The sequence below is a fragment of the Streptomyces sp. AC602_WCS936 genome (genome assembly GCF_019049125.1).
In the GTDB taxonomy this organism is placed as follows: Bacteria; Actinomycetota; Actinomycetes; order Streptomycetales; family Streptomycetaceae; genus Streptomyces.
The window spans coordinates 1-56450 of the sequence record NZ_JAGMUF010000058.1 but is presented as its reverse complement, the minus strand read 5'-3'; the positions used below and the strand labels follow the sequence as shown (position 1 = coordinate 56450).

Below are 56450 nucleotides of genomic sequence, written 5' to 3'. Positions count from 1 at the left end.
AGGCCCAGCCACGCCAGTCCCGCCGCGACGAGGGTCAGCACCAGCAGTGGCGTCCAGTTCATGTCCGCGGCGGGGAGCCGGGGGACGTGGCCGAAGGGGGAGAGGTTGTTCATCCAGCCGGGGAACTGGAGGATCTGGCCGAGGTAGCCGACGACGAAGGCGTACACCGGCACGATCCAGGCCGCCGCGCTCGCCTTCGGGAACCAGCCGAACAGCACCGCCGCCACCCCGACCGTGACCCACAGGGCGGGCGCGTAGGCGAGGGCCGCGCCCACCAGCCTCGGCACCAGGACGCCGTCGCCGGTGGAGGCGGCGCCCGCGACGCCGAAGCCGAGGCCGGCCAGGAGCAGTACGAGCGTGCCGCCGACTGCCGCCACGGCCAGGTGGCTGCCGGCCCAGCGGCCGCGTGACAGTCCGGTGGCGAGCAGCGGCTCGGCGCGTCCCGCGCTCTCCTCGGCGCGGGTCCGCAGCGCGGCCATCACGGCGTACACCGCGGCGACCACGGCGACGACCACCATCACCATCGACGCGAAGGCCTCCGCCATGCCGGAGCCGCCGATGCGGTCCAGGGCCTCCTGGAGCTGGTCGATGTCCTTCAGCATGTCCTCGGCCTGACCGAGGATCGACCCGTACATCGCGCCCATCAGGAACAGGCCCGCGCCGAAGCCGGCGAGCATGCCGCGGTGCAGGCGCAGCGCGAAGCCGAGCGGGGTGCCGAGTGCGGCGGAGGCGACCGGGCTGCCCAGTTTCTCCGGCCGGATGCCCGCGCCCACGTCCCGTCGGGTGGAGAGCACGAAGCCCGTCGCCGCGCACACCGCCGCCAGGGCGAGGCAGAGCAGCAGCGGCCACCAGTCGTCGTCGACGTAGACGTAGGTGCGCTGCACCCAGCCGATCGGGGAGAGCCAGGACAGGGCGCCGCTCTCGCCGCTGTCACCGGCGGCGCGCAGCACGTAGGCGGCGCCGATGACCGCGAGGGCCATGCCGCCGGCGCCGCGCGCGTGCGCGGTGAGCTGGACGGTGATCGCGGCGACGGCGGCGAAGACGAGACCGGCGGCGGCGTGGCAGGCGCCGTACAGCAGCGACCCGCCCGCGTCGATGCCCTCGATGCCCAGACCGGCCAGGCCGAGGGCCAGCAGCGCGGCGAGGACGAGGTTGGCGAGGACCGCGACCCAGAGAGCGGCGGCGAGGTGGGCGTGCCGGCCGACGACTGTCGAGCGCAGCAGTTCGGCCCGGCCGGTCTCCTCCTCGGCGCGGGTGTGCCGGGTGACGGTCAGGACGCTCATCAGGCCGACGAGGACGGCCATGAAGCCGAGCATCTGGTGGCCGAGCATGGCGCCGGAGGTGTAGGCGTCGAGGTAGTGGCGCGGGCCCGACATGGCGAGACCGGCCGGGCTGCCCATGGTCTCGACGGCGTTCGCCCGGTCCTCGGGCGTGCCGTACAACTCGGCGTAGCTGTTCGCGGTCGACAGGGTGCCCAGCAGCAGCGCCAGGATCCACACGGGGAGCCGGACGCGGTCGCGGCGCAGGGCGAAGCGGACGAGCGTGCCGGTGCCGGCCAGCGTCCCCGAGCGGCCGGCGGAGGGTCCGGGACGCGCCGTGGTCTTGGCGGTGGTGGTGGCGGTCGTGGAGCTCATCGCACGGCTCCACGGACGTCGTTCGGCGGCAGGGCGTCGTCGTAGTGGCGGAGCATCAGCTCCTCCAGCGTCGGTGGGTGGCTGACCAGGCTGCGGATGCCGAACTCGGTGAGCTTGCGGACCGCGCCGTCGACCTCGCCGCCGTCGACGGCGAAGCGCACGCGGCCGTCGTCGGCCCGCAGGTCGTGGACGCCGGGCAGCGCGTCCAGGCCCGAGGCGGGGCGCTCGGTCTCCGCCTCGATGGTGGTGCGGGTCAGGTGCCGCAGTTCGCCGAGGGTGCCGGACTGCACGATCCGCCCGAGCCGGATGATGCTGACCCGGTCGGCGAGCTTCTCCACCTGGGCGAGGATGTGGCTGGAGAGCAGGACGGTCTTGCCCGCGGCCTTGGCCTCGGTGATGACGTCCTGGAAGACGACCTCCATGAGCGGGTCCAGGCCGGCGGTCGGCTCGTCGAGGAGCAGCAGTTCGGCGTCGGAGGCGAGCGCGGCGACGATGGCGACCTTCTGCCGGTTGCCCTTGGAGTAGGCCCGGCCCTTCTTGGTCGGGTCCAGGCCGAAGCGCTCGACGAGTTCGTCCCGGCGCCGCCGGTCCAGCCCGCCGCGCAGCCGCGCCAGCAGGTCGATGGCCTCGCCGCCGGTCAGGTTCGGCCACAGCTCGACGTCGCCGGGGACGTAGGCGAGGCGGCGGTGCAGCTCGACCGCCTGCGCCCACGGGTCCATGCCGAGGACCTGGGCGGCGCCGGAGTCGGCCCGCAGCAGGCCGAGCAGGACGCGGACGGTGGTGGACTTGCCGGCGCCGTTGGGGCCGAGGAAACCGTGGACCTCACCGGCCTCGACGGCCAGGTCGAGGCCGTCCAGGGCGCGTGTCCGGCCGAACGACTTGTGGAGTCCGGAGACGCTGATTGCCTTCGTCATACTTTGGAACGTACGCTAACTTCACAAATTTGTGAAGTTAAGAAAGCGTCAGGATGTGAGGGATGATCGAAGCATGAGGGAAGCCACGGAGCCGACGGAACGGGAGCGCGATCCCGAGGCGGTGTCGAAGTTCGTGGAGGGCTTCGCCGCCCAGCTCGTCGAGGCCGGGATGCAGCGCATGCCCGCCCGGGTCTTCGCCGCGCTGCTGTCCTCCGACTCGGGAGCGCTGACCTCGGCCGAACTCGGCGCCCGGCTCCAGGTCAGCCCCGCCGCGGTCTCCGGCGCCGTGCGCTACCTCGCCCAGCAGCACATGGTCTCGCGCGAACGGGAGCCGGGCTCACGTCGGGAGCGGTACCGGGTGCACAGCGACCAGTGGTACGAGGCGCTGACCAACCGCGAGGCGGTCCTCAAGCGCTGGGAGAGCGCCCTGCGCGAGGGCGTGACCAGCCTCGGCGCGGACACCCCGGCGGGCCGCCGCATGGCCGAGACGCTGGCCTTCTTCGAGTTCGTGGACGGGGAGATCGCCGCGATGATGGAGCGCTGGCGGGTGCACCGGGAGGAACGGTTCGGGTCCGTGTGATCGATCCGCTACGCTGAGTTGTGACTGGTCCGCGGCAAGGGGGAGGCGCATCATGACAGTCATGGCGGAGCAGACGGCGATAAGCGGTGCTGAGCCCAGCGGCTTCGAGGAGCTGCTGGACATCCTTGACGAGCTTCAGCTGCGCGACGGCTTCAAGGCCGAGATCATCGGGGGGAAGATCGTTGTGTCGCCGTGGTCGCAGGGCTACTACTACCGGGTCATGGAATCGGTGTGTGAACAGCTGCGGTCGTATCTCCCCCCGGAGCACCGCATCAGCTACGGCCCGTTCCTGTTCGTCTTTCCAGGAGACGAGCGGGCGTACGGACCCGACATCCACGCCGCCCCCGGGCGCGTGTTCGAGACGACCAGCAACCGGCTGGACGGCGAGGCCCTGACCTTCGTCGCCGAGCTGACTTCCTCCAGCACCCGGGACGACGACCTGACCGAGAAGGTGGAGGTCTACGGTCGCGCCGGCGTCCCCGTCCACCTGCTCCTCGACATGCAGGAAGAGCAGGCCACAGTCCTGTGGACGCCGTCCGCCAAGGGGTACGAGTCGCGCATCACCCGGCCGTTCGGCGAGAAGCTCCCCGTCCCCGCCCCGCTCGACTGCCTGCTGGACACCGCCGGTTTCCAGGCCCCCTGACCCGCAGCCCCCCGCGGCCCTACCCCGCAGGCAGCGTCAGCCCCCACGCCCCCTCCCGCACCACCCACGTCCGCGTCCGCACCGGCCCCGACACCACCGCGTCGGCCCGGTACCGGAAGTGCGCCCCCGACACAGTCACCGTCCGCCCCCGCGCCGTCAGCGGCGACGCCTCCCCGCCCCACGCCGGTGGCCGCACCTCCACCTCGGCCACCCCGCCGGCGCCCGGTACCACCGAGAGCGCCTCGACCGGCTGGTCCAGGTCCACCAGCGTCACCCCGTCGACCTCCACCCGCAGTCGGGAGGGACCGGCCGCCCCCGGAGCCGCCGCCGCCCGCACCGGCCGTGCGGACGCCAGGGTCCGGACCAGGGACTGGCAGGTCCGCAGCCAGGGCCACGCAGGCGCGGACGCCGGACGCGACCCGCCCCGCGCGGCGTCGTCGGCCGGGTCCACGAACGCCCCCTCGTCCAGGTGCCCGGCGACCGGCGGAATCCCCACCGCCCCCAGCACCACCCCGTCACTGTCGTCGACGAGCAGGTCCAGGCGCCGTTCCGCCCCGTCCAGCACGGCCCGCGCCGCCGCCACCGCACCCGACGGCAGCCCCAGCGACCGGGTGAGGCCCAGCACCGGCCCCACCGGCACCACGGACAGTCCGCACGCCGCCAGCTCCCGGTGCCGGTGCAGCAGGGCCACGGCGCGCAGCAGCGCCCGGTCGTCGCCGACCACCACCGGCCGTCGCGAGCCCCGCCGCCGCAGGGCCCGCGCGAACTCCTCCGGACCGTCCGGCAGGCACACCTTCGTGCTCGACGCACCCGCGCTGAGTACGTCTTTCGCGATCCGGACGGACTCCCCGTCCGCCCGCCGGGCGACCGGATCGACGACCACCAGAAGCGAAACGGACCTCGCGGAAGAGTTCGCGGAAGAGCTCGCGGAAGTCGCCACCTCGGCCATGCCTCGCTTCCTCGGGTAGCATCTTTGTGCAAGAGCCCCTTGCGCTATTGCGCCAGGGGCTTCGTCTATTCCGGGGCATCCGGTCCGACGGTTGGCGGCCAACGACGGTCGCGGTGTACGTGGCGGAAATCCACCGCGTACGCCCTCGACCATGGACATGCCCCGCCCGGAAGGGGTGTACGCGCGTGCCCGCACTTGTGCTGCTCGGTGCTCAGTGGGGTGACGAAGGCAAGGGAAAGGCGACGGACCTGCTCGGTGGCTCCGTCGACTATGTGGTGCGCTACCAGGGCGGCAACAACGCCGGCCACACGGTAGTCGTGGGCGATCAGAAGTACGCCCTCCACCTGCTCCCTTCCGGGATTCTCTCCCCCGGCTGCACGCCGGTCATCGGTAACGGCGTCGTCGTCGACCCGTCGGTCCTGTTCTCCGAGCTGAGCGGGCTGAACGAGCGAGGCGTCGACACGTCCAAGCTCCTGATCAGCGGAAACGCCCACATCATCACGCCGTACAACGTGACCGTCGACAAGGTGACGGAACGCTTCCTCGGCAAGCGCAAGATCGGCACCACCGGCCGCGGCATCGGCCCGACCTACGCCGACAAGATCAACCGTGTCGGCATCCGCGTCCAGGACCTCTACGACGAGTCGATCCTCACCCAGAAGGTCGAAGCGGCGCTGGACGTCAAGAACCAGATGCTCACCAAGCTCTACAACCGCCGCGCCATCGCCACCGGCCAGGTCGTCGAGGAGCTGCTGGGCTACGCGGACAAGCTCGCGCCGTACGTCGCCGACACCGTCCTGGTCCTCAACCAGGCGCTGGAGGACGACAAGGTCGTCCTGTTCGAGGGCGGTCAGGGCACCCTCCTCGACATCGACCACGGCACGTACCCCTTCGTCACCTCGTCGAACCCGACCGCGGGCGGCGCCTGCACCGGCGCCGGCGTGGGCCCGACGAAGATCAGCCGGGTCATCGGCATCCTCAAGGCGTACACGACCCGCGTCGGCGCCGGCCCGTTCCCGACCGAGCTGTTCGACGAGGACGGCGAGGCCCTGCGCCGCATCGGCGGCGAGCGCGGCGTCACCACCGGCCGCGACCGGCGCTGCGGCTGGTTCGACGCGGTGATCGCCCGCTACGCCACCCGCGTCAACGGCCTCACCGACTTCTTCCTCACCAAGCTCGACGTCCTCACCGGCTGGGAGCAGATCCCGGTCTGCGTGGCCTACGAGATCGACGGCAAGCGCGTCGAGGAGCTGCCGTACTCGCAGTCCGACTTCCACCACGCGAAGCCGGTCTACGAGATGCTGCCGGGCTGGAGCGAGGACATCAGCAAGGCGAAGTCGTTCTCCGAGCTGCCGAAGAACGCCCAGGCGTACGTCAAGGCGCTGGAGGAGATGTCCGGCGCCCCGATCTCCGCGATCGGCGTGGGCCCGGGCCGGGACGAGACGATCGAGATCAACTCGTTCCTGTAGAGAACCGAATGCCGACGCCGACGGCCGGGACCCCGCACGGGGCCCCGGCCGTCGGTGTTCGGCCTACGGATACGCTGGCCGGTGCCAGCAGTGGACGGAACGGACAGCGCGGAGCGGATCGGAACATGCGGAAGCCCACCACCCGGACGTGGATCTGGCTGACCGTCGCGGTCGTCGCCGTCACCGGCGGGCTCCTCTACGTCGACAGCCACCGCGTCTCCGCCGCCCCGCACGCCGACAACGCCAAGTGCGGCAAGGTGGTCGACCGCCTCCCCGACGACATACCCGGCGCCTCGCGCGACTGGGCCCTCGGCGACGGCGTCGCCTCCTGGGGCGGCCAGAAGGCGGTGTTCCGCTGCGGCGCCGAGGAGCTGCCGCCCAACATCAACCTCTGCGTCACGGCCGACGGCGTCGACTGGGTGCTGGACGAGAAGCGGCTCAAGAGCGACGGCGTGAGCGTGCTGCGGACCTACGGCCGCTCCCCGGCCGTGGAGCTCACCTACACCGGGCCGCGCGAGGAGGTGGGCGGCGTCCTCGCCGCGCTGGACCCCGCCGTGAAGTGGATCCCGCAGGAGCGCAAGTGCGTCGGCCTCCAGGACGCCGAAATCGCCCCGTAGCCGGCCGCACCGCGACCGTTCGGCCCACTTCCCCGGGCGCCGGCCCGGAGCGTGGTGTCGGATCGTGGGCATGACCGACCGTGACCGCGCCGCTTCCTGCCAGGGCCCGTACGGCGGAGAGGGCGACCCGGGCGTCCCCGACGACTGCGGCGATCCGGCCCGCTTCGAGGTCGCCCGGCACCTCAGGACGCCGCTGCGGGTGTGCCCCGTACACCTGGGGCCGTCACTGCTGCTGGCGGACGGGGTGCTGTGGCCGCCGGGGATCCGTCTGATCCGCTGAGGGCGCCGGGGGTCCGGTGATTCACTTGGGTCAGAACCCTGAGGACCCCGAGGACACGAGGACACGAGGACACGGAGGGAAGCCGTACGGTGCCCGGACGAACCGACGCGTTGGCGGAGAGCTTCGAGCGGGACCGCCCCCGGCTGCGTGCCGTCGCGTACCGCATCCTCGGCTCCCTCGGCGAGGCCGACGACGCCCTCCAGGACGCGTGGCTGCGCGCCGACCGCGCGGACACCTCGGAGGTGGAGAACCTCTCCGGCTGGCTCACCACCGTCGTCGCCCGCGTCTGCCTCAACATGCTGCGCGCCCGCGACACCCGCCGCGAGGAGCCGTTGGAGGAGGGGCCACGAACGGGGACGACCGGCACCGACCCCGCCGAGGAGGCCCAGCTCGCCGACGAGGTCGGCATCGCGCTGCTGATCGTGCTGGACACCCTGGGCCCCGCCGAACGGCTCGCGTTCGTCCTGCACGACATGTTCGACGTCCCCTTCGACGACATCGCCGCGATGCTCGGCAAGGCCCCCGCCGCCACCCGCCAGCTGGCCAGCCGCGCCCGCCGCCGGGTCCGGGGCGTTCCCGTGCCCGACGCCGACCCGCCCCGCCGGCGCCGCGCGGTCGACGCGTACCTGGCGGCCACCCGGGGCGGCGACTTCGACGCGCTGGTCTCCCTGCTCCACCCGGAGGTCGTCCTGCGCGCCGACGCGGCGGTCGTCCCGACGCCCGAGCCCTTCGCCGTCTCCGGCGTCGAGCCGGTCGCGCGGGGTGCGATGGCCTCGATGGCGCGGGCGCGGTTCACCGGCGTGGTCCTGGTGGACGGCAGGGTCGGCCTGGCGATGGCCGAGCACGGCAGGCTGCGCGTGGTGCTCCGCTTCACCTTCGCGGACGACGCCCACGACGACCGCATCACCGGCATCGATGTGATCGCGGAGCCGAACCAGCTGAACAAACTGCTCATTTCAGGCATAGGCTGAAGCTGTACACGCCGCGTCGGCAGAAGAAGGTGAGTGCGATGCGCGTGCTGCTCAAGGCCACGCTGGACACGGAGAAGTCGAACGAACTCGTCCGCAGCGGCAAGATGACCGACCTGATGCGGGAGACCCTCGACCACATCAAGCCGGAGGCCGCCTACTTCGGCGTCCTCGGCGGTCGGCGGACGGCCCTGCTGGTCCTCGACATGCAGGACAGCTCGGAGATGCCCCGGCTCGGTGAGCCGTTCCTCGTGGAGATGAACGCCGAGGTCGAGGTCTGCCCGATCATGAACGGCGAGGACCTCGCCAAGGGCCTCTCCCAGCTCCGCTGACCGGCCGCCGGCGGATCAGCTGAACACGATCATCGACCCCTGCGCCAGGCTCCGCGTGGCCGCCGCGTGCAGCCCCAGCCACACGTGCCGCTCACGGGCGAAGGGGCTGGCGTCGTACGGCGCGGGAACGGCCGGCTCCTCCAGCTCCGTCGGGGCGAGCGGCGGCGCGGGTGGCGCCGGGGGGTTGGCCGGGTCGATGCCGAGGGCCGGGGCGACGGCCTCCAGCTCCCGCAGCAGGGTGTGCGAGGAGCCCAAGGGGCCGCCGCCCGCCAGGAGTTCGTCGCTGGAGAGCGGGTGCGGGAAGTCGACGGGGACGTAGGCGCCCGCGTGGTCGTAGTGCCAGACCAGGTGCGACTGCTGGGCCGTCGACTCGAACATCTCCAGCAACTGCTCGTAGTCACCGCCGAGTTCGTCCACCGGCGTCACCGCCAGCCCGCACACCTGGAGCAGGTACGCGCGGCGCAGGAAGTGCAGGGCGTCGTAGTCGAATCCGGCCACCGGCGCGACCTCGCCGGACAGCCCCGGCATGTACTGGTACACCGGCACCGGCGGCAGCCCGGCCTCGGCCAGCACCTTGTCGTACTGCGCGAGTTCCTCGGCGAACGGGTTGTCCGGCGTGTGGCACAAGACGTCGACGAGCGGTACCAGCCACAGGTCACAGGCCAAAAGAGGGCTCCTCACACAGCACGGTGGACGGGCGGGGTGGTCTGGAAGCGTAGTCGGTGCGTGGTGCGTGCAGATCCCATACCCATTTGGGGCCCGGCCACGACACCTCAGGCGTTGGTCATCGCCGGGCGAGGCGCTCGATCAGGGCGAGCGAGTGAGCGTTGTACGCGTCGATCAGCGCACGGGCGGCCGGCGCGTCGCGGCGGGCGAGGGCGTCGACCAGTTCGGTGTGCCCCGACCAGAGGGTGCCGCGCAGGTCGCTCAGCCGGCGCAGGTGCTGCACCGTGCACACCCAGCTCCGCACGCGCAGCCGGTGCAGGAAGTCGGAGAGGTAGGGGTTGCCGAACAGCACGGCCAACTCGCGCCAGTAGCGCAGGTCGTAGCCGATGAGGACGGTCAGGTCCCCGGCCGCGGCGGCCCGCTGGGCCTCCTCACCGCGCCGGCGGACCCCGGCGAGGGCGGCGGCGACCCGCGGATCGTCCGGGGCCGGCCCGCCCCGCCGGGCGCCCTCCAGGGCGAGGAACATCCCGCCGATGACGAGACTGCGGGCCTCGACCATCCCCCGGAAGTCGTCGACCGAGTACTCGTGCACCCGGAACCCGCGGTGGTGGTCGGCGTCGAGCAGCCCCTGCGCGGACAGGTCGACCAGCGCCTCGCGCACGGGCGTCGCGGACACCCCGTACTGCTCGGCGATCTCCTTGACCGTGAACTCCTGCCCCGGCTGGAGCCGCCCGGACAGCACCTCGTCGCGGAGCGCGTCGGCGATCTGCTGCCGCAGGGTGCTGCGCGTGACGGCACCGGTGCGGCTGGGGCCGGGCATGATCGGGCGGTCTCCTCGTCGCGTACGGGGTGTACTCGTACACACAGCTGTGGCGTGCTCGTACACATGTCCACGGTGTACGAGCACGCCACCTTACGCGCTCGGGTCGCTTGCCTGCCCGTAAGCGGGCAGGACCTTACTCGGTGTACTCGTCCGCCACGGACAGTGCCGTGTCCAGGGCCGCGAGGCCCTCCTTCAGCTCGGCCTCGGAGACGTTGCAGGGCGGGACGACGTGGGTCCGGTTCATGTTCACGAACGGCCACACGCCGTGGGCCTTGGCGGACGCGGCGAAGGCGGACATCGGGGTGGCCGCCTGCCCGGTCGCGTTGTACGGCACCAGCGGCTCCCGGGTCTCCCGGTTCCTCACCAGCTCCAGCGCCCAGAACATGCCGGTCCCGCGCACGTCGCCGACGCTCGGGTGCCGCTCGGCCAGCTCCCGCAGCGCGGGCTCGACGACCTCGGCGCCGAGCCGCGCCGCGTGCTCGACGATGCCCTCCTCCTCCATCACGTTGATCGTGGCGACGGCGGCGGCGCAGGCCAGCGGGTGACCGGAGTACGTCAGCCCGCCCGGGTAGGGACGCTCGGCGAACGTCGCGGCGATCTCGCCGGAGATCGCGACGCCGCCCAGCGGGACGTAGCCCGAGTTGACGCCCTTGGCGAAGGTCATCAGGTCGGGCACGACGTCGTACAGGTCGGCGGCGAACCACGTACCGGTCCGCCCGAACCCGGCCATCACCTCGTCCAGCACGAACACGATCCCGTACTTGTCGCAGATCGCCCGCACCCCGGCCAGGTAACCGGCCGGCGGCATCATGATCCCCGCCGTGCCCGGGATCGTCTCCAGGATGATCGCGGCGATCGTCCCCGGGCCCTCGAAGGCGATCGTCGTCTCCAGGTGCTCCAGCGCCCGCGCGCACTCCTGCTCCTCGGTCTCGGCGTAGAAGCGCGAGCGGTACAGGAAGGGCGCCCAGAAGTGCACGGCACCGGCGGTGCCGCTGTCCGAGGCCCAGCGGCGCGGGTCGCCGGTGAGGTTGATCGCCTGCTGGGTGCCGCCGTGGTACGAGCGGTACGCCGACAGCACCTTCGGCCGCCCGGTGTGCAGCCGCGCCATGCGCACGGCGTGCTCGACGGCGTCCGCGCCGCCGTTGGTGAAGAAGATCTTGTCCAGGTCGCCGGGCGTCCGCTCGGCGATCAGCCGCGCCGCCTCGGAGCGCGCCTCGACGGCGAACGCGGGCGCGAAGGTCGTCATCCGCGCCGCCTGCTCCTGGATCGCGGCGACGACCTTGGGGTGCTGGTAGCCGATGTTGGTGTAGACGAGACCGCTGGCGAGGTCGAGGTAGCGCTTCCCTTCGTAGTCCCAGAAGTACGACCCCTCGGCGCCGGCGACGGCGAGCGGGTCGATGAGCTCCTGCGCGGACCAGGAGTGGAAGACGTGCGAGCGGTCCGCGGCCTTCACGGCGGCGCCGGCCTGGGGATCGGGCTGAGGGGTCATGCGGCCGAGGGTAGATGTCCGCGATGCGGAAACGGAATCGGCGTCCTGTCTGTGGACGGGGGCTTTCCGCGACAGGTTGTCGACGCGGCGCCGGTACCGTGCCGGCACCGTACGGCGGGCCCGTTACGGAACCGTAGAGATGGACCCGCTCCCCGTGCGCCCGCCCCGCACTATCCTCGGTCTGTTGCTCACGTGGGAGTTTCACGTGCGGGGGAAGGCGGCGCAACATGCAGAAGCTCGGGGACGGGGACCCGCGGCACATCGGGGCCTACCGGCTGCTGGGGAGGCTCGGCGCGGGAGGCATGGGCCACGTCTATCTGGCCCGCTCGGACCGTGGACGCACGGTCGCCGTGAAGCTGGTGCGCGCGGAACTGGCCGCGCAGGAGGAGTTCCGGGAGCGGTTCCGCAAGGAGGTCGAGTCCGCGCGGCGGGTCGGCGGCCACTGGACCGCGCCCGTACTGGACGCCGACACCGAGGCGGCCGTGCCCTGGGTCGCCACCGGGTACGTCGCGGGGCCCAGCCTCCAGCAGGTCGTGGGCCACGACCACGGTGCCCTGCCGGAACGCTCGGTGCGGACCCTGGCCGCCGGGCTCGCCCACGCCCTCCAGGACATCCACGCGGCCGGGATCATCCACCGCGACCTCAAGCCGTCCAACGTGCTCGTCACCATCGACGGCCCCCGGGTCATCGACTTCGGCATCGCGCGGGCCCTGCAGACGGTGACCGACGGCGGCCTCACCCGGACCGGCGCGCTGGTCGGCTCGCCCGGCTTCATGGCGCCCGAGCAGGTGCGCGGCGACCGCGTCACGCCCGCCTGCGACGTCTTCTGCCTCGGCTCCGTCATCGCCTACGCCGCCACCGGCGCACTCCCCTTCGGCACCGCCAACAGCGGCGTGCACGCGCTGATGTTCCGCATCGCGCAGGAGGACCCCGACCTCGACCGGGTGCCCGAGGGCATCGCCGACCTCGTGCGCGACTGCCTGAAGAAGGACCCCGCCGCTCGCCCGAGCCTCGCCGAGGTACTGGCCCGCACCGGCGCCCAGGACACGGTCGCCGACGGCCGCTCCCGCGACCCGTGGCTGCCCGGCGCGCTGGTCGCCCAGCTCGGCCGGCACGCCGTACGGCTGCTGGACACGGAGAACCCGGAGTCACCGGCGGCGGCCCCGCAGCAGGACCCACCGAGCCCGGACCGGCCCCCGGCCTCCGAGGGGGAGCCGTCGGGCCCGCCGCCGCCCCGCGAACCGGGCAGCGGCGCCGGAGCCGGAGCCCCGCTGAACCACCTCCCCACCCTCGTCGCGGGCCAGAACCCCCCGGCACCCCCGCCCACCGCCCCTCACGCCCATGCCCACGCCCACGCCCACGCCCACGCCCCGGTCTACGGTGCCCCGCCGCCGGGCCACCACCCGTACGGCGGCCTCGGCTCGACCCCGCCCTACGGTCCGCCGCCGCACGGGACCCCGCCGTACGGCCCGCCGCCGTACGGGACACCGCCGTACGGCCCGCCCCACGAGCCGCCCCGAAGAGGCCGCTCCACCGCGCTCCTCGTCGTGGTCGCCCTGGTGGTGGCGCTGGGCGCCGGAGGTTCGGTCTACGCGCTGATGAGCGGCGGGGACGACGGCGGCAGCCGGGCCGGCGGCGACCCCACGACCACGGCGACGGCCGCCGGGACCCAGGGCCAGGGCCAGGGACAGGACCCGACCCCGGACGGTCCGTCCCCGACGACGGAGGCCGACCGGCCCACGACCCCGACGCCCGGGGACGACGGCACGATCCCGACGGCGTACCTGGGCACGTGGACCACGACCATCGACAACGCCTCCGGCGTCCACACCCGGCGGCTGACCATCCAGCAGGGCGAGGTGGGCGACACGGTCCTCTCCCTGGTCGCCGACGGCCCGGCGGGCGGCACCACGTACCACTGCGTCTTCGAGGCGGACCTGTCCACGGCCCCGGACTCCGACGGCCCCCTGCGCATCGGCCCCTCGACGGTGACGGTGGGCCCCGCCACGTCCTGCGCCCCGGGCGAGCCCACCACGGTCACCCTGCTCCCGGACGGCAGCCTGCGCCGGGCGAACAACACCAACGGCGAGAGCCTGACGTACACCCGGCACTGACCCCCCCCGCCCCAGCTGCGGGCAGCCGCCCCCCGCCCCAGCTGCGGGCAGCCGCCCTCCGCCCCAGCTGCGGGCAGCCGCCCTCCGCCCCAGCTGCGGGCAGCCGCCCTCCGCCCCAGCTGCGGGCAGCCGCCCTCCCGCCCCAGCTGCGGGCAGCCGCTCTCCCGCCCAGCTGCGGGCAGTCGTGCCGCTGGGGCGGCACGGGTGGGCGCAGCGGCACCCCGCAGCGCCGGGCCGCGCACTCACCCCCGCCCCGCACCCACGCCGGGCACGGACAAAACCCCGGACCAGTCACCCCACCCAGACAGTCACCGCAAACGCACGCTCACCGCGGCTCCGGCGGCCGCTGCCTCGGCATGTTCGGCCGAGCCCCGTTGGGCGCCACGGAGAACCGCCCCGGCCCGGTGCCCCCCGCCTCCGACCGCCCTCCGGCCCCACCCACCGCCCCCCACTGCAACCCCAACGGCGCGACCCCACTCCGGAAGTCCACCATCCAGTCCGCCGTCTCCGCCCGCACCAGCTCCGTGACGTCCTCGGAGAACCTCCGCAGCACCCCCAGGCACCGCTCGGCCGCCTCGCTCGCCGTCCCGTCCGCCGGACCCAGCACCTCCCGCACGCTCTCCGACGCCCAGTCGAACTGGAGCACCTGCAGCCGCCGCTGCACCGCCTGCGCCGTGGCCACGTCCCGCATCCACCCGGACGTCACCCCGAAGTACCGGTCCCCGGCCACGCAGGCCACCGCGCACAGCAGCGCCAGATACCCCCAGGGCGCGGCCCCGCCCACCGTCCCGGACATGTCCAGCAGCGGCAGCACCGCCCCGGCCAGCGCCCCCGCCGCGGCCCCGCACCGCAGCGCCACCGCGCCCCGCCGCTTCCGCACGCGGTCCGCGAGATACCAGGCCGCCGTGTCCAGCGCGCCCCGCTCCACCCACCGGTACAGCTCGTCCAGCCGCTCCGCGGGCAGCGCCCAGTCCCCGAGCGGAAACGCCCGCCCGGCCAGGTCGCCCGGCCGGAGCCCGGCCGCCCCCTCACCGCCCCGCCCGTCGTGCGGCGGCCCTTCGGGCTGCATCTCCGGCTGACCCACCCGGCACTCCCTACTGCTCACCGTCAGTGACGACCACATGCGCCGGGAACCTTCCTACCGCCCAATGGGTGGCGAAGGTCCGGGTTCCGAGGGTTTTCCGCCCGGAAGAGGTCGTTGATCAGGTATAGGGCTCCCGAGGTATCACTCGAAAGAGTGCTGGGGCGAGGGCCGCACGGACCACGTAGGCTCGTGCCGAACGGCAAAACCCGCGGTGACCCCGCGACGACAGCGGCGACAGGAGCTGAACGTGATCCCCGGTGGTGGCCAGCCCAACATGCAGCAGCTGCTCCAGCAGGCCCAGAAGATGCAGCAGGACCTGGCGAAGGCCCAGGAGGAACTGGCGCAGACGGAGGTCGACGGCCAGTCCGGCGGCGGCCTGGTGAAGGCCACCGTCACCGGTTCCGGCGAGCTGCGCGGCCTCGTGATCGACCCGAAGGCGGTGGACCCGGAGGACACCGAGACCCTCGCCGACCTGGTCGTGGCGGCCGTCCAGGCGGCCAACGAGAACGCGCAGAACCTCCAGCAGCAGAAGCTCGGCCCGCTCGCCCAGGGACTGGGCGGCGGCGGCATCCCCGGTCTGCCTTTCTGAGCCCGCCTTTCCCGGTTCGCCTTTCTCAGACCGGCCGAAGCCATCTACCGTACGTAGTGCAGGAACCTCAGGAAGGACGGCAGTCCGTTGTACGAAGGCGTGGTCCAGGACCTCATCGACGAACTCGGGCGGCTGCCCGGCGTCGGTCCCAAGAGCGCGCAGCGGATCGCCTTCCACGTCCTCCAGGCGGAACCGACCGACGTACGGCGGCTCGCCCAGGCCCTCATGGAAGTGAAGGCCAAGGTCCGCTTCTGCGCGACCTGCGGAAACGTCGCGCAGGAGGAGCAGTGCAACATCTGCCGCGACACCCGGCGCGACCCCTCCGTCATCTGCGTCGTGGAGGAACCGAAGGACGTCGTCGCCATCGAGCGCACCCGTGAGTTCCGCGGGCGCTACCACGTGCTCGGTGGCGCGATCAGCCCGATCGACGGAGTCGGCCCCGACGACCTCCGCATCCGTGAACTGCTCGCCCGCCTCGCGGACGGCACGGTCACGGAACTCATCCTGGCCACGGACCCGAATCTGGAGGGCGAGGCCACGGCCACGTACCTCGCCCGCATGATCAAGCCCATGGGCCTCAAGGTCACCCGCCTGGCCAGCGGCCTCCCGGTGGGCGGCGACCTGGAATACGCGGACGAGGTGACCCTCGGCCGCGCCTTCGAGGGGAGACGACTCCTAGATGTCTGACGCCACGCTGCACGCGACCAACCAGAACCCGGACGACTTCGCCGTCCAGATCGCCGACCAGATCGAGAGCTTCCTGGTAGCCGTCACCGAGGTGGCGAAGGGCGACGAGCCGGACTCCGCCGTCCCCTTCCTCCTCCTGGAGGTCTCCCAGCTGATGCTGGCCGGCGGCCGCCTGGGCGCCCACGAGGACATCGTCCCCGACGAGCGCTACGAGCCCGACCCGGGCCCCGAGCTGGACGTGGACGAGCTGCGCGAGAACCTCGCCCGCCTCCTAGACCCCATCGACGTCTACTCCGAGGTCTTCGACCCGTACGAGCCCCGCAAGGCGCCCGTCCCGGCCCGCATCTCCGACGACCTCACCGACGTCATCACCGACCTGCGCCACGGCATGGCCCACTACAAGGCGGGCCGCACCACGGAGGCCCTGTGGTGGTGGCAGTTCTCCTACTTCTCCAACTGGGGCTCCACCGCCTCCGCCACCCTGCGCGCCCTCCAGTCCGTAGTCGCCCACGTCCGCCTCAACCAGCCCTTGGAGGAGCTGGACGGCCTGGACACCGACCAGGGCCTCGGCGACGAGACCCTGGAGACGGAGGCGGGCCGGGTCATGGTGGAGGAGATCGCGGGACCGCTGGGGCTGCGGCCGGTCAAGTAGCGGAGCCGACGGCTCCCGCGGCACGCAGGTCGTCCGCGATCCGCTCGTAACGCCACCGCCTCTCCTCGTCCCTGCCCGCGTGCCGATCCGCGCATTCGAGCGCCCGGGTCGTTGCCTCGGCGCCGTGGCCGAGCAGCCGACGTACCGCCTCGGCGTGCCCGAAGCAGGACGCCCACTCCAGGGCCGTCCTCCCCTTCATGGCCCTGTCCTCGAGGTCCGCCCCACGCTCGGCGAGCAGGTCGATGGTCCCGGTGCGGTTCGAGCTCGCCGCCGTCACCAGCGGCGTGTACGGAATCCTGTCCGCCTGCGCCCGCATGGACACCCCTGCGTCCAGCAGCGCCTCGACGACGGCCGTGTGCCCGAGCGACGCCGCATAGGTCAGCGGGGTGAGGTCGTGGTAGTACCCGGCGTGCATCGCCGGGTCGGCACCGGCCGCGAGGAGCAGCCGGACCACGTCGACGTGGTTCTCCTGCACCGCCAGGTCGAGCGCGGGCCGCGCCTGATCGTTGACGGCGTCCACCGGAACGCCCGAGTCCAGCAGCCGGGCCACCCGTTCCCCGTCACCGTTCTGCGCGGCCTGCGGCAAAGCGTTCGAACGCGGGGCGCGTGGCTTGTTCACGGGTCTCGTCATACGGCGATCATGCGACGCCGGGACCCAGTGCCGCACGGAGTTTCGTCGCGGACACGTACGGCACGGTCGCCGTGGGCACGCTGTACCAGCGCAGCGGCCAGGTGTTGCCCTCCAGCGCCGGAACGCCGACGTAGGTGACGGTCCGGCCACGTCCGCCCAACTGCTGTACGCCCAAGGGCCAGTCGTACGCCGAGACCTCGCCGGGCGCCAGCAGGAAGTACACCCACCGCCCGCCACCCGCCTCGCACACGATCGGCCCCGCGTCGTCGGCGGTGGCCTCGACGAGCCAGTCGGCGACCAGCTCCCCACGGATGCCGTCGACCCGTACGGCGTCGAAGTGGACGCCCGCGAGGTGCAGTTGATGTCCGGCGAGCGGGACCCAAGAGGGCCGGTGAATTGTCTCCGTCATGGTCACACGCTGGCGGTCACGAGGCTACGCTCGGTAGCGACTGAAGTGATACACGCCGGGGTGTATCGGTCGGAGGTGCGTGCTGTGTCTCAATCGCCTGTTGCGTGGCGCTACAGCGGTAACCAGATGAAACGCTGGCGCACCAAGGCCAACGTGAGCAGAGAGCAACTGGCCGAGGCTGCCAACTACTCGCCGGACACGATCAAGTCCATGGAGCAGGGCGTACGGATGCCGACGCCGCGCGTGCTGGATGTCGCCGACGAGTTGTGCCGGGCGGAGGGGCTGTTGAGCGCCGCGAAGGAGTACTTGCAGCGGGAGAAGTTCCCGAAGCGGGCACGGGACTTCATGGAGCGGGAGAAGGAGGCGATCAGTTTTTGGTCGCACGAGTCAGGGCTGATTCCTGGGCTATTGCAGGCTCCGAGATACATGCGAGCCCTCATCGAAGGCCGTGTTCCGCCTCTCGACGAGGAGACGATTGAATCGCGGATTGCGGGCAGGGTGGAGCGGCAGGCCATGCTCACGGCTGGCAAGCCGCCAGTGGCGTTCGCCTTCACCCTCTACGAGGCGGTTCTGCATGCTCCACACGTGGACGGCGAACAACTGCACCGATTGCTGGAGGTGTCCCGTCTGCGGAACGTCGTGTTGCAGGTGCTGCCCTTCAAACTGGCCACTCTTAGCGCCGCCATGGGGACCATGATCTTGCTGGAGACCCGAGACCACGAGCGGTTTGCCTATACGGAGAGCCAGTTCGTCAGTGACTTGTCGGCCGACCCGGAGGTAGTCCGGCTGGTGACCGAGCGGCTTAGCATGATGCGTGCTCACGCACTCAGCCCCGCTGAGTCGGCCCGGTTCATTGAACGGATGGCGGATCACCATGACTGACCAGCTGACGTGGTTCAAGTCCAGCTACAGCGACGACGAAGGAGCCGCCTGCGTCGAGACCGCTGTTTCTCGGGGCATCCACATCCGCGACTCCAAGACCGCACCCACCGGCCCCGAACTCCACGTCTCCGCCCCCGCCTGGTCGGCCTTCATCGCCGCAGTTCAGCCCGGAGCTTGAGCCTCGGGACCCGAGCTCTTCCCTTGGGTTTCTGGTCTGGTTGAAATACCCAACCAACCAAGTCTGTACGTGAGTTGACGCGCCGTAACTCGTAAGAGTGACGTTCCGTGATCGGCTTGCGTCGCTGCGTCAAGTCGCCCTAGGTTCGCGGCATATGACCGACAAATGAGTCGGCCCCGGCGGTGCGCCAACACCAATCCGGGACCTGACCGACGCATCGAAGGACCGACTCCGATGGTGGCTTGCGCCAACCCTAGTCCCGCCCTGCCCTCCCCGTCCCACCCCATGGCCAATCCGGGCTACGGGAAACGCCTCGCGGGCGACGAAGCCCCGCACGCGGACCCGGACTTCGCACACCTGCTCCCGCGAGAGGCCGAAGTCGCCGTATTCATCGACCACCTCGACGACGGCCACGCGATGGGCCACAAGGTGCTCGCGGCGGAGCACCCGCGCTACGGCCAGCAGGCCATGCGCACGGCGCTGACCCGTATCACCGAAGCCGGCCACCTGCGCTGGATCAAGGAGCACATCACCGTCGAGGACAACACCATGCGGTGGGTCACGCGCACGTACTGGTCGCGTACCCGCAGGTCCCCACAGTGGTGGGCGCAGTTCGCGCGGGAGCGGCACGGCAAGGACGTGACCCGGCACCACCAGCCCGGCCTGGCCCGGATCGAGGAGGCGATGGCCGCCCTCGTACCGCAGGCGGCCGAGCCCGCACCGGAACGCGAATCCGAGCCCGCCCCCGACCGCGAAGAGCCGGTCGGCGCCGCGTACCGCACGCTCACCGGCCTGCGTACCGCCGAGCCGCGCATGGCGCTCACCGAGGGCGACTGCCGAGCCCTCGAACCGCTCGCCGAGCAGTGGCTGTCCCGTGGTGCCACGCCGAACGACATCACCCGAGCCCTGACCGAAGGGCTGCCCCCCACCGTCAGCAACCCGGGCGGACTCGCCCGCCGTCGACTGGAGTCGAAAATGCCTCCGCAGCAGCGCGAACCGCGCGCCAAGGTGACCCGCGTGATCATGGCCTGCGCCACCTGTGACCAGGACGAACGCACGGTGAAAATCGACCGTGGCATCTGTGAGGACTGCCGCAAGGAGAACGAGGCCAACCCGGTGTCCGACGCGGACATCGTCAAGGAGTTCGAGGAGATCGCCTTCCTCGGCACCACCTCGGCGTACTACCTCAAGAAGAAGCTGGAGCGCGCCACGGGCGGCCCCGTGCCCGACACGTTCCGTCCCGTGCCCATCGAGGACCGCGTCTTCTACCACTACCGGGACAACCGCGACCGGATCGCGAACGGCCTCCCGCCGAGGCGCTGGAACCCGTGAAGCGTCCGGATTACATGATCTCGGCTGTGATCAGCCGGGCCCTGGAGCAGTACTTGGGTGCCCGGCGCCTCATCCGTGCCGGGCTGCGCGCAATGGCGGACTACGAAGCGGAGTACGGCCCCTTCTCCGAGCAGGAGATGGCCGAGGCGGACGCCCGGGTCGCCGCCCTCTTCGACCCGCCCGGTGAGGAGCGGCGCACAGCATGAGTCACGTTGTCTACGACTCCGGCGCGTTGATCGCCGCCGGGAAGAACGATCGCCCCTTCCTGGCTCGCCACAAGGCGTTGCTGCTGCACGGGGTCATTCCGTTGGTTCCGGCAGGCGTGCTGGCGCAGTGTTGGGACGCGCGCGCCTCGGCGGCGATGCCGCACTGGACGTTGAGCGGATGCAGGGCGACACCGTTGACGGAAGCAGGCGCGAAGGCCGCCGCCGCGCTCTGCCACGAGAACAAGACCTCCATCGCCTACGACGACGCCCCGATCCTCACCGACGACCTGGGTGACATCCGTGCCCTGGCGGCCTGCGCGGGCCGTGCGCGCATCCATGTGGAGCGACCGTGAGCGTGCAGGAGGTGTCGGCCGGGGCACCATGGTGTCGAGGAGGCGACGCCATGACCCCCAGGACCGAGCACCGGCCGCCACAGATGTCCGTCGAGGAGTTCGAGGAGCTCGAACGCCACGCCCCGGAGAGCGTGTGGCTGGAGTTCGTGCGTGGGAAGGTCAAGGTCAAGCCGGTGCCCGACGGCAATCACAGCGAGATCTACATGTGGCTGCTCGAACGCTGTATGAGCCTGCGGCCCGATCTTCGGCTGCATCCGGAGCGGGGACTCAAGACGGAGACCTACCGCAAGGGACGCGCTCGTGCGGACGCGGTCCTGGTGCCGAAAGGGGGCCTTGTCGGCCATGGAGAGTGGTCGGACGCCGAGACGGTGCTGATGGCAGTCGAGATCACGTCGCGCGACTCCGACACCAATCAGCGCGACCGGGTCGAGAAGCCGGACGGCTACGCCGCAGCGGGCATCCCGGTCTACCTCCTCATCGACCGAGACGACTGCTCGGTCGTCGTGTTCGACGAACCGGAAGGCGGCCGCTACCGGCACGCGGAGAAACTGCCCTTCGGTGCCCCCGTCCACCTCCCCGCCCCCGTCCACATCACCCTCGACACCGCCCCCCTCGAAGACCTGGCGGACTGACGTCTCTCACTTGTGAACGTGTGACACAGGGCACTTTCCCGAGTGACCCGCGCAGCGATGGGCATGAGCCAGCCTGAGCGAGTACCCGGGTCTCACGATGCGATACCGCAGAGGCGAAACCCGGACGCTCGGTAAAATGAGCCGACCGCAGTACATATACGTACGTGCGGAAAGAGACGGATTGAGCGAGGAGCGCACGTGGGCCTTGTCGTGCAGAAGTACGGAGGCTCCTCCGTAGCCGATGCCGAGGGCATCAAGCGCGTCGCCAAGCGGATCGTGGAAGCGAAGAAGAACGGCAACCAGGTGGTCGCCGTAGTTTCCGCGATGGGCGACACGACGGACGAGCTGATCGATCTCGCCGAGCAGGTTTCCCCGATCCCTGCCGGGCGCGAACTCGACATGCTGCTGACCGCCGGGGAGCGTATCTCCATGGCGCTGCTGGCCATGGCGATCAAAAACCTGGGTCACGAGGCCCAGTCGTTCACCGGCAGCCAGGCCGGAGTCATCACCGACTCGGTCCACAACAAGGCCCGGATCATCGACGTCACGCCGGGTCGCATCAAGACCTCGGTGGACGAGGGCAACGTCGCCATCGTGGCCGGCTTCCAGGGCGTCAGCCAGGACAGCAAGGACATCACCACGCTGGGGCGCGGCGGGTCCGACACGACGGCCGTCGCTCTCGCCGCCGCGCTCGACGCGGACGTCTGTGAGATCTACACCGACGTGGACGGCGTGTTCACCGCCGACCCGCGCGTGGTGAAGAAGGCGAAGAAGATCGACTGGATCTCCTTCGAGGACATGCTGGAGCTCGCGGCCTCCGGTTCCAAGGTGCTGCTCCACCGCTGTGTGGAGTACGCCCGCCGGTACAACATCCCGATCCACGTGCGGTCCAGCTTCAGCGGACTGCAGGGCACGTGGGTGAGCAGCGAGCCGATCAAGCAAGGGGAAAAGCACGTGGAGCAGGCCATGATCTCCGGTGTCGCGCACGACACCTCCGAGGCCAAGGTCACCGTCGTCGGTGTCCCGGACAAGCCGGGCGAGGCCGCCGCGATCTTCCGGGCGATCGCCGACGCCCAGGTCAACATCGACATGGTCGTGCAGAACGTGTCCGCCGCCACGACCGGACTGACGGACATCTCGTTCACGCTGCCGAAGACCGAGGGTCGCAAGGCCATCGACGCGTTGGAGAAGAACCGGTCGGCCATCGGCTTCGACTCGCTGCGCTACGACGACCAGATCGGCAAGATCTCCCTGGTCGGCGCGGGGATGAAGAGCAACCCGGGCGTCACCGCCGACTTCTTCACCGCGCTGTCCGAGGCCGGGGTGAACATCGAGCTGATCTCGACCTCCGAGATCCGCATCTCGGTCGTCACCCGCAAGGACGACGTGAACGAGGCCGTCCGTGCCGTGCACACGGCCTTCGGGCTGGACTCCGACAGCGACGAGGCCGTGGTCTACGGAGGCACCGGGCGCTGATGGTCGACATCGCGGGTGCCGGGCGCACCGGGCGGCCGACCCTGGCCGTCGTGGGAGCGACCGGCGCCGTCGGTGCGGTCATGCTCCAGATCCTGTCCCAGCACGCGGACGTCTGGGGCGACATCCGTCTGATCGCCTCCCCGCGCTCGGCCGGCCGCAAGCTGGCCGTGCGCGGGGAGGAGGTCGAGGTCGTCGCGCTGAGCGAGGAGGCCTTCGACGGGGTCGACGTCGCCATGTTCGACGTGCCCGACGAGGTCTCCGCGCAGTGGGCGCCCCTCGCCGCCGCCAAGGGCGTGGTGGTGATCGACAACTCGGGCGCGTTCCGGATGGACCCGGACGTGCCCCTCGTCGTGCCCGAGGTCAATCCGCACGCGGTGCGGATGCGGCCGCGCGGCATCGTGGCCAACCCCAATTGCACGACGCTGTCCATGATCGTGGCGCTGGGCGCGCTGCACGCCGAGTTCGGCCTGCGCGAGCTGGTCGTCTCGTCGTACCAGGCGGTGAGCGGGGCCGGGCGGGACGGTGTTCAGACGCTGCGCCGGCAGTTGTCCCTGGTGGCCGGGACGGAGCTGGGGACCAGCCCCGGTGACGTGCGACGGGCGGTCGGCGACGACACCGGGCCGTTCCCGGAGCCGGTCGCGCTGAACGTCGTACCGTGGGCCGGGTCGGCGCGTGAGGACGGCTGGTCCTCGGAGGAGATGAAGGTGCGGGACGAGTCCCGCAAGATCCTCGGGCTGCCGAATCTCCCGGTCGCGGTGACGTGCGTACGGGTGCCGGTCGTCACCACGCACTCGCTGACCGTGCACGCCCGCTTCGAGGGCGAGGTGACGGTCGACAGGGCCCGGGAGATCCTGGCCACCGCGCCCGGGGTCGTCCTGTTCGACAACCCGGCCGCGGGGGAGTTCCCGACCCCCGCCGACGTCGTCGGCACCGACCCGACGTGGGTCGGGCGGGTGCGGCGGGCCCTGGACGACCCGACGGCGCTGGAACTCTTCGTCTGCGGGGACAACCTGCGCAAGGGCGCCGCGCTGAACACGGCGCAGATCGCGGAGCTGGTCGCCGCCGAGTTCGACTGAGACGTGGTCCGGTTCGGCTGAGACGTGATCCGGTTCGACGGAGATGTGATCCGGAAGTTGGTCCGGACTACTTGTACCGGACACCTGTGGCATCAGAGGATTTCCTCTCCGCCCTCCGCAACCGTGCGGAGGGCGGCAAGCGTCTTCGCGGTCACCCATCAGGGCGCGAAGGCGCATGGTCGGCGTGGGGACGTCGAGGACGGGCGTGGGGACGCTCGTTCACATGGGACATAGGGGAAGAGCGGGACAATGAGGGCCTATGACGCACCGTCAGCCGGGCTGCCGCCCGGCGGGCGCGGGAACGTGACGCCCGGCACGTACAACCCTTACGGGGGTGGGCGTGTCCAACTGGCGTGGCAGAGGTACTCGATTTCCCCGCGGCAGCGCGTGGCCCCGCCGTGCGGCCACCCGTCCGGTCCATCCGTCCCCGAGTGGCCGGTCCGGCCGGTGGCATGCCGGTGATCGCGCCCATGCCCGCAGCGCGGCCGGCCCGCATATCGAACCAGCGCGACGGCGCGGAGGACGCGGCGGCGGGTACCACCGTCGACCACCTCACCGAGACGTACCGGACGCACTACCGGTCGCTGCTCGGCCTCGCCGCCCTGCTCCTCGACGACACCGCCTCCTGCGAGGACGTCGTCCAGGAGGCCTTCATCCGCGTCCACTCGGCGCGCAAACGCGTCCGCGACCCGGAGAAGACCCTGGCCTACCTGCGCCAGACGGTCGTCAATCTCTCGCGCTCGGCGCTGCGCCGCCGCATCCTCGGCCTCAAGCTGCTCTCCAAGCCCATGCCGGACATGGCGAGCGCGGAGGAGGGCGCCTACGACCAGCTGGAGCGGGACTCCCTGATCAAGGCGATGAAGGGACTGCAGCGCCGCCAGCGCGAGGTGCTGGTGCTGCGCTACTTCGCCGACATGACCGAGGCGCAGACCGCCGAGGCGCTCGGCATATCCCTCGGTTCGGTCAAGGCCTACGGCTCGCGCGGCATCGCGGCGCTCAGGGTGGCCATGGAGGCACCGGCATGAGCGACGGCCACGACGCACTGCGCGGGGACCGCGACGAGCACAAGCACACGCACGCTGGGAACGGAACTGTGAATCACGGCCCCGACGGGCACGGCCCCGACGGCCAGGGGTCCGACGGCCAGGGACTCGAAGGCCAGGAACCGGGCGGACTCGACCCGGACGAGCTGGTCCTGCGCAGGATGATGCACCAGGCGGTCCGCGACGTGGAGCCGAGTGACGGCACCCTGGATCACCTGCGCCGCGCGGTACCCGCCCGCAGGGCCCGCAAGCGTCAGGCCGCCGTCGGCGTGGCGGCCGCCGCCCTCTTCCTCGGTACGGCGGTCCCGGCGCTCGTGCACGTCTCCAAGACCACCGGCCCGGGGGCCGACCCCTCCGTCGCCGGTCACGCCTCGCAGGCGCAGGGCGGCACCTCCCAGGGCAAGGACCCGGCCGGCGGCCAGAGCGGCATCGCCGGCACCGAGGGTCCGGGCAAGGGCAAGGAGCGGGGGGACTCGAAGGAGCGGCCCGAGGACGAGGAGAGCGGTGCCGCGACGGGCACGGCCCCCGGCACCGACCCCTCCGCGAGCGCCGCCGCCGAGGCACCCGTGTGTTCGGCCAAGCAGCTCGGCCCGGCCGTCGCGAGCAGCGCGGGACCCGACTCGACGGGTGTGGTCTACGGCTCCTTCCGGGTCACCAACGTCTCCTCCGACGGCTGCACCGTCGTCGGCCCCGGCAGCCTGGTCACCACCCCGCAGGGCGCGGCGGACGCCACGAAGATCGGCACCGCTCGGCACGTGGCCGGGGACGCGGCGGCCGGACTGCCCGACCCGTCCCTGGAGACCACCTCGCTGACCCTGGCGCCCGCCTCCGCTTACGAGGTGCAGTTCGCCTGGGTGCCCTCGGAGACCTGCCCCACCACCGGCGGCACCACGGGCGGCGCCACCGGCAATCCCTCGCCCGACCCCTCGCCCACCGGCGAGACGACCGCCGCGGGCGGCACCTCCGCGGGCGGCACTTCCACGGGTGGCGGTGCGGGAGCCGACTCCGGCGCCACGGCCCAGCTGCTCACCGCGGACGGCAAGGCCGACGGGAGCGTGTCGGTGACGTACGCCCCGGAGGGCGGCTCGGGCTCGGCGACGGCGACGGTGACCGACGCGTGCGCGGGGACCGTGTACTGGACGGGCGTGCTGGCCGCGTCGTAGCGACGCGGCCCCGGCGCCCGGCCGGAGAGCGGCCGGGGACCGTCCGGCGTCAGACGCCGGACGGGCTGGGCTGCGGCTTCGGCTCGTCGTCCGCTTCCTCGTCCTCCGGGGCCAGTCCCAGCTCCGCGTCCCTGGCGAGCTCGACCTCGCGGCGCAGCAGCCGGAACCACATGAAGATCACGAAGCCCACGAAGGCGAACCACTCGGCGGTGTAGCCGAGGTTCTGGAACGCCTTCAGGTCCAGCCCCGTGCCCTGCGGCGCGCTCACGGGCACGGCCCGCATGCCGGAATCGCCCTCGTTGAGCGTCACCCACGCGTCGTAGACGTCGTACGGCACCAGGTTCAGCAGCGTCGCGGCACTGATCGCGCCGGTCTGCCCCTCCGGCCAGCCGGAGCGGCCGCTGACGCCGTTGCTGCCGACCGACTCGGCGGCCTGGAGGGCTCCGGTGACGGTCACCCGGCCGGTTGGCGGGGCCGGGACCTTCGCCGTGTCGGGATCGCCGGGCAGCCAGCCGCGCACGACCGGCAGCGCCTTGCCGTCGTCGGTGCGCAGCAGCGTGAGTACGTAGAAGCCCTCGCGGTCGTCCAGCTTCCGCTCCGGGACCAGCAGCTGGTCGGCGTAGCGGCCGCTCACCGTCGCCTGGTCGCCGACCGTCGCCTTGTCCACCGGCAGCAGCTCCGCCAGCGGACGGGCCGCCTCCCGGCGCGCCGGGTCCCGTGGGGCGGTGGCGGTCTCGTGGTCCTGGACCCGGTCCTCGAACCGGCCCAGCTGCCATGAACCCATGAAGATGCAGAAGGGGATGGCCAGGACGACGAAGACGTTGATCCCCCACCAGCGGGGCGTCAGCAGAAACCGGTACACGCCCTCCACGGTACGGGGCGGGCCCCGGCGACCCGGCCGCGGGGCTGTGGAAAACGGGTGGGCGGACGGGTGGGCGTACGGGCGGGCGGGCGAGGTTGTCCACAGGCTGGGGACGTGGTCTGCGCGTTGTCGCCCGGTCGGGGCAGTATGGGGCCATGACTGAGAGCAACGGGTCCGATCCGTCGGACATGGGCGTGGACGAGCGTCGGACGCGGGACGAGCAGATGCCCGACTGGGAGAAGCGGTTCCGCGCGCCGAGGGTGTCGCTGCCCGACTGGGCCGAGGACGCGCCGGACCGCTCCCTGTTCGTGTCGAACGCGACGGGGACCTACGAGCTGTACGCCTGGGACCGGTCCACCGGCGAGCAGCGCCAGGTCACCGACCGGCCCAACGGCACGACGGACGGTGTGCTCTCGCCCGACGGCGACTGGATCTGGTGGTTCGACGACAAGGACGGCGACGAGTTCGGCGTCTGGCGGCGCCAGCCCTTCGCGGGCGGCGAGGACGAGCTCGCGGTGCCCGGCCTGGACGCGTCCTACCCGGCGGGCCTCGCCCTCGCCCGGGACGGGCGCACGGCGGTGATCGGCCGCTCCACTGACGAGGACGGTACGACGATCCACCTCGCGCGCGCGGACGGCGCCCCGGCGGAGATCTACCGGCACCGCGAGTCCGCGGGCGTCGGCGACCTCTCCCACGACGGCACGCTGATCGCGATCGAGCACACCGAGCACGGTGACGCGATGCACTCGGCGCTGCGCGTGGTGCGCCCCGACGGCACGACGGTCGCCGAGCTGGACGACACCCGGGGCGGCGAGGAGGAGCTGGGCCTGGAGGTCCTCGGCTTCGCACCGGTCGACGGCGACACCCGCCTGCTCATCGGCCACCAGCGCCGGGGCCGCTGGGAGCCCCTGGTGTGGGACGTGACGACCGGTGAGCAGACCGACCTCGCCCTGGAACTGCCCGGCGACGTCAGCGCCGAGTGGTACCCGGACGGCAGCGGCCTGCTGATCGTGCACGGCTTCGAGGCCCGCAGCGAGCTGTTCCGCTACGACTTCGCCGAGCGCGAGCTGGTGGAGATCGACACCCCCGCCGGCACGGTCTCCGGGGCGACGGCCCGCCCCGACGGCACCGTCGAGTACCTGTGGTCCTCGGCCGCGGAGCCGTCGGCCGTCCGCTCGACGGACGGCCGGGTCGTCCTGGACCCGCCCGGCATGAAGTCGCCGCGCTCGGTCCCGGTCGAGGACGTGTGGGTTCAGGGCCCGGGCGGCCGCATCCACGCCCTGGTCCAGAAGCCGGCCGGCGCCGGCGGCCCGCTCCCGACGGTCTTCGACATCCACGGCGGCCCCACCTGGCACGACAGCGACTCCTTCGCCGCGGGCCCGGCCGCCTGGGTCGACCACGGCTATGCGGTGGTCCGGGTCAACTACCGGGGCTCCACCGGCTACGGACGCGCCTGGACCGACGCCCTCAAGCACCGGGTCGGCCTCATCGAGCTCGAGGACATCGCGGCGGTACGCGAGTGGGCGGTCACCTCGGGCCTCGCCGACCCCGAGCGCCTGATCCTCACCGGCGGCTCCTGGGGCGGCTACCTCACGCTCCTCGGCGTCGGCACCCAGCCCGAGGCCTGGACGCTGGGCATCGCCGCCGTCCCGGTCGCCGACTACGTCACCGCGTACCACGACGAGATGGAGGGCCTGAAGGCCCTCGACCGCACCCTCCTGGGCGGCACCCCCGAGGAGGTCCCCGACCGCTTCGAGGCCTCCTCCCCACTGACCTACGTCGACCAGGTCAAGGCCCCGGTCTACATCTCGGCCGGCGTCAACGACCCGCGCTGCCCGATCCGCCAGGTCGAGAACTACGTCGAGCGCCTGGAGGAGAGGGGAGCCGTCCACGAGGTGTACCGCTACGACGCGGGGCACGGCTCACTGGTGGTGGACGAACGCATCAAGCAGATCCGACTGGAACTGGACTTCGCGGCAAGGCACCTGCCCCGAAGCTAGCCGCTCGCCTCGGGGTTGTAGGGGCTGCGCCCCTACAACCCCGGCGCCCCTACAACCCCGTCCCCCGCCGTGCCCGCCGCCGCCCCAGCAACTCCGCCAACCCCCGCCGAGTCGCCGCCAGCACCACCCGGTCCTCGCTCCGCAGGACATACGTGTCGGGCAGCTCCCACACCAACCTGGACCCCTGCCCCACCTCACCGTCCAAGGTGTGGTCGGAGACCTCCAACGCCAGCACCCGCCACGCCCCCGCCCGGAACGCCTCCCCGACCGTCCGCCCCTCCAGCTGCGGATGCCCCGCCACCCGTACCGCCGCGAACAGCAGCACCCGCCGTTCGACGGGGATCGCCCCCAGGATCTGGCGGCCCATCATCGCCCCCGCGAACGCCGGCGCGGACAGATGCGTCACGCTGCGGCTGCGGGTCAGCGCCCCCGGGTGCGCCGCGCGCAGCGTCCGGTACACGGCGGTCGCGAAGTCGTCGTCGTACAGCCGCAGCACCACCCGCAGCCGCGCCCGCACGGAGCGGGCGTACAGCACCGCCTCCAGGTTCGTGGTGTCGACACTCGTCAGCGCGAGCAGCGAGTGCGCCCGGTGGATCTTGGCGGCCTCCAGGACGCCCTCCTGCGTGACGTCCCCGAGCACCACCGGCACTCGCAGCCGCCGCGCCGTCGCCATGCCGCGCGCCTCGGGATCGGCCTCGACGCACACCACGGGGATGTCCATCTCCCGCAGCCGGGTCAGCACCCTCGTGCCGATCTTGCCGAGACCGAGCAGGACGACGTGCCCGCCGAGCCCGCGCGGCGGCTTCCGCAGCGCCGTCGCGCTGCGGAAGGTCCCCAGAGCCTCCAGTACGGCGGCGAGCAGCACCGGTAGCAGCAGCAACCCGACGAATCCGGAGAGGAGTTGCAGCACCTGCCGTCCGGAGTCCGCGTTGTGCGCGGGCTCGTTGATGGCGAACAGGTCGAGGAGGGTCACGTACGTCGCGTGCAGCGGATGGTCCCCGGTGACCACCATCAGCGCGACGGCGAGCGCGACCACGCACGCCCCCAGGCCCGCCAGCGACCACCGCAGCCGACGCGAGAACAGCTCGCCGAACGGCGGGACGCCGGCTCGCGCGGCGGGCAGCGGCGGACCGGAGTACGACACCTGCTCCAGGGCGACCGTGCCGCGTCCGGTGGCCGCCTGAACCGCCGCCGCGTCGGGCAGCAGTTGCGGCCCCTGGTCGCCGCTCTCCTCCGAACCGTCGGCCCCGGCCGGGTCGTTGCTCGTCGCGGAGAGCAGCGCCAGCGTGCACAGGCCCGGGTCGGCGACCTCGCCGGGGCGCGGCGGCTGCCGTTCCACCGCGCGCAGCAGCAGCCCGTCCGTCTCGACGACCTTGCTGGTGCCGACCAGCGCGGTCGCGGCCAGCGCGGGCGCCGCCGTGTCCGCGTCGGACAGCACGGTCGTGGACGTCCCGGCGCCGTCCAGCCCGGCGTCCCGCGAGTCGCCGGTGGCCAGTGCGGCGCTCTGGTCGAGCAGTTCCTCGATGTGCCGGCCCAGCCGCCGGTTGTACAGGCGCAGGACCAGACGCAGCCGGGGGTTGAGCCGGCGGGCGGCCAGGGCGGCGCGGATGTTGGTCTCGTCGTCGTCGTACACGAGGGCCAGGGCAGCCGCCCGGTCCACGCCGGCCTGCGCGAGCACCTCGTCGGTCGGTTCGGTGGCCTCCAACTCGCGGACCTCGCCGCTGGTGTCACCGGAGCCGGAGCCGGAGCCGGGGCCGGAGCCGGAGTCGCCGTTGCCCGAGCGGCCGACGGCCGCGCTGACCCTGTCCAGCAGCGCTGCGGAGGCCGCGCGGGCCCGCCCGGCCACGGGCCGGCGCACCCGGTTCCCGGAGGGCGGGACGACGAGTGTGACCTGCTCGCGGTAGACGCCGCGCAGTTCGGCGGCCAGGCGGTGCGCCAGCCCGTCGTCGCCGCACACCACCATGTGCGCGTACGCGTCGCCCTGCCCGGCCTGGTGCGGAACGCTCCCCGTTGAAGTCCCCATTTGAGGAAGGACAGTACCGGCGCGAGCCGCGGTTCCGGGAGCGGCCCGAGGAGTTGGAGGAGAGCCGGAGGAGAGCCGGAGGACGGCATTAAAGACGCGTTAAGACTGCCGGAAAGCGGCAATGACGGGGTGTCGGGCCAGGGGTGAACATATGACTCACCGAAGCTCAGCGACGGGCGGGAGGGGGACGGCACGATGGCCTGGTTTCTCGGGCTGGGTATCACGGGGGTCGTGCTGCTCGCCCTGTCGCTGGTCTTCGACGGAGTGCTGGAAGGCGCGTTCGGGGGAGCGCTGGACGGCTTCCTGGAGGGGTGGCTGTCGCTGCCGGTCATCGCCGGGTTCACGGCGATGACCGGCTTCGCCGGCGCCATCGCCCTCGGCACCGGCTGGACCGGTCCTGCGGGCGCCGCCGGAGTCGGCGCGGTCGCCGGAGTGGGGGCCGGCTGGCTGACGTACCGCTTCAGCCGTGCGCTGATGCGTGACCAGACCGCCGTCACACCCAGCACGGACGACCTGCTCGGCACGTCCGGCAAGGTCGTGACCGCGATTCCCGCCGACGGGTTCGGCGAGGTGCTGCTCCGGCTCGCGGGCCAGCCGCTGAAGTGCGCGGCGCGCAGCGCGGAGCCGGTGGCGCGGGGCACCGAGGTGTGGGTCGAGGCGGTGCCGACCGGAACGTCGGTCCTGGTCCGCCCGGTGGACCGCTGAGCGGCCCCTTGGGCCCTTCCCTGCTTCTGTTCGTCTGTTCTACTTCGTGATTCGGGGGCGTTGCCATGAGTCCTGTCGTCATCGCGGTGCTGGGGGTCGTCGTACTCCTGGTGCTGCTCGCGCTGGTGGTGGTCAGCCGCTACAAGGTGGCCGGCCCGAGCGAGGCGTTCATCGTCACGGGGCGGCGCGGCAAGAAGTCCACCGATCCGGAGACCGGTCGCGTCTTCACCGACAACAGCGGCCAGAAGGTCGTGGTCGGCGGCGGTGTGTTCGTCGTGCCGTTCGTGCAGCAGCGGTTCACGCTCGACCTCTCCTCCCGGCACATCCCGGTCGCCGTGCGCGGCGCGGTGACGCTGCGCGGTGTGAAGGCCAACCTCGAAGGCGTCGCCATCGTCAAGGTCGGCGGCACGGAGGACGCTATCCGAGCGGCGGCGCAGCGGTTCCTGATGCAGCAGGACGGCATCGTCGGCTTCACCCAGGAGGTGCTGTCCGGCGCGCTGCGCGCGATCGTCGGCCGGATGTCCGTGGAGGACGTCATCCGGGACCGGGCCGCGTTCGCCGGGCAGGTCGCCGAGGAGGCGGAGGCGAGCCTGTCCGGGCAGGGCCTGGTGCTCGACGCCTTCCAGATCCAGGACATCACCACCGAGGGCTCCTACCTGGAGGACCTGGGCCGTCCCGAGGCGGCGCGGGCCAAGCAGGAGGCCGACATCGCCGAGGCCGTGGCCCGGCGGGCGGCCGAGCAGGCGCGGCTGAAGGCCGAGGAGGAGATCGCGGTCGCGCAGCGGACCCTCTACCTGAAGCAGGCCGAGATCAAGGCCGAGACCGACCAGGCCGCGGCCCGCGCCAACGCCGCCGGTCCGCTCGCCGACGCGGCCCGGCAGCAGGACATCCTCGCCGAGCAGGAGAAGGTCGCCGAACGGCAGGCCGCGCTGAAGGACCGCCAGCTCGACACCGAGGTGCGCAAGCCGGCCGACGCCAAGCGGTACGAGGCCGAGCAGGAGGCGGAGGCCCGCCGGGTGGCGCGGGTCAAGCAGGCGGAGGCCGACCGGGCGGCCGAGATCGCGGGCGCCCAGGCCGAGGCCGAGCGGGCCCGGCTCACCGGTGAGGGCGAGAAGCAGCGGCGCGGCGCGCTCGCCGAGGCGGAGGCCGTCGAGGGCCTCAAGCAGGGTGAGGCGGAGCGTTCGCGGCGTGCGGCGATCGCCGAGGCCGTACGGCTGGAGGGCGAGGCGGAGGCCGCCGCGATCGGCGCCAAGGGCGCGGCCGAGGCCGAGGCGATGCACAAGAAGGCCGACGCCTTCGAGCGGTACGGCGACGCGGCCGTGCTCCAGATGCTGGTCGAGGTGCTGCCGCAGGTGGTCGCCAAGGCCTCCGAGCCGCTGTCGGCCGTGGACAAGATGACGGTCATCTCGACGGACGGCGCGAGCCGCCTGTCCCGCACGGTCGCCGACAACGTGGCGCAGGGCATGGAACTGCTGGGCTCCACCACGGGCGTCGACCTGGCGGCCCTGCTGAAGAACCTCACGGCGAAGGGCGCCGAGGAGCCGCAGCCCGCTCCCGACCAGCGCAACGGCAAGGTCGAGATCACCGGCTGACCCGGGGCGGAGGCGACCCGGCCGGTCCGGGGCGCGCCTCCTGCGGCCGGCCCGCTCAGATCTCCTGGGCGGGCCAGCCCAGCAGCCGGGCCCCGATGACCGCGGTCTGCAGGGTGTAGCGGTGCACCGGGTCGGCGGGGTTGGCCCCGGTCAGCTGGTGGATGCGGTCCAGCCGGTAGGTGAGCGCCCGCACGCTGAGCGTCAGGCGCCGGGCGGCCTCGGCCGCGGTGCAGCCGGCGTCGAAGTACGCCTCCAGGGTCCGCAGCAGCGGCTCGGCCCCGCCGCGGGCGCCGCGCAGCGGCCCCAGCACGCTCATCACGAGGTCGGCCATCGCCTGCCGGTCGCGGGTGAGCACCGGGTAGACGAGCAGGTCGGCGGCGCGCAGCACGGGCTCGTCGAGCTCCAGCCGCTCGGCGAGTTCGAGGGTGCTCAGCGCCTCCTCGTAGCTATGCACGACACCGCCCGCGCCGGTCTGCGGGCGCCCGATGGCCACCCGGCTGCCGTCGGTGGCGGCATAGGCCTGCTTGGCGAAGAAGCTGAGGACGTCGTCCTGGTCGCCGGGCGCGATGCAGATGAGCTGCCCGTTCTTGGTGGTGATCAGGATGCGGCGGTCGCCGAAGCGGGAGATGAGCGCGGTCTCCACGAGCCGGGTGACCGGGGCGGTGTCGTCGTACGCCTCGGGCCCCTCGGCCACCGCGACGGCGTGGGCGCGGGAGAGGACGAGCCCGAAGCGCTCGGCCCGCTCGGCGAGCCGGCCGAGGTCGCTGCGCCCGTAGAGCAGGTCGTCGATGAACTCCCGCCGCGCGGCCTCCTCCTGCCGTACGGCGAGACGCTGCGCGCGCTCGTACCCCTCCGCGAAGGCGTCGACGGCCTGGGTGACGGCGGCGAGGACACTGTCGGCGGTGCCGGCGGCGGTCGTGCCGCCGGGCCAGGAGGTGCGGGTGGCGTCCAGGTGCAGCCGTACGAGGCTGCGCAGGCTGTGTCCGGCCTCCGCGGCCCGTTCCCCGAGGAACCGCCGTTCCTCCAGCTCGTCGCGGGTCAGCCGGCGCCCGGTGCCGGCGGCCCCGGCGAGTATCCCGGCGTACCCGTCCAGGTACGTCTCCTGCTGGCCCGACCGCTGTTCCGACTGCTGGCCCGACCGCTGCTCCGACTGCTGGTCCGACTGCTGGTCCGTCACCCCGCGCCTCCCCTGCCGGTCACGCCCGGTGCGCGGTCTCGGCAACGTGAGGTTAGTCAGGGCTGCCGGGACCCGGCAACGCGGTGGAGCGGTACGCCGGTTCTGCGGCGCGGGCCCGGCCTCAGGGCCGCTGGTAGGGGTGCTGCGGCGACTGCCCGTACGGCTGCCCGCCGGAGCTTCCCGGGCCGCCGCTCACGGCCTGCCTCTGCAACTGGTCCGCCTGTTCCTTGCTCACCTGCTGCTCCGCGCCGCAGAAGGTGCACTGGGTCAGGTACTTCGTGGAGAACGGGAACAGCGGCACGAAGAACAGCGTGAACTTGTTGACGCGCTTCCTGAGCGTGTGCGCGGAGGGATTGCCGCACCGGCCGCACACCAGCGTCAGTATCGCGAGCTGGTAGAGGTATCCCTTGGTGCCGAAGATGATCACGAGCGGGTCCTTCCGGGTCGGCGCCCACGGGCGCGCGTGCACGCAGATCTTCTCCCAGACTGCGCCCGGAAGGGGGCGGGGAGCCACCCGCGGCCGGCGCCGGCCCGGCGTCACGCCTCGTCGTACTCGCCCTCGTACCCGTTTTCGTACTTGTCCCCGGCCTCGTGGCGCAGCAGGTCACCGGGCTGGCACTCGAGTACGGCGCAGAGCGCGGCGAGCGTCGTGAAGCGGACCGCCTTGGCGCGGCCGTTCTTGAGCACCGCCAGGTTGGCGGGGGTGATGCCGACGCGCTCCGCGAGCTCGCCCACGGACATCTTGCGCTTGGCCAGCATCACGTCGATGTCCACGACGATCGGCATCAGATCACCTCTGCCAGCTCGGCCCGCATCCGCGCCGCCTCGATGTCGCGGGCGACGGCCTGGGCGAGCAGCATCCGCAGGACGAGCACGACCAGCGCGACGCCCAGGACCGCCACGACGACCCCGCCCAGCATGAGGACGATGCCCGGTGCGACGGCCTCGCCCGGCGCGAGGAGGACCGCGAGGGTGAACACCAGGAGCGCGGCCGCGACGAAGGCGCCGATCACGATGTGCACGTACCGGAAGGCCCCGAGCGAGAACACGGTGCCCCGCCGCACCATCGTCACCAGCCGCCACACGCAGACCAGCACGACCTCGGCCGTCGCGGCCCCCAGGACGACGATCAGGAAGACCGGCGTGCGCACGGCCGCCAGGGCGGCGTCGGGATCACCGGTGCCGGCCGCCAGCAGCCAGATCAGCACCCCCTGGACGAACGCCGCTCCGGCGATCAGCACCACCAGCACACCGCGCAGTGCGAGCGTCATCAGTCGCCCCATCACCCCTCCTTCAATCGAGCCCATCGAGCCCATCGAACCAATCGAACCAATCGAACCGCGATGGAAATCTATCGAGAAACGATAGATGGAGCAAGCTTCGCGGAAACAGCGGTGTCGTCGGCCCGGTTCGGGGCACCGAGTACGTCACGGAGCCGTGTCGAGCGAGAGCGGTCAGTCATGGCGGTGGCGCAGGAACCCGGTGTCGGTGTCACGGAGGCGGCGGAACCCGCCGTCTCACCGGTCGGGTCCCACAACGAGTGGGACCCGCTGGAGGAAGTCGTCGTCGGACGGCTGGAGGGCGCGACCATCCCCTCCGACCATCCGGTCGTGACCTGCAACGTCCCCCCGTGGGCGGCCCGCCTGCAGGGACTGGCCGCCGGGTTCCGCTACCCGCGCGTCCTGATCGAGCGGGCCCAGCAGGAACTCGACGGGTTCGTCACCCTCCTGGAGTCCCTCGGCGTCACGGTCACCCGCCCCGAGGCGGTCGACCACCGGCAGCGCTTCAGCACCCCGGACTGGTCGTCCCGCGGCTTCTGCAACACCTGCCCGCGCGACTGCCTCCTGGTGATCGGCGACGAGATCATCGAGACCCCGATGGCCTGGCCGTGCCGCTACTTCGAGACCCACTCCTACCGTCCGCTGCTCAAGGACTGGTTCCGCCGCGGCGCACGCTGGACCGCCGCCCCCAAGCCCCAGCTCACCGACGAGCTCTTCGACCCGGACTTCCGCATCCCGAAGCCGGGCGAGCCGATGCGGTACGTCCTCACCGAGTTCGAGCCGGTCTTCGACGCGGCGGACTTCGTCCGCGCCGGACGCGACCTCTTCGTCACCCGCAGCAACGTCACCAACGGCATGGGCATCGAGTGGCTGCGCCGCCACCTCGGCCCCGGCTACCGCATCCACGAGATCGAGAGCCGCTGCCGTACGCCCATGCACATCGACACGACGTTCATGCCGCTGGCGCCCGGCAAGGTGCTGGTCAACCCGGAGTACGTCGATCCCGACCGCCTGCCCGACGCCCTCGCCTCCTGGGACGTCCTGACCGCCCCCGAGCCCGACCCGATCCCCGACCGCATGCTCAAGGTCACCTCGATGTGCGGGAAGTGGCTCAGCATGAACGTCCTCGTGATCGACGGCGAGCGGGTCGTCGCCGACCGGCACCACACCGGCATGCTGCGGGCCCTGGAACGCTGGGGCTTCGAGCCCGTCCCCTGCGACCTCCTGCACTACGCGCCGTTCGGCGGCTCGTTCCACTGCGCGACCCTCGACGTCCGGCGTCGCGGCACGCTGGAGTCCTACGTCGACTGACGCATCGCCCGGCGCCGCGCCGCGCGGACGCCCTACAGGTCTCGTACGCCCGCTTCTGGGCTCCGTACCGGATGGTGCCCGCCGTCGCGGACGGCGATCCTGGAGCCGAGCCACTCCCCCCGGGCCGGCGCCGGCCTTACCGGACCGGGGCGAACCGGCCACGTATGCGCGGCGGCGCCCCCTCGCCCTGGTGTGATCGTGGCGTACCCACCCGCAAGGAGAGCAGATGGCCCGCCCGACCGACCGCGTCGCCCGCACCGGGCCCCGCGCCGGGAGGAGGACACCGTGCCCGGACCCGACGACCAGCGACTCGGCGAGATCGAGTACCACCTGCACCGCGAGGACCCCCGGTTCGCCGACGCCCTGGAGGCGGGCCGTCCCCGCCGCCCGCGCGAGTACCACCCCCCGCGCGCCTGGCTGCTGCTCGCCACCGCGCTGGCGGTCCTGGGCTCCGGCCTGTTCCTCGCCCACGGCCTGCTCATCGCCACCGGCCTGGTCATGGCCGGCATCGCCGCGGAACTCCTCGACCCACACCGCCGCAGCCGCCCGACCCACCACCCACCACCTCGCTCCTGGCCCCGCTGACCGGCGATCCTCGGTTCCGGCTCCGGCCCCCCGGGCCGCGGTCAGCGGACGCTCCGTTCCTGCCCCGACTCCCGGCGCCTCTCTCCGTCCCGTTGCGGGGTTGGTCGCCTCTCTCCGTCCCGTTGCGGGGTCGGTCGCCACCCACCGCCCCGCTCCCGGGCCGGTCGCCGCCCACCGCCCCGCCCGGGGCCTCGCTGACCGGCGATTCTCGGTTCCTGCGGCCACCCGGGCCCCGGTCGTCGGACGCTCCGTTCCTGCCCCTGCTTCCGGTGGCCCTCGTCGCCCCGTTCCCGGACCGGCCATCACGCGTCGCCCCGTTCCCGGACCGGCCATCACGCGTCGCCCCGTTCCCGGACCGGCCACCACGCGCCGCCCCGTTCCCGGACCGGCCACCACGCGCCGCCCCGTTCCCGGACCGGCCACCAGGCGTCGCCCCGTTCCCGGACCGGCCACCACGCGCCGCCCCGTTCCCGGACCGGCCACCACGCGCCGCCCCGCTCCGGGGCCGGCCACCACCCACCGTCCCGCCCTGCCCCTCCCGCACCTCCCGGGACCCGGCCGATGACCCTGGCCGACCTCTATCTCACCCTCCTCGTCGGCGGCACGGTGCTGCTGGCCAGCATCGCCGCCGCCCGTGCAGCGCACCGCCTCGGGCTGCCCAGCCTGCTCCTCTTCCTCGCGGTCGGCGTGATCGCGGGGGAGGACGGGCTGGGGCTGGAGTTCGACGACGCCCAGCTGGCGCAGGCGCTGGGCACCGCCGCGCTGGCGGTCATCCTGGTCGAGGGCGGACTGACGACCCGGTGGAGCGACGTCAGACGCCTGCTCGCCCCGGCCGGCGTGCTGGCCACCGCCGGGGTGGCCGTCTCCGTCGCGGTGACCGCCGCCGGCGCGCACTGGCTGCTCGGCATGGACTGGCATCTGGCCCTGCTGCTGGGCGCCATCGTCTCCTCGACCGACGCCGCCGCCGTCTTCGCCGTACTGCGCTCACTGCCGCTCCCGCAGAAGGTGACCGGCCTGGTGGAGGCGGAATCCGGCTTCAACGACGCCCCCACCATCATCCTGGTGCTGATCTTCTCCACCACCACCGCGGGCGACCTGCCCGGCCCCGCCCCGGTCCTGGGCAACCTGCTCTACCAGCTCGTGGTCGGCGGCACCCTCGGCGTACTGATCGGGCGCCTGGGCGCCGCCGCCCTGCGCCACATCGCCCTCCCCGCCACCGGCCTCTACCCGCTCGCCACGGTCGGCTTCGGCATCATCGCCTTCGCCGCCGCCGGTGCCGCGAACGCCAGCGGCATCATCGCCGCCTACCTGTCCGGCCTCGTCCTCGGCAACGCCAAGCTCCCCCACCGCGCCGCCACCCGCTCCTTCGCGGAGGGCGCCGGCTGGCTGGCCCAGATCGGCCTGTTCGTCATGCTGGGCCTGCTCGTCGACCCCAGCGAACTGCCCTCCGCGATCCTCCCCGCCCTCGCCGTCGGCCTGGTCCTCCTCCTGGCCGCCCGCCCGGTCTCCGTCGCCCTCTGCCTCCTCCCCTTCCGCATCCCCTGGCGCGAACAGGCGTTCATCTCCTGGGCGGGCCTGCGCGGGGCGGTCCCCATCGTCCTGGCGACCTTCCCGATCGTCGAAGGGGTGGACGGCGCCGCCGACGTACTGAACATCGTCTTCGTCCTCGTCGTCCTCTTCACCCTCATCCAGGGCCCCGCCCTGCCCGCCGTCGCCCGCCACCTGGGCCTGACCCGCCCGGACACCCTCCGCGAGATCCAGGTCGAGACGGCCCCGCTCGACGTCCTGGACGCCGACCTGCTCACCGTCTCCATCCCCCCGGGCTCCCGCCTGCACGGCGTCACCGTCGCCGAACTCCGCCTGCCGCGCCCGACCGTGCTGACCCTGATCGTCCGCGACGGCATCACCCTCGTCCCCGACCGCGACACCGCCCTGCGCACCGACGACGAACTCCTCCTCATCACCACGCCCGCGGTCCGCGAGGCCACGGAACGCCGCCTGCGCGCCGTCGGCCGCCGCGGCAAACTGGCGCGGTGGCTGGGCGAGCAGGGGGCGCCGGAGGGCGGGGCGAGGGCGGGCTGAGGGCGTCCGGCACCGGCCGGAAACGTCGGAGGCCCACCTGTTCGGAACGAGGTGTCGTGCTGCCTCGGCGGCGGCGCAGCGCGCGCCGAAGCAGGCATCAAGAAGGCGTCAAGATTGCCGTAACACGGCAATGCGGAGCGTGGCGTGCCTCGGTCAGGATGAGGGCGGCAGCAACAGGGGGACGGCCCTGGTGCCAGGGCCCGGCAACGGGCGTAGGCACCGGGGCCCGGGGACCGCATCGGGGGGTGAGGACGTGGCACGGATCGACGACGTCTCCGCACGGGCCCTCGGTCCCCTCGGCGGCACGCCCCGGCGGCCGGTCCCCCGTACGGCCCCGCAGGCGGCTCCGTACGGCCCGGCAGCAGCCCCGTACGACCCCGGCAGTAGCCGCCGCCGCGGCTGAGCCGTGGCCGACGCGCGTCGCACCGGACGCCTCCGCCCGTAGCCGAACGGGCCGCTCCGCCTCTTCACGGAGGCGCCGACTCTTCGCTTACTCCACTTGATCCGCGCTCACCACTCCGCTGACTTCGCAGACTCAGAGGACTCCCTATGGATTACACCCTGGGCATCGGCGTGCTCGTTTGTCTCCTGCTCGCCGCCGCCGTGCTGTTCGTCGTGGCCCGGCTCTTCCGCAAGGTGGAGCAGGGCAAGGCCCTGATCGTCTCCAAGATGCGCAAGGTCGACGTGACCTTCACCGGACAGGTCGTGCTGCCGGTGCTGCACAAGGCCGAGGTGATGGACATCTCGGTGAAGACGATCGAGATCACCCGGGCCGGCAAGGAAGGGCTGATCTGCCGGGACAACATCCGTGCGGACATCCGCATCTCGTTCTTCGTCAAGGTGAACAAGACCGCCGAGGACGTCGTCAAGGTGGCCCAGGCCGTCGGCACCGCACGGGCCAGTGACCGCAACACGCTCCAGGAGCTGTTCCACGCGAAGTTCTCCGAGGCGCTGAAGACCGTCGGCAAGCAGATGGACTTCACCGATCTCTACACCAAGCGCGAGGAGCTGCGGTTCCGGATCATCGAGGTCATCGGCGTCGACCTCAGCGGGTACCACCTGGAGGACGCGGCGATCGACTACCTGGAGCAGACGCCGCTCACCCAGCTCGACCCGGCCAACGTCCTGGACGCGCAGGGCATCCGGAAGATCACCGAGCTGACGGCCGTGGAGCACGTGCGCACCAACGAGGCCCAGCGCACCGAGGAGAAGGAGATCACCCGGCAGAACGTCGACGCCCGGGAGGCCATCCTGGAGCTGGAGCGCCGGCAGGTCGACGCCGAGAGCAAGCAGAAGCGGGAGATCGAGACCGTCCGGGCGAGGGAAGAGGCCGAGACGGCACGGGTGGTGGAGGAGGAGCGGCTGCGGGCGCAGTCGGCCTTCCTCAAGACCGAGGAGCAGCTCGGCATCCAGCGCGAGAACCAGGGACGCGAGGTCGCGGTCGCGCAGAAGAACCGCGAGCGGGTCATCGCCGTCGAGAGCGAGCGCATCGAGAAGGACCGCCTCCTGGAGGTCATCGCCCGGGAGCGGGAGACGCAGCTCACGCGGATCGCCGCCGAGAAGGAGGTCGAGGCGGAGAAGCGGGAGATCGCCGACGTCATCCGCGAGCGGGTGGCGGTGGACCGCACGGTCGCCGAGCAGGAGGAGGCCATCAAGAAGCTGCGTGCCGTGGAGGAGGCGGAGCGGCAGCGGCAGGCCGTCGTCATCGCCGCCGAGGCCGAGGCGCAGGAGCGGCTGGTCAAGGACATCAAGGCCGCCGAGGCCGCCGAACAGGCCGCCACCCACCGTGCCGCCGAGGAACTCACGCTCGCCGAGGCCCGCCTGAAGAGCGCCGACCTCGACGCGCGGGCCAAGCTGCGGCTCGCCGAGGGCGTCCAGGCGGAGAGCGCCGCCCCGGGGCTGGCCGAGGTCCAGGTCCGCGACAAGGAGGCCGAGGTCGTCGAGAAGGCCGGCCGTGCCGAGGCGGGGGCCACCGAGGCCCGGCTGCTGGCGGAGGCCGAGGGCGCCAAGGCCAAGGCCCTGGCGGAGGCCGAGGGCGCCAAGGCCAAGGCGCTCGCGGACGCCGCCGCCGTCGGCGAGAAGCTGAAGGCGGAGGCGGCCGGTCTCACCGAGAAGGCGGCGGCGATGGCCGCGCTGGACGAGGCGTCCCGCGGCCACGAGGAGTACCGGCTGCGGCTGGAGGCCGAGAAGGAGGTCCGGCTGGCCGGGCTGGACGTCCAGCGGCAGGTGGCCGAGGCGCAGGCGACGGTCCTCGCGACCGGGCTGGAGAACGCCGACATCGACATCGTCGGCGGCGAGTCGGTCTTCTTCGACCGGCTGGTCGGGGCGATCGCCCTCGGCAAGGGAGTCGACGGCTTCGTGCAGCACTCCGAGACCGCCCAGGCGCTGGCGAAGCCCTGGCTGGACGGGACGTCGAGCTTCACCGACGACCTCGGCCGGGTCCTCGGCTCGGTCTCCACGGCCGACGTGCAGAACCTGACCGTGTCCACCCTGCTGATGAAGCTCATGAAGTCGGGCGGCGCCGACTCCGCGGCCCTGGAGCAGCTGCTCGGCAAGGCCGGTGAGCTGGGTCTGGCCGACACCCGGCTGACGGCCGCCGTGAACGGCAGTGCCAAGGGCTGACCGACCGCGGTCGTGGAGCCGCCGCGCGGGGGGCGGCGGCTCCACGACCGCTCTTTCCGACTTCCTGAGCAGGCCTTCCCGAGTAGGCCTCCTGAGAGGGACTTCCTGAGAGGGACTTCATGACCACCGCCCTGGACACGGGTACGTACGAGGTGCTGCGCGACCGCCTCACCGCGCAGGCCGCCGAACTCGCCCGCCGCGCCGAGGCGCTGAACGCCCGCCGCGTCGAGGAGTTCGGCTCCCTGCGCCTGGAACTGGCCGGCACCGAGCAACTGCGCACCGGGTCGGCGTGCGTGCCGCGCGACCTCGTGTCCGTCGGCGACGTCCTGCTCTTCGGCTACAACACCGTCCCCGGCCGGGGCCCCGACACCGCCGTCGGCGACGTCCTCGCCCTGCACGACCGGACCCTGGACCGGCTGCCCGAGGACGCCGTGCCCGGCCTGCTGGACGACCCCGCCTTCGTCCGCGAGTTCGCCGCCCTGCACCGCTACTTCCACCAGGCCCGGCTCCTGCGCCTGAGCCGCGTCGAGGACAAGCTGCTCGCCGTCTTCCGGACCGGCGAGAAGGCGGACGACATCAGGGTCCTGCGCTGGGAGCTGACCGACGACGGCCGGGCGTCCTTCCTGGACGCCCGCGGCGACCGCGACCACGTCCTGGCGCCCGCCCACGACTTCACCTGGACGGTGACGACCCGCGAGGACCACGTCCTGGGCCGCCACCCGCACGTCTCCATCGAGGGCGAGGTGTTCGTCGAGACGCTGAACGGCACCCTGACCGTCAAGGCCGAGGACGACACCGACACGGACGAGGGCGTGTACGCCGAGCCGGTCGACGAGCCGCTCCAGTCCCTCGCCGACGCGCACATCGCGTACGCGCGCGTGGGCGCCCTGATCCTCGTGGACGTCCGCCCCTACAAGGAGGACGCCCACCGCTACCTGGTGTTCAACACCCTCACCAGGACCGCCGTCCGCCTCGACGGCATCGGGCGGGCCTGCCGCCGGCTGCCCGAGGACCAGGGCATCGTCTTCGCGGGCGGCTACTGCCTGGCCACCGGCACCCACCGGACGTTCGACGGCGTCGACACCGAGGGCATGGAGTTCGAGCGGACGGTCCGCTCACCGAACGGCGAGGACGTCCTCTTCGCCTTCCACGCCCGCGCGGCGGGCCGCCATCTGCTCCTGCCCTACAACGTCATCCGCAAGGAGGTCGCCGCCCCGCTGACCTGCCACGGCTGGGCACTGTCCGACGACGGCACCCTCCTCACCCTGCGGGCGGCCGGCGCCGAGCCGCAGCGCGTGCACCCCGTCCAGCGGTGGGCCTCCCCGTACGTCTCCGACACCCACGCCGCCGCCCGCCCGGCCGGCACCGGTCCGCTCGCCCGGGTCGGCAACCCCGACCTGGTGCGCGGCATCTCCGACTGCCTGTCCGTCACCCGCGCGGTCGCTGAGACCACCCCGACCGGCGAGGTGTACGAGGCGCTGGTCGCGGCCTGCGTGCGGACCGCCGACATCCACCACTGGCTGTCCGAACCGGACCTCGGCGCCCTGCACGAGCCGCTCACGCAGGTGCGGGTGACCGCCGAACAGGTGCTGGCCGAGTTCGAGACGGTCCAGGCACTCACCCGGCAGGCGGCCGACGCGCTCACCGCGGCGACGGCCCGCGTCACCACCGTCGTACGACGCCTGCGCGGCGAGACCCCGCGCTCCGCCGCCGCATGGGTCTCCGGACTCACCGAACTCCGCCAGGCGCAGGGCCGGCTGCTCACCCTCAAGGACATGCGGTACGCGGACACCGGCCGCGTCGACGAGCTGGCCGCGGACGTCGAACGCGACCTCGCCTCCTTCGCCCAGCGCGCCGTGACCCACCTGGCGCACGAGGACGCCTTCGCCGACCACCGGGCCGACGTCGAGCAGCTCGTCGCCGACGCCGAGGCGATCACCACCGTCGCCGAGGCGGAGCCCGTCGCGGCCCGCCTCGACGAGCTCGCCGAGAACCTGCGCACGGTCACCGACGTCGTCTCCGGCCTCGACATCGGTGACGCCACCGTCCGCACCTCCGTCCTGGAGCGGATCGCCGAGGTCCTGGGAGGCGTCAACCGCGCCCGTGCCACGCTGGACGGCCGCCGCCGGGCGCTCGGGGACCGCGAGGGCCGGGCCGAGTTCGCCGCCGAGTTCGCGCTGCTCGGCCAGGCCGTCACCGGCGCCCTCGCGGCGGCCGGCACCCCCGAGGAGTGCGACGAGCAGCTGGCCCGCCTGCTCGTGCGGGTGGAGAACCTGGAGTCCCGGTTCGCCGAGTCCGACGACTTCCTCGCCGAACTCGCCGACAAGCGCGACGAGGTCCACGAGGCGCTCTCCGCCCGCAAACAGACCCTCGCCGACGCCCGCGCCCGCCGCGCCGAGCGCCTGGCCGACTCCGCCGACCGGGTGCTGGCCACGATCGCCCGCCGGGCGTCCGCACTCGCCGACGCGGACGCCGTCACCACGTACTTCACCTCCGACCCGATGCCCGCCAAGGTCCGCCGCACGGCAGACGAACTGCGCTCACTCGGCGACGAGATCAGGGCGGAGGAACTGGACGGCCGCCTGAAGTCCGCCCGGCAGCAGGCCCTGCGCGCACTGCGCGACCGCACCGACCTGTACGCCGACGGCGGCCGCACCGTCCGCCTGGGCGGCCACCGCTTCGCGGTCGGCACCCAGTCCCTCGACCTCACCCTCGTCCCCCAGGGCGACGGCCTGGCCTTCGCCCTGACCGGCACGGACTACCGCGCCCCGGTCACCGACCCCGAGTTCGCCGCGACCCGCCCCTACTGGGACCGCCCGCTGCCCTCGGAGTCACCGGAGGTCTACCGCGCCGAGCACCTCGCCGCCCGCCTCCTCGACGAGCACGGCCCGGCCGCCCTCGCCACCGCCGACGACCTGCCCGCCCTGGTCCGGCAGGCCGCCCAGGAGGCCTACGACGAGGGCTACGAGCGCGGTGTGCACGACCACGACGCGGCCCTGATCCTCGCCGCCCTCCTGCGTCTGCACGAAGGTGCCGGGCTCCTGCGCCACGAGCCGTCCGCCCGTGCCGCCGCCCAGCTCTACTGGGCGCACGGCACGACGGCCGGGGAGCGCGACGCCTGGACCCGCCGCGCCGTCTCCCTGGCCCGCGCCCGCGACACCTTCGGACTCGCCCCCGCCATCGCCGACCTGGAGGAGGAACTGGCCACCGCGATCGGCACCCGCGCGGCGGCCGCCTACCTCTTCGAGGAACTGACCTCCGCCCCCGACGGCTTCGTGATCAGCGCCGGCACCCGGACCCTGCTCGACAAGTTCCGCCGTACGGCGGGCGACTCGGCCTACGACGACGACCTGACCGCCCTCACCGACCCGGCCGCCCGCAGACAACTCGTCGAGGCGTGGCTGACGTCGTACACCACCGCGACCGGCACCGACCTCGCCCCGGGCGACCTGGCCGAGGCGGTGGCCGCCGAACTCTGCCCCGGACTGCCCCGCTACGAGTCGGACGCACCCCTGACCGAGACCGTCACCGGCCTGCTCGGCACCCACCCCCGCATCCACGGCGACGACCGGGCCCTGACCGTCCGGATAGACGAACTCCTCTCCCGCACCAGCGACTTCCGCGTCCGCGAGGTCCCCGCCCACCGCGCCTACCAGCGTCGCCGCGCGGCCCTGGTCGCCGCCGAGCGCGGCCGCCTCCGCCTGGACGAGCACCGGCCGCGCGTGATGTCGGCGTTCGTGCGCAGCCGGCTCATCGACGAGGTCTACCTCCCGCTGATCGGCGACAGCCTCGCCAAGCAGCTCGGCACCACGGGCGACGCCAAGCGCACCGACACCGGCGGTCTGCTGCTGCTCATCTCCCCGCCGGGCTACGGCAAGACGACCCTCGTGGAGTACGTCGCCGACCGGCTCGGCCTGCTGCTGGTGAAGGTCAACGGCCCGGCGCTGGGCCACACGGTGACCTCCCTCGACCCGGCCGAGGCCCCGAACGCCACCGCCCGGCAGGAGGTGGAAAAGATCAACTTCGCTCTCGAGGCGGGCAACAACACCCTCCTCTACCTGGACGACATCCAGCACACCTCGCCCGAACTCCTCCAGAAGTTCATCCCGTTGTGCGACGCCACCCGCCGCGTCGAGGGCGTGCGCGACGGCGAGGCGCACACCTACGACCTGCGCGGCAAACGGTTCGCGGTGTGCATGGCGGGCAACCCGTACACCGAGTCGGGCAGCCGCTTCCAGGTGCCCGACATGCTCGCCAACCGCGCCGACGTGTGGAATCTCGGCGACGTACTGACCGGCAAGCGGGACGTCTTCGCCGCCAGCTTCGTCGAGAACGCCCTGACCGCCAACCCGGTCCTCGCCCCGCTCGCCGGCCGCGACCGCGCGCACCTGGAGCTGCTGCTCCGGCTGGCCGGAGGCGACCCGGCCGCGCGCGCCGACCGGCTGACCCACCCGTACGAGCCCGCCGAGCTGGACCGGATCACGGCCGTCCTGCGCCATCTGCTCACGGCCCGCGAGACCGTCCTCGCGGTCAACGCCGCGTACATCGCCTCGGCCGCCCAGTCGGACGCCACCCGCACCGAGCCGCCCTTCCGGCTCCAGGGCTCCTACCGCAACATGAACAAGATCGCCCAGCGCATCCAGCCGGTCATGAACGACACCGAGCTGTCCGCCCTGCTCGACGACCACTACACGGCCGAGGCCCAGACCCTGACCACCGGCGCCGAGGCCAACCTGCTGAGGCTCGCCGAGCTACGGGGCGCGCTGACCGCCGGCCAGTCCGCCCGCTGGGCGGAGCTGAAGGCGGCGTACGTCCGCACCCAGGCCCCCGGCGGCCCCGAGAACGACCCCCTCACCCGCGCCGTGGCCGCCCTCGGCCTGCTCGCCGACCGGGTGGCGGCCGTCGAGTCGGCGATCAACCGGGCCACCGACCCGCGCCACCTCGTCGCGAACCCGCCCGCCCGTCATGGCGAACGGCCCAGTACTCACCAAGGCGCGAGGTGAGCACTGGGCCGTTCCGGAGCCGGGCCGCGTGAGGCGGTCAGACGGTGGTCTTCGCCGACTCCTGGTCGTCGTCGCCGTCCCCGGTGCTCCCACCGGCCTTCCGGGCGCGGACGTACTCCAGGAAGCTGTTGAGCTCCCGCTTGACGACCGGCGCGAGCAGGTAGAGGCCGACGATGTTGATGACGGCGAGCGTGAAGAGGAAGGCGTCGGCCATGCTGATCAGGGTCTGCAGGGTCAGCAGCGAGCCCGCGACGGCGAAGAGCGTGTAGACGACCTTGTAGGTCACCTCGCTGGCCCGGCTGCGGCCGAAGAGGTACGTCCAGGCCTTGAGGCCGTAGTAACCCCAGGTCAGCACCGTGGAGACCGCGAACAGCAGCACCGCGACGGTGAGGATGTACGGGAACCAGGGCAGGACCGTCTCGAAGGCGTCGGAGGTGATCGTGACGCCGCCGATGTCCTCGCCCGCGCGGGCCTCGCCCCAGCTGGCGGGGTTGGCGATGACGATGGTCAGTGCGGTCATCGTGCAGACGATGACGGTGTCGATGAAGGGCTCCAGCAGCGCGACCAGGCCCTCACTGGCGGGATGCTTGGTCTTGACCGCGGAGTGCGCGATCGGCGCGGAGCCGAGGCCCGCCTCGTTGGAGAAGGCGGCCCGCTTGAAGCCGATGATCAGCGCGCCGAGCACACCGCCGGCGACTCCCTCGGGATTGAAGGCGCCCTCGACGATGGAGACGACGGCGTCGGGGACGGCGGTGATGTTGACCAGGATGACGATCAGGCACGCGACGATGTAGATGCCGGCCATGGCGGGCACGAGCCTGCTGGTGACGTTGGCGATGGAGCGGATGCCGCCGAGGAGCACGATGCCGACCAGCGCGGCGATCAGGATGCCGAAGAACAGGGCGCCGGCGGAGGAGCCGAGCGCGCCGTCCTCGCCGCCGGTGACCGAGACCAGCTGCGCGTAGGACTGGTTGACCTGGAAGAGGTTGCCGCCGAAGAGGCCGAAGAAAAGGATCAGGAAGGAGGCGAGGACCGCCAGTACCTTTCCGAACGTCTTGCCGTTCTTGCCGAAGCGTTCGCTCATGCCCTTGGGCAGGTAGTGCATCGGGCCGCCGGACACGGTGCCGTCGGCGTGCACCTCGCGGTACTTCACGCCGAGGGTGACCTCGACGAACTTGGTGGCCATGCCGAGCAGGCCGCACAGGATCATCCAGAACGTGGCACCGGGACCGCCGATGGAGACGGCGACGGCCACACCCGCGATGTTGCCGAGTCCGACGGTGCCGGAGACGGCGGCGGTCAGCGCCTGGAAGTGGTTGACCTCACCGGCCGACCCCTTCTCGTCGTACTTCCCTCTCACGACGTCGACGGCGAGCCGGAGCTTGCGGAACTGGATGAGCCCGAACCAGCCGGTGAAGACCAGTCCGGCGACGACGAGCCAGGCGACGATGAGGGGGAGGTCGGTCCCGCCGACGGGAACGGCGTAGAAGACGACCTCCCCGAGCCACTTGGCTATGGGCTCGAAGAATCCGCTGACGGCTTCGTCGACGGACTGGGTGACGGATTCGAGTGACACTGGCTACCTCGATGACGCGGGGGTGGCGGGCTGGGGACTCTCGCCGGATGAGCGGTCTCTGAGCGAACTTCGTTGTCCGATGAGCGAACCCGTGCATCACGGCCCGGCTTCGGACCGTGATCGTCCCGGGCTGTGGTGCGCGTGCAGGCCGACCTTCCGCGGTGCGACGTTCTGTCGATTCACCTGCGGGGTTGCGCAGTTCTACCACGTCTTTGCCAAACGTTTAGTGGCCTATCTCACATCACGGCCCGTGACCAGCGGAAGTCCCAGCTGGTGAGATCGGACCGTTATCCGGGGCGGGAGATGGGTGCTGGAGGCACGTATATACGGGCCGGTCCGGCTCAGCCGTTTGTGCCACGCGGCGGGGTGATACCCGGCAGGCATCGACCGATCCGAACCCGAGGAGAGCCGCCATGACCACCACCGTCAACGACATGCTCCGCACCTACCCCGCCGACCTGGGCGGGGTGGACCGGGAGGCCATGGCCAGGTGCATCGAGGAATGCGTCGCCTGCGCACAGGCGTGCACCGCGTGCGCGGACGCCTGCCTCTCGGAGGGCATGGTCGGCGACCTCACCAAGTGCATCCGCACGGACCTGGACTGCGCCGACGTCTGCAACGCCACCGCGTCGGTCCTGTCCCGGCACACGGGCTACGACGCCAACATCACGCGAGCCGTCCTGCAGGCCTGCGCCACCGTCTGCAAAGCGTGCGCCGACGAGTGCGCCACCCACGCCGACACGCACGAACACTGCCGGGTCTGCGCGGAAGCGTGCCGACGCTGCGAGCAGGCGTGCAACGAGCTGCTGGCAAGCCTGGGCTGAGCCGCAGCTCACTCAGGGGGTGAAGAAGGAGCCAGGAGGTCGACGCCGCACAGGGCTGCGAGTTCTTCGGCGACGGACGTGAGCGGCTCTTGCAGCCCGGCCAGGTCCGCACGCATTTCGGGGGAGCGTTTCCAGTTCCTTTCATGCTCGACGGGGCTGACGTCCGGCGGTCGAGTCGCTTCATGTTCCTGAAGCGCTGGGTGCCAAGTGGTGAGGAAGGGACGCAGATGGGTGTTGGTCAGCCGCGCGGCGACGGCGGGGAGGGTCAGCGGGATGGCGGTTTCGGTCGCGACTCGGTGGAGCAGCTCGCGTGTCGTGGCGAACAGTGAGTGGAGGGAGGTCAGCGCTTCTCGCAGGGACCCGTGCTCCCGGGGAAGCGGCTGGACACCGACTCGGGTGACCAGCTCGACCTGGAGATCGAAGGCAGCCGCTCGTTCCAGCGGGCTGGGACGAGCGGCGACCGAGGCGGTGGGCGCGAGCCCGGCCGGGGCGGAGGTGCCCGGAACGAGCATGTGCAGGAGCACTCGACGGAGGTCTTCCTGACGGGCCCCGTTCCTGTCATGGCGGTGCACGGCTCGGGCGAGCAGCGGATGGATGGTCCAGGACCGGTCGCGCAGCGGCTCGTGGCGCAGCGCGCCGGATCCGCGAAGAGCTTCCACGGCCTCCGAGACGAGGGCACCCACGTCCCACGGGGCATAGGGGCCGATGGACGACAGGACGTTCTCGAGAGTCGACTGGGACAGCGGTGCCGGACAGGCCAGAGCGAGCAGTCGCAGGACGTCGTCCGTCGGGTCCGCGCCGGAGAGCGGCCGTGCCAGCAAGGCCGTGGCGAGGGGACGGCGAGCCGGAGCGCCGGTACCGGCCGCCGGTCGGTGGGTCGCCAGCACGTCGGGGCCGTGGGCGTGCAGCCGGTTGCGTACGTCGGCGAAGCCACCGGTGGCGGCGAGGTCGGCGAGGAGATCCAGCGCCTCCGGATGCCCGCCGACATCGCGGACGAGCGCGAGCGCGGCAGCGTGTTCCAGCTCGTCCTCGGGCGCTCGGCGGGAAGTGAGGAGGTGGTAGCCGTCGGCGTCCGACAACGGGGCCACGTCGACGCACTCGGCGAAGGCCGAGTACCGCAGGGACCGCGTCGTGATCAGAGTGGCCGTGAGCAGGTGCGGCCCGCGCAGGAGACTGAGCTGGTCCGCGGTGAGCCCGTCGGGGACGCCGTCGGCCACCCACAGACAGGGCAGATCGCGCTCTCCCAGCGCGACCGCGAGGTGGCTGAGCAGCCCGGGCAGTGAGGACGTGGAGGCGGTCACCCGGAGGGCCGCCAGCACGGTGGAGACCTGTTCCGTGTAGGCCTCCATCGCCTCCGAGGGCCGCCCTTCGTACGGGTGCAGGTCGAACCAGAAGACGCCGCCGGGAAATGCCGAACCGAAGTGCAGGGCGTACTCCTGGGCGAGCAGCGACTTGCCCAGCCCGGGCATGCCACGCAGCTGCGCGCCGCGTCCTCCGCCGGCCTGGGCGACCAGCGGAGCACGGTGACGGTGGAGGGCCGTGTGGATGCGCCACTGCTCGGGCAGGCGGCCGGTGAAGCGGAACGAGCCCGTACGGGCCGGCGCGGGCAGCCACGGAACGACGGGCGCGTCCGCCGCGCCTCCCATCATCGTGGCGACGGTGCGCACGTGGTCGGCCACGCGTGCGGCGAGGCGGTCGAGCCCCTCGGGGGTGGTGGGCCAGGGCCAGTGCCGGGCGTCTCGCAGCTCGACCGGGTGCACGTGGTCGGAAGCGGGTTCGGGGTTGAGCACCAGTGTCCGCCGGCGGGGATCACCCTCGCGCTGACCGGTCAGGTACGCGTAGGTCAGCTCCCACTGGCACGCTCGCCGCTGCGGGTAGTCCGCCGAGTACAGGGCGAGCAGTATCCGGGAGTGGGCCAGCGCTTCCGTGATGGTGGCGGTGATGGAAGCGAAGTCGTCCACGGCGGTGTCGTCGACGAAGACGCGCAGGTCGCGGGCCTGGAGCGCGGACACCAGCGCGCCGATCTTGTCGGCGTCGGACCGGCTGTAACTGATGAAGACGTCCCACTCCCGTGCGGAGGCGTCGGACGTACTCATTTCCGCCTCCTCGTGGAGCCATCAGCCGACGGGCCGTTCCCTCCCTCTCGACGGCCGAAAAATCGATGGGGGGGGGTGCGTCATCTGCTTGGTCGCCAGGGGCTGGCGTACGAGGTTCCTGCACGGTGAAGATCGTCACCTCGCCATCATGCGACACCGAGTCCGCAGCGCCCCGTCACCGCACGGGGGCCTCATTCCCGCGGGCCGGTCGGCGCCCCGTCCTGCTGCGGCACCGTGGGACGGGCCTGCGCGGAGCGGCCCGAAGGGCGCAGATGCCGCTCCGGATCACGGATGCCGGCGATCTCCCCGAGCCCGATCACGTACGGCCGCAGCCGCACCTGCAGTTGGCGGAGCTCCGCGCGGAACGCGGCGTTCTGCGGCCACTCGGACTCGTCCCGGTCGGGGTGGCGCTCCTCGAACTCCTTCAGGCTGGGGTGCCACTTGGCCAGAAACGGCGCGAGTTCGAAGTTGAGGATGTCCAGGGCCAGTTCGTACACCGAGTCCCCCTTGGCAGGAGGAGGCGGCGTCGCGTGGCCCTCCAAGGGCTCCCGATAGAGGTCGAACAGCGCCTTGAGAGAGGCCAGTGCCTCGCGCAGATTCCCGCTGCCGTCCTCCAGCGGGCGGGTGGCGACCCGGGTGGCGGCCTGGAAGAACATCCGCTGAGCGGCCTGACGCATGTCCGTCTTGGTGGTGAACAGCATCTCGTTGCCGAGAAGTACGAGGCGGACCTCCGCCAGCTGAGCGGACCTGCGGTACAGCTCCAGACCGAGGGCCACGGCGACGCCGATGAGGCAGCCCACGATGACCGACAGCCGCTGCCCGCCGGTCTGGCTGATCGAGTACGCGGCAATACCGACCACGCTGCCCGTGACGCCGGCCAACACCGCACGTAACGCCATGCGGACCGCGCCGTTGCCGCCACTGCTGCTCCGCCTTGCCACCAGTTCCCCCAACTCTCGTGCTGCCGCCCGTCTGGCGCCACCTTAGAGCCGCAGCCCTGCCCTTCAGCCACGAAGGGAGTGTCGACTGCAACTCCGGCCGGACGGCACTCTGCCCGACGGCTCAACAGGCCGCACGCAGGCGCTCCCCGACGTGGTGCTCCCGGCAGCTCCGACAGTGCCCCGGCTCCTCGGCACGGAAGGCACGCTCGCAGCCGTCGCAGGTCTGGAACGGCAGCACGGTCGGACGCTCGACGGTCAGCGGGAGAGGCGGCGGGGGAGGCATGGGCAGCGGCGTTTCCCGCAGGCGGAACGCGAGGAAGCTCGCCGGGCGTGCCCGGAAGCGGTCGGGAAGCCGTACGGTCAGCAGCTCGGTGATCTCGTGTGCTCCCACTCCGGCCGCCAGCCACTCGGTCACGGCCGGCGCCAGGCAGGCGGCCTCCCGTGCGGAGAGGACGAGGCGAGCGTCGACCCGACGCAGGGCGGACAGCACGGCGACCGCCTCCGGATCGGCGTCGGCGAGCGCGGGGACCGGGCTCTCGGCCTCTTCGGGACCGGGAGCGGGGGTGGAACCGGGGCTGGGCGCCACCTCACGTTCCCGTTCCCGGGGCCGGGGCAGGGGCGGCGTCGGTGGCGTGGGCGGGCGGTCCGGACCGTCGTCACCGGGCACGTCGTAGAAGTACGTCCGGGTGCGGATCTGCCCGGAGGGCATTCGCTCGCGTCGCCGTTCCAGGTACCCGGCGGCCTCCAGCTCCCGCAGGGCGCGCGAGATCAGGATCTCGCCCTCGCTGAAGTGCTCGCACAAGGCGGCGATGGTGACGGGGGCACCGGTGGGCAACGACAGGATGTACACGGCCACGCCGACCGTGACCGCGCTGCCGCGCCGCTGGGCGAGGGCGTTGGAGATCACGGTGAAGTCGGCCGTCAGCCGGGTGCGTACGTGGATCACACCGGAGGTCGGTGCTCCGGCGTCGGCGCGCAGGCGCGCGTTAGACTGCGAGTCAGCCATCGGGAAGGGTCTTCTTCCTGGTCGGTTAGGCCCTCGTCCGGGACGGCGAATCCTGGGCGGGGGCCGCTCTGTTGTGGGTTCGGTGGTGTGCTCTCGCGGCGAACGTAACGGCCCGAATCCCGCACCCGCAAGCCAGTCACCCGCACGGGTGACACGCGCGCATCGACGCGGGGAGGGTGGGTGGGCGGGTAGTTCTTTCCCCGGTTCTTTGGGGAGGTCAGTGGCCCACCGGCACCTCGCGAACGAGGCACCGGCGGACCCGGAGCACAGCCCGGCTCAGAGGTGGCGACGACCGCCCTTGACCTCACTTATGAACGCGGCCCAGGAGCCGTCCCCGAAGGAGACCACGGGACCGCCCGCAACCTTGCTGTCACGAACGGGCACGACGCCCGTGAATCCGTCGGCGACCTCCACGCAGTCGCCGCCCTCCTGGTTGCTGTAGCTGCTCCTGCGCCAGGCGACGCCGTTCGGATCGGGAAGGAACGTTCGCTTCACGGTAGTAGCCCTCCATCGCGGACCGGATCATGTCGAGCGACATGACTGTGGGCAGGGCATCCGCCCGGACCCGATCGTAAGTCCCGGAGAAGTGCCCGACCTCGGCCGGTTCCTCGACGAGTTGGCCGTAGTGCGCGCCCTCCGTGTAGGCGACCTCCGAGCCGTCCGGCAGCGTCAGAACCGTCAGCGAACCGCCCAGCGCGTCGTGCCCGCCCTGCTCGAACGGCAGTACCTGCACCCTGATGTGCGGCTCCGCCGCCGCCTCCACCAGCCGCTCCAACTGCGCCCGCATGACCTCGCCCCCGCCGATCGGCCGCTTGAGCACCGCCTCGTCGAGCACCACCCACAGCTCCGGCCGCCCGGGAGCCGTGAGCCGCTCCTGCCGCCCCATGCGGGCGGCGACCCGTTCTTCCAAGTGTTCGGCGCCGTTCAGCGTCATGCCGAGGCTCAGCACGGCCCGCGCGTACTCCTCCGTCTGCAACAGACCGGGCACCAGATGCGCCGCGTACTGCCGGACGGACACCGCCCGTTCCGAGTGGGCGATGAACGCGCGCGACCAGTCCGGAAACGCCTCCCGGTACACGTACGGCCACAGCTCCACCAGCAGATCCTCCGCACCGAGAGCCGCGTCCAGCGCCCGCGCCAGCTCCAGCGTCGGTTTGGCCCCGGACGCCCGCTCGATCTGCGTGATCCGGGTGCTCACCACATGCGTCAGCTCACCGAGTTGGGCCTGGGTGAGCCCGGCCGCGATCCGGAGTCTGCGTACCCGCGCCCCGAACAGGCTGGCCATCGACTCGCTGGGATCAATTCCCTTGACCAAGGCTTCACTTCCGTTCCTTACGTCCTGAAAGGTAAGGCTGTGCCCCCTGTTGAGGGTATGACGATCGGTCGATGCTTGAGCACGGAACGTGACGACTCGACCGAATGAAACGGACCGACCGTGCTGCCAGAAACCTCCGCACCAGGAGCCGACCTCACCGCCCAGTTCCCCTCGACCCCGAGAGGTGCCCAGCTGGCCCGGCACCACGCCGTCCGGTGGATGGAGGCCCTGGGCCACGCACCGGCGTCGGACGTGTCCTGCACCGTCGCCCTCGTCGTCGGTGAACTCGCGGCGAACGCCGTGCAGCACGGCCGCGTCTTCGGCCGCACCGTCAGCGTCCGGCTCGCTGCGGATGAGGCGGCGGAACTGGTCCGCATCGAGGTGGCGGACGCTGCCACGAACCGATGTCCGCCCGCCGCACCGCCCTCGCGCTGCCCCGAAGGGGAGTCGGGCCGCGGACTGCTCCTCGTGGACGTCCTGGCCCTGCGCTGGGGCTGGACACCGCGCCGGCCGCTGGGGAAGACGGTATGGGCGGAGCTGCCGCTGAAACCGACGGAGGGGACGACGCCCGACGCCTGACGTGCACGCGTCGCTCTATAGTCACCGTGGACCGAAAACGTCGGGGGCGGGATACATGGGGCGTACAAGACCGTTGCTCACGGTCGTTTTGCTGAGCGCTGTCGGCGTGCTGGTGCTCGGCGCCTGCGGGACGCTCCGTGCCGGTTCCGACGGCGCGGCGACTCCGACGGAGCCGACGGAGTCGCCGCGCTGGCAGACGCTCGCGCCGTTCAGGGTGACCGCTGCCCGGCTCGCCGACGACCGGCGCACGCTCAGCGTCGACGCCGAGGTGCCCGGCGGCGGGAAGACGTGCGCGCGCGACGTGAAGGCGGTCGTCACCGACACGTCGGATCGCACCGTGTGGGTGCAGGTGACGTTCTCCGCCCTGACGGGCGGCACGCCGCGCGCCGACTGCCGTACGACCGCGACGGCCACGGCGAAGGTGCGGCTGCCGTCCCCGCTCGGCCACCGTGTACTGTCCGTGGGCAACTTCACGACGTTCACGGCGGACGGCGCCGACCTGCCGCACCTGCGCCTGTGCGGTGAACTCGGCTGCCACCCCGCGCCCACCGGCTGCACCCCCGCCTCCTACGACCAGGCTGTGACAGCCCTCGACGTACCGGACCACACCTCCCGCGGCGAAGAGCGCTGCGACGGAGAGTGGCTGGTGTTCGACGTCTCCTCGCGCATGGGCCCGGCCTGCCCCGAGGGCGCCGGTCCCGGCTGCGGGGCGAGCCACAGTGATCGCTGGTTCTTCCGGGCCGAGAAGTCGGGCTGGAAGCCGATCGCCCGCAGTACGAAGGGCGGATGCGCCGATGTACACGGCATCGAACCCGCCTTCCCCTCTGCCCTGTGCGCCGACCTCCCCCCGCTCAAGCGGTCGAACTAGACGACGCCAAGGACCCGCAGCTCACTCAGCGGCACCTAAGCGTTGTCCCGTAACTACTGATCGGTACTCGCGTCTGGTTACGTCAGCTGGGCGCCGTGCAGAGAGTTCGTAGCCGCTGATTCTCGGGTCGGC

At 72.1% G+C, this 56450-nt stretch carries 53 protein-coding genes (1 of these 53 running past the window's edge); 32 read left to right on the top strand and 21 right to left on the bottom strand.

Features of this window, described 5'->3' with window-relative positions:
- On the bottom strand, positions 1-1634 hold the 5' portion of the coding sequence (locus KUM03_RS20805; RefSeq protein ID WP_217250781.1) for an ABC transporter permease. The gene continues 37 nt to the left of window position 1, outside the view; only the first 1634 of its 1671 coding nucleotides appear in the window; the start codon lies at positions 1632-1634; its stop codon lies beyond the left edge, outside the window.
- The gene (locus tag KUM03_RS20800) at positions 1631-2548 is read right to left on the bottom strand and encodes an ABC transporter ATP-binding protein (protein WP_217250780.1); all 918 of its coding nucleotides are present in this window, start codon (positions 2546-2548) and stop codon (positions 1631-1633) included. Before KUM03_RS20800 ends, KUM03_RS20805 begins: the two co-directional genes overlap by 4 nt.
- Positions 2549-2621: 73 nt before the next feature.
- Here KUM03_RS20800 and KUM03_RS20795 point away from each other — a divergent pair, with 73 nt between their 5' ends.
- Together KUM03_RS20795 and KUM03_RS20790 are read left to right on the top strand one after the other, a co-directional pair.
- Positions 2622-3128 (top strand): GbsR/MarR family transcriptional regulator, encoded by a 507-nt coding sequence (locus tag KUM03_RS20795; RefSeq protein ID WP_217250779.1) that lies wholly within the window; start codon positions 2622-2624, stop codon positions 3126-3128.
- A 52-nt stretch (positions 3129-3180) separates the two neighbouring features.
- Positions 3181-3771: a Uma2 family endonuclease gene (locus KUM03_RS20790; RefSeq protein ID WP_217250778.1), complete on the top strand. Its 591-nt coding sequence runs from the start codon at positions 3181-3183 to the stop codon at positions 3769-3771.
- A gap of 19 nt (positions 3772-3790) precedes the next feature.
- On the opposite strand, the gene KUM03_RS20785 is transcribed toward KUM03_RS20790, so the two are convergent.
- Entirely contained in the window at positions 3791-4720 is a 930-nt protein-coding gene (locus tag KUM03_RS20785; RefSeq protein WP_217250777.1) for a diacylglycerol kinase, read from the bottom strand.
- Between the two features lie 185 nt (positions 4721-4905).
- On the opposite strand from KUM03_RS20785, the gene KUM03_RS20780 reads away from it, so the two are divergent.
- The 5 genes from KUM03_RS20780 (at position 4906) to KUM03_RS20760 (ending at position 8386) form a co-directional block, all read left to right on the top strand.
- Positions 4906-6189: an adenylosuccinate synthase gene (locus KUM03_RS20780; RefSeq protein WP_073726453.1), complete on the top strand. Its 1284-nt coding sequence runs from the start codon at positions 4906-4908 to the stop codon at positions 6187-6189.
- Positions 6190-6314: 125 nt separating this feature from the next.
- Positions 6315-6806, top strand: coding sequence for a DUF3515 family protein (locus KUM03_RS20775; protein ID WP_217250776.1), 492 nt, complete (start codon positions 6315-6317; stop codon positions 6804-6806).
- 70 nt (positions 6807-6876) lie between these two features.
- Positions 6877-7086 (top strand): hypothetical protein, encoded by a 210-nt coding sequence (locus tag KUM03_RS20770; RefSeq protein ID WP_217250775.1) that lies wholly within the window; start codon positions 6877-6879, stop codon positions 7084-7086.
- A gap of 89 nt (positions 7087-7175) precedes the next feature.
- Positions 7176-8057 (top strand): sigma-70 family RNA polymerase sigma factor, encoded by an 882-nt coding sequence (locus KUM03_RS20765; RefSeq protein WP_217250774.1) that lies wholly within the window; start codon positions 7176-7178, stop codon positions 8055-8057.
- Between the two features lie 38 nt (positions 8058-8095).
- Positions 8096-8386 (top strand): hypothetical protein, encoded by a 291-nt coding sequence (locus KUM03_RS20760; RefSeq protein WP_217250773.1) that lies wholly within the window; start codon positions 8096-8098, stop codon positions 8384-8386.
- Between the two features lie 15 nt (positions 8387-8401).
- Here KUM03_RS20760 and KUM03_RS20755 read toward each other — a convergent pair whose 3' ends face one another.
- The 3 genes from KUM03_RS20755 to KUM03_RS20745 form a co-directional block, all read right to left on the bottom strand.
- Entirely contained in the window at positions 8402-9052 is a 651-nt protein-coding gene (locus KUM03_RS20755; protein WP_217250772.1) for a hypothetical protein, read from the bottom strand.
- A 118-nt stretch (positions 9053-9170) separates the two neighbouring features.
- On the bottom strand, positions 9171-9872 hold the full coding sequence (locus KUM03_RS20750; protein WP_217250771.1) for a GntR family transcriptional regulator: 702 nt from the start codon (positions 9870-9872) through the stop codon (positions 9171-9173).
- Between the two features lie 136 nt (positions 9873-10008).
- The gene (locus tag KUM03_RS20745) at positions 10009-11364 is read right to left on the bottom strand and encodes an aspartate aminotransferase family protein (RefSeq protein ID WP_217250770.1); all 1356 of its coding nucleotides are present in this window, start codon (positions 11362-11364) and stop codon (positions 10009-10011) included.
- 227 nt (positions 11365-11591) lie between these two features.
- Between KUM03_RS20745 and KUM03_RS20740 the strand changes: the two genes are divergently transcribed.
- Complete coding sequence (locus tag KUM03_RS20740; protein ID WP_217250769.1) at positions 11592-13478, top strand: serine/threonine-protein kinase; 1887 nt, start codon at positions 11592-11594, stop codon at positions 13476-13478.
- A gap of 325 nt (positions 13479-13803) precedes the next feature.
- On the opposite strand, the gene KUM03_RS20735 is transcribed toward KUM03_RS20740, so the two are convergent.
- Positions 13804-14562, bottom strand: coding sequence for an SLATT domain-containing protein (locus tag KUM03_RS20735; RefSeq protein WP_217250768.1), 759 nt, complete (start codon positions 14560-14562; stop codon positions 13804-13806).
- Between the two features lie 247 nt (positions 14563-14809).
- On the opposite strand from KUM03_RS20735, the gene KUM03_RS20730 reads away from it, so the two are divergent.
- The 3 genes from KUM03_RS20730 to KUM03_RS20720 all read left to right on the top strand — a co-directional run bounded on the left by KUM03_RS20730 (position 14810) and on the right by KUM03_RS20720 (position 16490).
- Entirely contained in the window at positions 14810-15151 is a 342-nt protein-coding gene (locus KUM03_RS20730) for a YbaB/EbfC family nucleoid-associated protein (protein ID WP_073726471.1), read from the top strand.
- Between the two features lie 87 nt (positions 15152-15238).
- Positions 15239-15838: a recombination mediator RecR gene (gene recR, locus KUM03_RS20725; protein WP_031042987.1), complete on the top strand. Its 600-nt coding sequence runs from the start codon at positions 15239-15241 to the stop codon at positions 15836-15838.
- Entirely contained in the window at positions 15831-16490 is a 660-nt protein-coding gene (locus tag KUM03_RS20720) for a DUF5063 domain-containing protein (protein ID WP_217250767.1), read from the top strand. The genes recR and KUM03_RS20720 overlap by 8 nt, the downstream gene beginning before the upstream one ends.
- Here the strand turns inward: KUM03_RS20720 and KUM03_RS20715 are convergent.
- Positions 16483-17121, bottom strand: a complete 639-nt coding sequence (locus tag KUM03_RS20715; RefSeq protein WP_217250766.1) for an ankyrin repeat domain-containing protein — start codon at positions 17119-17121, stop codon at positions 16483-16485. The two genes, KUM03_RS20720 and KUM03_RS20715, sit on opposite strands and share 8 nt — an antisense overlap.
- Before the next feature lie 7 nt (positions 17122-17128).
- Complete coding sequence (locus tag KUM03_RS20710; protein WP_254399647.1) at positions 17129-17530, bottom strand: hypothetical protein; 402 nt, start codon at positions 17528-17530, stop codon at positions 17129-17131.
- Between the two features lie 126 nt (positions 17531-17656).
- Between KUM03_RS20710 and KUM03_RS20705 the strand changes: the two genes are divergently transcribed.
- The 10 genes from KUM03_RS20705 to KUM03_RS20660 all read left to right on the top strand — a co-directional run bounded on the left by KUM03_RS20705 (position 17657) and on the right by KUM03_RS20660 (position 25871).
- Complete coding sequence (locus KUM03_RS20705) at positions 17657-18412, top strand: helix-turn-helix transcriptional regulator (RefSeq protein ID WP_217250764.1); 756 nt, start codon at positions 17657-17659, stop codon at positions 18410-18412.
- The gene (locus KUM03_RS20700) at positions 18405-18590 is read left to right on the top strand and encodes a DUF397 domain-containing protein (protein WP_217250763.1); all 186 of its coding nucleotides are present in this window, start codon (positions 18405-18407) and stop codon (positions 18588-18590) included. Before KUM03_RS20705 ends, KUM03_RS20700 begins: the two co-directional genes overlap by 8 nt.
- 285 nt (positions 18591-18875) lie before the next feature.
- A complete protein-coding gene (locus tag KUM03_RS20695; RefSeq protein WP_217250762.1) occupies positions 18876-19922 on the top strand; it encodes a hypothetical protein in 1047 nt (348 codons plus the stop codon).
- 14 nt (positions 19923-19936) lie between these two features.
- Entirely contained in the window at positions 19937-20128 is a 192-nt protein-coding gene (locus KUM03_RS20690) for a hypothetical protein (RefSeq protein WP_217250761.1), read from the top strand.
- Positions 20125-20481 (top strand): hypothetical protein, encoded by a 357-nt coding sequence (locus KUM03_RS20685; protein ID WP_217250760.1) that lies wholly within the window; start codon positions 20125-20127, stop codon positions 20479-20481. The genes KUM03_RS20690 and KUM03_RS20685 overlap by 4 nt, the downstream gene beginning before the upstream one ends.
- Positions 20482-20531: 50 nt before the next feature.
- Positions 20532-21113: a Uma2 family endonuclease gene (locus KUM03_RS20680; RefSeq protein ID WP_217250759.1), complete on the top strand. Its 582-nt coding sequence runs from the start codon at positions 20532-20534 to the stop codon at positions 21111-21113.
- A 198-nt stretch (positions 21114-21311) separates the two neighbouring features.
- On the top strand, positions 21312-22589 hold the full coding sequence (locus KUM03_RS20675; protein ID WP_217250758.1) for an aspartate kinase: 1278 nt from the start codon (positions 21312-21314) through the stop codon (positions 22587-22589).
- Positions 22589-23665, top strand: a complete 1077-nt coding sequence (locus tag KUM03_RS20670) for an aspartate-semialdehyde dehydrogenase (RefSeq protein ID WP_217250757.1) — start codon at positions 22589-22591, stop codon at positions 23663-23665. The genes KUM03_RS20675 and KUM03_RS20670 overlap by 1 nt, the downstream gene beginning before the upstream one ends.
- A 452-nt stretch (positions 23666-24117) precedes the next feature.
- Positions 24118-24690: a SigE family RNA polymerase sigma factor gene (locus tag KUM03_RS20665; RefSeq protein ID WP_073726487.1), complete on the top strand. Its 573-nt coding sequence runs from the start codon at positions 24118-24120 to the stop codon at positions 24688-24690.
- A complete protein-coding gene (locus KUM03_RS20660; RefSeq protein ID WP_254399646.1) occupies positions 24687-25871 on the top strand; it encodes a hypothetical protein in 1185 nt (394 codons plus the stop codon). Before KUM03_RS20665 ends, KUM03_RS20660 begins: the two co-directional genes overlap by 4 nt.
- Before the next feature lie 49 nt (positions 25872-25920).
- Here the strand turns inward: KUM03_RS20660 and KUM03_RS20655 are convergent, their stop codons facing one another.
- On the bottom strand, positions 25921-26733 hold the full coding sequence (locus KUM03_RS20655; protein ID WP_308406368.1) for an SURF1 family protein: 813 nt from the start codon (positions 26731-26733) through the stop codon (positions 25921-25923).
- Between the two features lie 155 nt (positions 26734-26888).
- Between KUM03_RS20655 and KUM03_RS20650 the strand changes: the two genes are divergently transcribed.
- Positions 26889-28733 (top strand): prolyl oligopeptidase family serine peptidase, encoded by a 1845-nt coding sequence (locus KUM03_RS20650; RefSeq protein ID WP_217250755.1) that lies wholly within the window; start codon positions 26889-26891, stop codon positions 28731-28733.
- A 49-nt stretch (positions 28734-28782) separates the two neighbouring features.
- Here the strand turns inward: KUM03_RS20650 and KUM03_RS20645 are convergent, their stop codons facing one another.
- The gene (locus tag KUM03_RS20645; RefSeq protein ID WP_217250860.1) at positions 28783-30696 is read right to left on the bottom strand and encodes an NAD(P)-binding protein; all 1914 of its coding nucleotides are present in this window, start codon (positions 30694-30696) and stop codon (positions 28783-28785) included.
- A gap of 255 nt (positions 30697-30951) precedes the next feature.
- Here KUM03_RS20645 and KUM03_RS20640 point away from each other — a divergent pair, with 255 nt between their 5' ends.
- Both KUM03_RS20640 and KUM03_RS20635 read left to right on the top strand, forming a co-directional pair.
- Positions 30952-31461 carry an NfeD family protein gene (locus tag KUM03_RS20640; RefSeq protein ID WP_217250754.1) on the top strand — a complete coding sequence of 170 codons (510 nt, stop codon included), beginning with the start codon at positions 30952-30954 and terminating at the stop codon, positions 31459-31461.
- Between the two features lie 65 nt (positions 31462-31526).
- On the top strand, positions 31527-33053 hold the full coding sequence (locus KUM03_RS20635) for a flotillin family protein (protein WP_217250753.1): 1527 nt from the start codon (positions 31527-31529) through the stop codon (positions 33051-33053).
- A 55-nt stretch (positions 33054-33108) separates the two neighbouring features.
- Here the strand turns inward: KUM03_RS20635 and KUM03_RS20630 are convergent, their stop codons facing one another.
- The 4 genes from KUM03_RS20630 to KUM03_RS20615 all read right to left on the bottom strand — a co-directional run bounded on the left by KUM03_RS20630 (position 33109) and on the right by KUM03_RS20615 (position 35513).
- Positions 33109-34146 (bottom strand): CdaR family transcriptional regulator, encoded by a 1038-nt coding sequence (locus KUM03_RS20630; protein WP_217250859.1) that lies wholly within the window; start codon positions 34144-34146, stop codon positions 33109-33111.
- 205 nt (positions 34147-34351) lie between these two features.
- A complete protein-coding gene (locus KUM03_RS20625; RefSeq protein ID WP_217250858.1) occupies positions 34352-34657 on the bottom strand; it encodes a zinc-ribbon domain-containing protein in 306 nt (101 codons plus the stop codon).
- A gap of 110 nt (positions 34658-34767) precedes the next feature.
- Positions 34768-35016, bottom strand: a complete 249-nt coding sequence (locus KUM03_RS20620) for a helix-turn-helix transcriptional regulator (RefSeq protein WP_217250752.1) — start codon at positions 35014-35016, stop codon at positions 34768-34770.
- Positions 35016-35513: a DUF2975 domain-containing protein gene (locus tag KUM03_RS20615; RefSeq protein WP_217250751.1), complete on the bottom strand. Its 498-nt coding sequence runs from the start codon at positions 35511-35513 to the stop codon at positions 35016-35018. The genes KUM03_RS20620 and KUM03_RS20615 overlap by 1 nt, the downstream gene beginning before the upstream one ends.
- A gap of 177 nt (positions 35514-35690) precedes the next feature.
- On the opposite strand from KUM03_RS20615, the gene KUM03_RS20610 reads away from it, so the two are divergent.
- From KUM03_RS20610 to KUM03_RS20590, 5 genes are all read left to right on the top strand, one after another.
- On the top strand, positions 35691-36821 hold the full coding sequence (locus KUM03_RS20610; RefSeq protein ID WP_217250750.1) for an amidinotransferase: 1131 nt from the start codon (positions 35691-35693) through the stop codon (positions 36819-36821).
- A 285-nt stretch (positions 36822-37106) separates the two neighbouring features.
- Complete coding sequence (locus KUM03_RS20605) at positions 37107-37406, top strand: DUF3040 domain-containing protein (RefSeq protein WP_217250749.1); 300 nt, start codon at positions 37107-37109, stop codon at positions 37404-37406.
- A 561-nt stretch (positions 37407-37967) separates the two neighbouring features.
- Positions 37968-39488 (top strand): potassium/proton antiporter, encoded by a 1521-nt coding sequence (locus KUM03_RS20600; protein WP_217250748.1) that lies wholly within the window; start codon positions 37968-37970, stop codon positions 39486-39488.
- A 549-nt stretch (positions 39489-40037) separates the two neighbouring features.
- Positions 40038-42110, top strand: a complete 2073-nt coding sequence (locus KUM03_RS20595; RefSeq protein WP_217250747.1) for an SPFH domain-containing protein — start codon at positions 40038-40040, stop codon at positions 42108-42110.
- A gap of 119 nt (positions 42111-42229) precedes the next feature.
- Positions 42230-47113, top strand: a complete 4884-nt coding sequence (locus KUM03_RS20590) for a DNA repair ATPase (protein ID WP_217250746.1) — start codon at positions 42230-42232, stop codon at positions 47111-47113.
- A gap of 37 nt (positions 47114-47150) precedes the next feature.
- Here KUM03_RS20590 and KUM03_RS20585 read toward each other — a convergent pair whose 3' ends face one another.
- The gene (locus KUM03_RS20585; RefSeq protein WP_217250745.1) at positions 47151-48689 is read right to left on the bottom strand and encodes a sodium:alanine symporter family protein; all 1539 of its coding nucleotides are present in this window, start codon (positions 48687-48689) and stop codon (positions 47151-47153) included.
- Positions 48690-49102: 413 nt separating this feature from the next.
- On the opposite strand from KUM03_RS20585, the gene KUM03_RS20580 reads away from it, so the two are divergent.
- Entirely contained in the window at positions 49103-49513 is a 411-nt protein-coding gene (locus tag KUM03_RS20580; RefSeq protein WP_217250744.1) for a four-helix bundle copper-binding protein, read from the top strand.
- 8 nt (positions 49514-49521) lie between these two features.
- Here the strand turns inward: KUM03_RS20580 and KUM03_RS20575 are convergent, their stop codons facing one another.
- The 5 genes from KUM03_RS20575 to KUM03_RS20560 all read right to left on the bottom strand — a co-directional run bounded on the left by KUM03_RS20575 (position 49522) and on the right by KUM03_RS20560 (position 54841).
- Positions 49522-51609 (bottom strand): toll/interleukin-1 receptor domain-containing protein, encoded by a 2088-nt coding sequence (locus KUM03_RS20575; protein ID WP_217250743.1) that lies wholly within the window; start codon positions 51607-51609, stop codon positions 49522-49524.
- A 191-nt stretch (positions 51610-51800) separates the two neighbouring features.
- The gene (locus KUM03_RS20570) at positions 51801-52550 is read right to left on the bottom strand and encodes a hypothetical protein (RefSeq protein ID WP_217250742.1); all 750 of its coding nucleotides are present in this window, start codon (positions 52548-52550) and stop codon (positions 51801-51803) included.
- 121 nt (positions 52551-52671) lie between these two features.
- A complete protein-coding gene (locus tag KUM03_RS20565) occupies positions 52672-53556 on the bottom strand; it encodes a hypothetical protein (protein ID WP_217250741.1) in 885 nt (294 codons plus the stop codon).
- A gap of 276 nt (positions 53557-53832) precedes the next feature.
- The gene (locus KUM03_RS38480; protein WP_374225354.1) at positions 53833-53970 is read right to left on the bottom strand and encodes a DUF397 domain-containing protein; all 138 of its coding nucleotides are present in this window, start codon (positions 53968-53970) and stop codon (positions 53833-53835) included.
- Positions 53927-54841 (bottom strand): helix-turn-helix transcriptional regulator, encoded by a 915-nt coding sequence (locus KUM03_RS20560; protein ID WP_217250857.1) that lies wholly within the window; start codon positions 54839-54841, stop codon positions 53927-53929. The genes KUM03_RS38480 and KUM03_RS20560 overlap by 44 nt, the downstream gene beginning before the upstream one ends.
- Positions 54842-54991: 150 nt before the next feature.
- On the opposite strand from KUM03_RS20560, the gene KUM03_RS20555 reads away from it, so the two are divergent.
- Both KUM03_RS20555 and KUM03_RS20550 read left to right on the top strand, forming a co-directional pair.
- On the top strand, positions 54992-55450 hold the full coding sequence (locus KUM03_RS20555; RefSeq protein ID WP_217250740.1) for an ATP-binding protein: 459 nt from the start codon (positions 54992-54994) through the stop codon (positions 55448-55450).
- 55 nt (positions 55451-55505) lie between these two features.
- Positions 55506-56318 (top strand): hypothetical protein, encoded by an 813-nt coding sequence (locus KUM03_RS20550; RefSeq protein WP_217250739.1) that lies wholly within the window; start codon positions 55506-55508, stop codon positions 56316-56318.
- Positions 56319-56450 lie beyond the last annotated feature (132 nt).

What these genes read in the sequence shown, in the direction of transcription:
- KUM03_RS20800 (WP_217250780.1), bottom strand. Translation starts at nt 2,548, where the DNA reads ATGACGAAGGCAATCAGCGTCTCCGGACTCCACAAGTCGTTCGGCCGG.
- KUM03_RS20795 (WP_217250779.1), top strand. Translation starts at nt 2,622, where the DNA reads ATGAGGGAAGCCACGGAGCCGACGGAACGGGAGCGCGATCCCGAGGCG.
- KUM03_RS20790 (WP_217250778.1), top strand. Translation starts at nt 3,181, where the DNA reads ATGACAGTCATGGCGGAGCAGACGGCGATAAGCGGTGCTGAGCCCAGC.
- KUM03_RS20785 (WP_217250777.1), bottom strand. Translation starts at nt 4,720, where the DNA reads ATGGCCGAGGTGGCGACTTCCGCGAGCTCTTCCGCGAACTCTTCCGCG.
- KUM03_RS20775 (WP_217250776.1), top strand. Translation starts at nt 6,315, where the DNA reads ATGCGGAAGCCCACCACCCGGACGTGGATCTGGCTGACCGTCGCGGTC.
- KUM03_RS20770 (WP_217250775.1), top strand. Translation starts at nt 6,877, where the DNA reads ATGACCGACCGTGACCGCGCCGCTTCCTGCCAGGGCCCGTACGGCGGA.
- KUM03_RS20760 (WP_217250773.1), top strand. Translation starts at nt 8,096, where the DNA reads ATGCGCGTGCTGCTCAAGGCCACGCTGGACACGGAGAAGTCGAACGAA.
- KUM03_RS20750 (WP_217250771.1), bottom strand. Translation starts at nt 9,872, where the DNA reads ATGCCCGGCCCCAGCCGCACCGGTGCCGTCACGCGCAGCACCCTGCGG.
- KUM03_RS20745 (WP_217250770.1), bottom strand. Translation starts at nt 11,364, where the DNA reads ATGACCCCTCAGCCCGATCCCCAGGCCGGCGCCGCCGTGAAGGCCGCG.
- KUM03_RS20740 (WP_217250769.1), top strand. Translation starts at nt 11,592, where the DNA reads ATGCAGAAGCTCGGGGACGGGGACCCGCGGCACATCGGGGCCTACCGG.
- KUM03_RS20720 (WP_217250767.1), top strand. Translation starts at nt 15,831, where the DNA reads ATGTCTGACGCCACGCTGCACGCGACCAACCAGAACCCGGACGACTTC.
- KUM03_RS20715 (WP_217250766.1), bottom strand. Translation starts at nt 17,121, where the DNA reads ATGACGAGACCCGTGAACAAGCCACGCGCCCCGCGTTCGAACGCTTTG.
- KUM03_RS20710 (WP_254399647.1), bottom strand. Translation starts at nt 17,530, where the DNA reads ATGACGGAGACAATTCACCGGCCCTCTTGGGTCCCGCTCGCCGGACAT.
- KUM03_RS20705 (WP_217250764.1), top strand. Translation starts at nt 17,657, where the DNA reads ATGAAACGCTGGCGCACCAAGGCCAACGTGAGCAGAGAGCAACTGGCC.
- KUM03_RS20700 (WP_217250763.1), top strand. Translation starts at nt 18,405, where the DNA reads ATGACTGACCAGCTGACGTGGTTCAAGTCCAGCTACAGCGACGACGAA.
- KUM03_RS20695 (WP_217250762.1), top strand. Translation starts at nt 18,876, where the DNA reads ATGGCCAATCCGGGCTACGGGAAACGCCTCGCGGGCGACGAAGCCCCG.
- KUM03_RS20690 (WP_217250761.1), top strand. Translation starts at nt 19,937, where the DNA reads ATGATCTCGGCTGTGATCAGCCGGGCCCTGGAGCAGTACTTGGGTGCC.
- KUM03_RS20685 (WP_217250760.1), top strand. Translation starts at nt 20,125, where the DNA reads ATGAGTCACGTTGTCTACGACTCCGGCGCGTTGATCGCCGCCGGGAAG.
- KUM03_RS20680 (WP_217250759.1), top strand. Translation starts at nt 20,532, where the DNA reads ATGACCCCCAGGACCGAGCACCGGCCGCCACAGATGTCCGTCGAGGAG.
- KUM03_RS20670 (WP_217250757.1), top strand. Translation starts at nt 22,589, where the DNA reads ATGGTCGACATCGCGGGTGCCGGGCGCACCGGGCGGCCGACCCTGGCC.
- KUM03_RS20665 (WP_073726487.1), top strand. Translation starts at nt 24,118, where the DNA reads ATGCCGGTGATCGCGCCCATGCCCGCAGCGCGGCCGGCCCGCATATCG.
- KUM03_RS20660 (WP_254399646.1), top strand. Translation starts at nt 24,687, where the DNA reads ATGAGCGACGGCCACGACGCACTGCGCGGGGACCGCGACGAGCACAAG.
- KUM03_RS20650 (WP_217250755.1), top strand. Translation starts at nt 26,889, where the DNA reads ATGACTGAGAGCAACGGGTCCGATCCGTCGGACATGGGCGTGGACGAG.
- KUM03_RS20645 (WP_217250860.1), bottom strand. Translation starts at nt 30,696, where the DNA reads ATGGTGGTGTGCGGCGACGACGGGCTGGCGCACCGCCTGGCCGCCGAA.
- KUM03_RS20640 (WP_217250754.1), top strand. Translation starts at nt 30,952, where the DNA reads ATGGCCTGGTTTCTCGGGCTGGGTATCACGGGGGTCGTGCTGCTCGCC.
- KUM03_RS20635 (WP_217250753.1), top strand. Translation starts at nt 31,527, where the DNA reads ATGAGTCCTGTCGTCATCGCGGTGCTGGGGGTCGTCGTACTCCTGGTG.
- KUM03_RS20620 (WP_217250752.1), bottom strand. Translation starts at nt 35,016, where the DNA reads ATGCCGATCGTCGTGGACATCGACGTGATGCTGGCCAAGCGCAAGATG.
- KUM03_RS20615 (WP_217250751.1), bottom strand. Translation starts at nt 35,513, where the DNA reads ATGGGGCGACTGATGACGCTCGCACTGCGCGGTGTGCTGGTGGTGCTG.
- KUM03_RS20610 (WP_217250750.1), top strand. Translation starts at nt 35,691, where the DNA reads ATGGCGGTGGCGCAGGAACCCGGTGTCGGTGTCACGGAGGCGGCGGAA.
- KUM03_RS20600 (WP_217250748.1), top strand. Translation starts at nt 37,968, where the DNA reads ATGACCCTGGCCGACCTCTATCTCACCCTCCTCGTCGGCGGCACGGTG.
- KUM03_RS20595 (WP_217250747.1), top strand. Translation starts at nt 40,038, where the DNA reads ATGGATTACACCCTGGGCATCGGCGTGCTCGTTTGTCTCCTGCTCGCC.
- KUM03_RS20590 (WP_217250746.1), top strand. Translation starts at nt 42,230, where the DNA reads ATGACCACCGCCCTGGACACGGGTACGTACGAGGTGCTGCGCGACCGC.
- KUM03_RS20580 (WP_217250744.1), top strand. Translation starts at nt 49,103, where the DNA reads ATGACCACCACCGTCAACGACATGCTCCGCACCTACCCCGCCGACCTG.
- KUM03_RS20575 (WP_217250743.1), bottom strand. Translation starts at nt 51,609, where the DNA reads ATGAGTACGTCCGACGCCTCCGCACGGGAGTGGGACGTCTTCATCAGT.
- KUM03_RS20565 (WP_217250741.1), bottom strand. Translation starts at nt 53,556, where the DNA reads ATGGCTGACTCGCAGTCTAACGCGCGCCTGCGCGCCGACGCCGGAGCA.
- KUM03_RS20560 (WP_217250857.1), bottom strand. Translation starts at nt 54,841, where the DNA reads ATGGCCAGCCTGTTCGGGGCGCGGGTACGCAGACTCCGGATCGCGGCC.
- KUM03_RS20550 (WP_217250739.1), top strand. Translation starts at nt 55,506, where the DNA reads ATGGGGCGTACAAGACCGTTGCTCACGGTCGTTTTGCTGAGCGCTGTC.